The organism is Propionicimonas sp., from assembly GCF_034927565.1.
In the GTDB taxonomy this organism is placed as follows: domain Bacteria; phylum Actinomycetota; class Actinomycetes; order Propionibacteriales; family Propionibacteriaceae; genus Propionicimonas.
This window is the reverse complement of the sequence record NZ_JAYFPT010000047.1, coordinates 57,401-111,069: the sequence shown is the minus strand read 5'-3', so window position 1 is coordinate 111,069 and position 53,669 is coordinate 57,401. Positions and strand designations below refer to the sequence as shown.

Sequence of the window (53,669 nt, the reverse complement as noted above, 5' to 3'; positions counted from 1 at the left end):
GCCGATCTCAGCCGCGATCTCCTCCGGCGTCTGGCCGGTGCACAGCGCGGTCAGCAGCAGCAGGTTGGCCACCTCGGGCCGGTGCTCGGGGTCGTAGGTGATGAACCGGTCGGAGTCGGTGACCGCCTTCTTGATCAGCTTGGCGGTGGTGTCGGCGTCCATCCCGATCTCGAGGGTGTTGCCCTTCGACTTGCTCATCTTGCTGCCGTCCAACCCCAGGATGCTGGGCGCCTTGCTGAGCAACGCCTCGGCCTGCGGGAAGATCGGCCGGCTGGGGTCGACCCGGCCGTAGCGCTCGTCGAACCGGCGGGCGACCACCCGGGTCTGTTCCAGGTGCGGCAGCTGGTCCTTGCCGACCGGCACCAGGTTGGCCTTGCAGAACAGGATGTCGGCCGCCTGGTGCACCGGGTAGGTGAGCAGCAGCCCGGACAGCGGACGGTCGCCGGTCGCCTCCAGTTCGGCTTTCACGGTCGGGTTGCGGCGCAGTTCGGAGTCGGTCACCAGCGACAGGAAGGGCAGCAACAGCTGGTTCAGCGCCGGGACGGCCGAGTGGGCGTAGATGATCGTCTTCGCCGGGTCGATGCCGATCGCAAGGTAGTCGGCCACCATGCCCAGGGCACGCTCGCGGATCGGGCCGGTGCCGTCCCGGTCGGTGATCACCTGGTAGTCGGCGATCAGGATGATGGTCTCCACCCCAGCGTCCTGCAGTCGCACCCGGTTGGCCAGCGAGCCGAAGTAGTGCCCCAGGTGCAGGTTGCCGGTGGGACGGTCTCCGGTCATGATCCGGAACCGGCCCGGGTTGACGGCGATCTCGGCCTCGATCTCGGCGCTGCGTGCCGCGGTCCGGCGCAGCGAGGCATCCGAGGTGGAGTTGGCGAGTTCGTCGCCGGCATCGAGGACGTCGTCGGTCATCAGGTCATCGCTTTCAAGGTCTGGACAGCCCGCCAAGCCTATCAATGCTGCCAGCGCGGCTGATCCGGCGCGCGCCGCCATGCGGCCGGTACGGCACCACCGGCCCCAGACCCTCAGCGAGCCGGGCTGATCCCCCCAGCGGCCTCGATCCGGCGCTCGATCTCGGCCAGGACCTCGGGCGCGGTGGTGTTGAGGCCGAGCGGGTGCCCTACCTTGCCGGTGCCGTGATAGTCCGACGAGCCGGTGGCCAGCAGCCCGTGACGTTCAGCCAGCCGGCGCAACTCCTGCCTGGTCTGGGAGGCATGGTCGTAGTGGTCGACCTCGACCCCGTCCAGACCATGGTCGGCGGCCAGCCGGGCCAGCCGCGACTCCGACAGCGACGGACGGCTCCCCCGCCCCCAGGGATGGGCGATCACCGTCACGCCACCGGCGGCGTGGATCAGGTCAATGGCCTGGGCCAGCACTGGGGCGTAGCGCGGTACATAGGCCGGCCCGCCGTCGCGGAGATAGGCGTCGAACGCGGCCCGCCGATCGGCCACATAGCCGAGTTCGACCATCGCGTCGGCCACATGCGGCCGCCCGATCGACGGACTGCCCGCCTGAGTGCGTTCCAGCACCTCGGCCGGGATCGGCATGCCCAGGCCCTCCAGGGCGCGCAGCATGGCGGGCACCCGCCCGTCCCGTCCCCGGCGGACGGCCGCCAGTTCGGCGCCCAGCGCAGCGTCGTCGGGCCGGCAGCCGTAACCGAGCAGGTGCACGCTGGTCCCGTCCACCCGGGTGGACATCTCGACCCCCGGCACCACCACCACGCCGGCTTCGGGACCGGCGGCCATCGCCTCGGCCAGTCCGTCGAAGGTGTCGTGGTCAGTGAGGGCCACCACGTCGAGCCCGGCGGCGCGCGCCGCCTGCACCAGTCCGGCCGGAGAATCGGTGCCGTCGGAGACCCGGCTGTGGGTGTGCAGATCAATCCGCATGAATCGAGCCTATCCGGCCCGGAACCTGTTCGGTTCGCACCGATGACAAGCGCCGATTCGATATCCTGAGAACTGCCCGACAGGAGAGGAACCATGAGCGGCACCGCAGAGATCCACGACGCAACTTTGACCCCCGGCAAGCTGGAATTGCTGGCCGGCTGGATCGGCGCACAGCCCTGGTTCGCCGGCGATCCCGCTGACCTCGAGGTGGTCGGCTCCTTCCGGTTCGTCGACCCCGACGGCGAGGTCGGCATCCAGACCCTGCTGGTGCGTTCCGGAGGCGTCACCTACCAGGTACCGCTGACCTACCGGGCGGCGCCGCTGGAGGATGCCACCGACGCCCTGATCGGCACCAGCGAGCACTCCGTGCTGGGCACCCGCTACGTCTACGACGCGGTCTCCGATCCGGTCTACGCGATCGAGACCTTCCGGGTGATCCACGAGGGCGACACCGAGGCCGAACTCTCCCGCGGGGAGAAGACCGCCACCGTCCAGGGCAGCGGGATCACGCCGGTGTCCAATGCCGCCACCGAGGCCGTCCGGTTGGTCCGCGTCCTGGACGGCAACCACATCCCGCACACCATGCCGCTCGGTACCCTGATCGGCACCTGGCAGGAGGACGGGGCCGAGCGCTCCGAGATCCTGGCCATCCTGCGCTGAACCGGGCGTCCGTCCCTGAGCCCGCCCGACGGCTTCACTGTGACAGAAACCGGGCAGTAGCGGCCAAGCGTGTGGATTATCCACGCGAAGTGCCTCTACTGCCCGGTTTGTGTCAGCGGCATCGAGGTCAACCAGCGCATCCCGGAGCCAACCCCTGAATTCCGGAGCCAACTTCTGATCAGGGCAGCAGCCCCCTGGCTAGCCCCAAGCCCACGCTCATCCGGGCCAGATCCGGCTCGCCCTCGCAGACCTGACGCAGGGTCTCGATCCGGGTCTGCGCCCGCGGGTTGGCCGCCAGCCAGGCGTCCACCAGTTCGTCGGCTCCAGACCCCGCCGGGGCGCCATCGAGGACGGCCGCGGTCAGGTCGTCCTGGACGGCGAGCAGGTCGTCGCGCAGCGCCGCCCTGGCCATCGCGTCCCAGCGCACCTGGCGGGGCAGCACATCGATCCGGTCGACCAGCGTGTCCAGTCCCAGCCGGTGACCGAGAGCGAAGAAGACATCCCTGACCAGCCCGGGCGCCAGCCCCAGCCGCCCGGCGATCGCGGCGATCCCGAGGGCGTAGTGGGAGTAGGTGGCGGTGGCCATCGCCGAGGCGAGCTCTTCTGGGGCACCCCGGTCCACCCAGGACCGGTAGAGCGCCTCGGCCGCCTGCTGCTGGGTCGGGGTGACGTGGTGTCGCAAGTCGGCACGGACCTCCGCCACCGGCTCGGCGAACTCGCCGATCGCGGCCCGGATCGCCAGCGGCGCCCGGCGGTTGTGCAGCAGCCAGCGGGCCGCCCGTTCCACCATGCGCTGCAGTTCCATCCGCAGTTCGACCACCAGGCCGGCGTCCAGGTCGCCCATCCTGCCCAGCAGCACCTCCGAGAGCCCGACGTTGTAGATCGCCCGGGCGGCGAGCTGCGCCCGGATGACGTCCTCCACCCGCGAACCGGTCTCGGTGGTCAGGCGATGGTAGGCGGTGGTGCCCTGGGAGTTGACGAACCGGTTGATCGCGACCGTGGTGATGATCTCCCGGGCAAGCACGTGCCCGTGCATGTGCTCGCCGAATCGTTCCCGCAGCGGCTTGGGGAAATACCCCACCAGCCGGTCGGCAAGGTAGGGATCCTCGGGAAGGTCGGTGGCCAGCATCCACTGTTTGAGCGCGATCTTGGTGTAGGCCAGCAGCACCGCCGCCTCGGGACGGGTGAGCGCCCCTCCGGTGGCGATCCGACGAGCCATCTCCTCGCTGCTCGGCAACGCCTCCAGCCCACGGTCGAGGAAGCCCTCCTCCTCCAGGGTGCGCATCCAGGCCTCCTGCTGCCCGGCAAGCTCGGCGGCCCGGGACATCTCGCCGGTGAGCGCACTGTTCTGGTCGATGTTGTGGCTGAGCACCAGCCGGGCGACCTCGGGGGTCATCGAGGCCAGCAGCGGGTCGCGCTCGGCGGGCGCGAGCCGGCCGGCGGCCAGTTCGGCGGCGAGCAGGATCTTGATGTTCACCTCGTGGTCGGAGGTGTCCACGCCGGCGGAGTTGTCGATGAAGTCGGTGTTGATCAGACCGCCGGCCGCGGCATACTCAATCCGGCCCTGCTGGGTCCAGCCGAGGTTGCCGCCCTCGGCCGCCACCCTGGCCCGCACCTGGCGGCCGTCCACCCGGACGGCGTCATTGGCCTTGTCGCCCACCTCGGCGTTGGTCTGGGTGGACGCCTTGACATAGGTGCCGATGCCGCCGTTGAACAGCAGGTCGACCGGCGCGGTCAGGATCGCCCTGATCAGCTCTGCCGGCGTCAGGTGGTTCGTCCTGCCGTCGATCCCGAGCGCCCGCCGGACCTCCGCGCTGACCGGGATCCGCTTTGTGCTGCGCGGGTAGATCCCGCCACCGGCGGAGAGCAGGGTCTTGTCGTAGTCGGCCCAACTCGACCGCGGCAACCCGAACAGCCGCTGCCGCTCGGCGAAACCGGCCGCGGCATCGGGATCGGGGTCGAGGAAGATGTGCCGGTGGTCGAAGGCTGCCACCAGCCGCAGGTGCGGCGAGCACAGCATGCCGTTGCCGAAGACGTCGCCGGACATGTCACCGATCCCGGCGACCGTGAACCCGGTGGTCTGGGTGTCGATCCCGAGCTGCCAGAAATGGTGCTTCACCGACTCCCAGGCCCCACGAGCGGTGATCCCCATCTTCTTGTGGTCGTAGCCACTCGACCCGCCGGAGGCGAAGGCGTCGCCCAGCCAGAAGCCGCGGGAGACAGCGATCGCGTTGGCCAGATCGGAGAAGGTGGCAGTTCCCTTGTCAGCGGCCACCACCAGGTACGGGTCGTCGCCGTCGTAGCGCACCACCTGCTGCGGCGGCACCACCTCCCCGTCCCGGATGTTGTCGGTGACGCTCAGCAGCGCGTCGACGAAGATCCGGTAGCAGGCCTCGCCCTCGGCCTGCCAGGCCTGGCGGTCGACGGACGGATCGGGCAGCCGGGCGGGGACGAAGCCCCCCTTCGCGCCGACCGGCACGATCACGGTGTTCTTCACCGTCTGGGCCTTCACCAGGCCGAGCACCTCGGTGCGGAAGTCCTCGGCCCGGTCCGACCAGCGCAGCCCGCCGCGGGCCACCGCACCGAACCGCAGGTGCACGCCCTGCACCCTGGGCGAGTAGACGAAGATCTCGAACGCCGGTCGCGGTTCGGGCAGCAGCGGAAGCTGTCCGGGCAGCAGCTTCAGCGCCACCGTCTCTCCCGCGGTGAAGGCGTTGGTGCGGACGCAGGCCCGCACCACGGCCAGGAACATCCGCAGGATGCGGTCGTGGTCGAGGCTGGCCACCGCGTCGATCCCGGCTTCCAGCTCGGCCTCCAGCCGAGTGAGCGCTCGCTGCCGATCGTCCGGGTCGCTGTGGGCAGCCGGGTCGAACTTGGCCTGGAACACCTGGACCAGCAGCCGGGCGAGTTCGGGGTGGGCGAGGATCGCGCTGGCGATGTACTGCTGGCTGAACGCGACGCCGGCCTGCTGCAGGTAGCGCGAGATCGCCCGCAGCCAGGTCACCTGCCGCCAGTCCAGGCCGGCGGTCAGCACCAGCCGGTTCATCCGCGCCGGTTCGGCCAGCCCGCGCCAGCAGGCCTCGAAGCCGTCGATGAACCGCTGACGCGCGGCCTGGTCCCACTCCTCCACCTCGGGGGCACCCTCGGGCAGCCGCAGGCCGAAGTCGTAGACCGTCAAGCGGCGGCCGCGCAGATTCCAGTCGAAGGGACGCTCGTCGATCACGTCCACGCCGAAGACCGACAGCTGCGGCATCACCTCGCTGAGCTCGAGTTCGGTCAGGCTGAACACCTTCAACCGGACGTGGGCCAGGTCGTCGGGATCCTCCGGGGTCCACAGCGAGAACCGCAACTCGCCGGCGTCCTCGAGCTGGTTGGCCAGCCGCAGGTCGGCGACCGCCACCGACGGGGTGAACGCCTCGGTGTAGGCCTCGGAGAACTCGACCCCGCGCGCCTCGCTCGGCATCTGGGCAGCGGCCTCCACGAAGCCGTCCTCCCAGGTCCGGGTGGCCTGCTCGACCAGCTCGCCGATCCTGGCCTCCTCGGCGAGGGCGTCTGGGGCGTCTGGGTGCGAACCCGTGTCCGCCAGCCGGACGGTGAAGAACAGCCTGGTCAGCGACGACTCGGTGACCTGGATGGTGTACTCCAGCGACTCCCCGCCCAGTTCGGACAGCAGGATGTCGGTGATTCGCAACCGGACGGTGGTGTTGTACCGCTCCCTGGGCAGATAGATCTGCACGGTGGCGAACTGGCCGTACCGGTCGCGGCGCAGGAAGGCCCGCACCACCTGGCGTTCCCGCAGCCCTGCGACCGCGGTGACCACCCGGGCAAGTTCGTCGACCTCGGCCTGGATCAACTCGTCGCGCGGGTAGGTGGCGATCACCTGCCGGACGCCGTGGCCGCCATAGGAGTCGGCGGCGTAGCCGCTGCGGGCCAGCAGTCGCTCCGCCTTGGCCGTCAGCACCGGGATGTGGGTGACGCTCTCGGCGTAGGCGGTGGCCGACAGCAGGCCGAGGAAGCGGTGTTCGGTGGTCAGCTGACCGTCGGCGTCGTAGAACCGCACCCCCACGTAGTCGAGATAGGCCCGGCGGTGGACGCGGGAACGGCGCGGATCCTTGGTCAGCACCAGCGCCTCGTGATCGCCGGGCGAGGGCAGGGCGTGGAAGGTGCCCGGCGCATCGTCGCCACGCAGCATGCCCAGCCCGGTCCCGGACACCGGCTGGAAGGTGCTGCCGTCCCACCGGTACTCGCGGTAGCCGAGGAAGACGAACCGGCCGGCGCTCAGCCAGCGCAGCAGTTCGATAGCGCTGCGCACCCGTCGCGGGGTCGCGGGGTGGGGGGCGGCCTCGAGCAGGTCGGCGGCGTGGAGTGCACGCTCGGTCATCGGGTGCCAGTCGGTGACCACGACCGCCACTTCGTCCAACGTTGCCCGCAGCCCTGCCAGCAGGTCGGGGGTGGCCTCGGCTGCGGCCACCCCCAGCGGCGGGTAGACCTCCAGGGCGATCCAGGATTCCTGGATGCCCTCGGATGCGAGCCCCTGGACGTCACCGGCGGCGTCCCGCTCGACCATCAACTGGGGGTGGAAGAGCCGGCGCAGGCTCCAGCCCTGCCGGGTGAGTTCGATCCCCAGGGAGTCGACCAGGAAGGGACGGTCGTCGGTGACCAGTTGCACCCAGGTGGAGCCGTGCGCGTCCCAGCTGTCGGTCTCGGCGGTGGGGGTCACCACCTGCAGCCGGTGGTCGTCCGGTTCGCGGTGCCGGCCCAACTCGAGGTGGGCGGCGATCATCCCCGCCAGCGTCGCGGTCGGCAGCGCCGCGATCTCGTCGCCGCCGACATGCTCCAGGTACTGCTGGCAGAACGACCAGAAGTCCGCCCGGTCCAGCTCCGCCGGGGGCGGGAAGGAGGATCGGAGCAGGGATTCCAACCGGGTGAGGGATCCGGCGGCGGAGGCTGGCTCCCCCTCATTGCTGAGCATCGAAAGACGTCCTCGCTGACTGGCTTGACCGACACCTCCACACTAGCCACGGCGAGGCCGGGAACCGAATCCGGCCCGGTGGGCAAGAATGGGCGCCATGCAGATCAGCACCACCCATGCGTTCCCGCAGCCGGTCGACGCGGCCTTCACGATGCTGCTCGATCCCGAGTTTCTGGACGCGGTGTGTGCCGCCACTCATCCGATCGAGTACCGGGTGTTCGCCGAGGGTCTGCGCACCGGCGCCCGCCGGGTGATGCAGAGTCCGTCGGTGATCCAGCGGTTCACCGGCCCGACACTCACCGTGGCCGACGAGATCCAGTGGGACGCCGCCGCCTCGGGTCAGACCAGGACGGGCACCACGACCGTCACCGTGGAGGGCATGCCGGTCCGGCTCAGCGGACGGGTGACGCTGGCTCCGCAGGGCTCCGGCTCCGCCCTGGCCTACGACGGCGACCTGACCGTCTCGATCCCGCTGGTCGGCCCGGGTCTGGAGCGTCAGGCCGCCCCGCTGCTGCTGGAGGCGCTCGCCGTCCAGTCCGGGGTGGCCCAGACCTGGGGCTGAGGGCTGCCCGGCGTCACGGCTCGACAGCCCTGAGCCGATCAGGCCTCGGGGAGCATGTGCGGATAGCCGGTGGTGGTCGGCGGGAGCAGGTTCTCCTTGATGGCCCGCGGGCTCACCCAGCGCATCAGGTTCCACAGCGAGCCGGCCTTGTCGTTGGTGCCGGAAGCCCGCCCGCCGCCGAACGGCTGCTGGCCCACCACCGCCCCGGTCGGCTTGTCGTTGATGTAGAAGTTGCCGGCGGCGTTGCGCAGCCTGGTCTGGGCCTGTTGGATCGCCGCCCGATCGGTGGCGATCACCGAACCGGTCAGCGCGTAGGCCGAGGCGGTGTCGACCAGGTCGAGCACCTCGTCGAACCTGTCGTCCTGGTAGACGAAGATGCTCAGGATCGGCCCGAAGTACTCGGTGGTGAAGATCTCCTGGGTCGGGTTGTCCGAGGTGATCAGGGTGGGACGGACGTACCAGCCCTGCTCCCGGTCGTAGGAGCCGCCGGCGACGATCTCGGCGTCCGCGCTGACCCGGGCACGTTCGATCGCGCCGGAGAGCTTGTCGAAGGCCCGTTCGTCGATCACGGCGGAGGTGAAGTTGCCGAAGTCGCGGACGTCACCGACGCTCAGCGCCTCGGTCTGGGCGATCAGGTCGTCCTTGATCGCCAGCCACAGGCTGCGTGGCAGGTAGGCCCGCGACGCGGCCGAGCACTTCTGTCCGGAGTACTCGAAGGCGCCCCGGATCAGCGCGGTGACCAGCGCGGCCGGGTCGGCGCTGGGGTGGGCCAGGACGAAGTCCTTGCCGCCGGTCTCGCCGACGATCCGGGGGTAGGAGCGGTAGCTGGCGATGTTGCCGCCGATCTGGGCCCACAGACTCTGGAAGACCCGGGTGGAGCCGGTGAAGTGGATGCCGGCCAACTCGGGGTGGGCCAGCGCCACCGAGGACACCTCGGCGCCGTGCCCGGGCAGCATGTTGATCACGCCGGCGGGCAGCCCGGCCTCGGCCAGCACCTGGGCGACCACCGTGGCGGCCCGCTGCTGGGTGAGGGCCGGCTTCCAGATCACGGTGTTGCCCATGATCGCCGGCGCGGTCGGCAGGTTGCCCGCGATGGCGGTGAAGTTGAACGGGGTGATGGCATAGACGAAGCCTTCGAGCGGGCGGTAGTCCATCCGGTTCCAGACCAGCGCGGAGCTGTCCGGCTGGTGGGCGTAGAGCTCGCGGGCGAAGCCGACGTTGAACCGCAGGAAGTCGATCAGCTCGCAGGCGGAGTCGATCTCGGCCTGCTGGGCGGTCTTGCCCTGACCGAGCATGGTGGCAGCGTTGACCCGCGCCCGGTAGGGCCCGGCGAGCAGTTCGGCGGCGCGCAGGAAGATCGCCGCACGGTCGTCGAAGGACATCGCCGCCCAGTCGTGCTTGGCGGCCACGGCGGCATCGATCGCGGCCCTGGCGTCATCTGCGGAGGCCTGCCGCGCCGTGCCCAGCAGCACGGAGTGGTCGGACGGCATCCGCACCTCAAGGGCGTGGTCGCCGGTTCCGGGACGGAACTCACCGCCGATCCAGGCGTCCAGTTCCTCGGTGTGGGAGGCGGTCGACTCCAGGGCCTGCACCAGGTCGGCTCGTTCGGGGCTGCCGGGAGCATAACCGAGGACCTTTTCGTTGGCGGGCAGGGGAACCGTGGTGATCGCATCCATAGCGCCGAATCTACCCGAAACCGACCGCTCAGCCGGCCAGAACCTGCCACTCCCCCGGCCCGTACCAGAGCAGGTCGGTGTCGGCCAGCAGGGAGGTCACCGCCGGTATCTCCCAGGCCTCGGCGAGGCTCAGACCGGCCACTGCCGCCACAGCCGCCCGGGCTGGCCCGTCATCGGGATCCTCGCCGAACAGTGAGGTGACCGCGGTGAACCGCAGGTCGGTGACCAGCACGCCGCCGAACTCGTCCTCCGACACCACCGGCTCGGCCTGCGCCACCGCGACGATCCGGACCCCGTGGGCCACCAGGCCGGCGACCGAGGCCACGCAGAGCGCGGTGTACTCCGCCTCCTCCGAACCCGGGTCGTCCAGCCCGAAGGCGCCGGCCATGGCGGGGGTCACCGCATAGCCGCCGTGCGGGCCGGCCAGCCGTCCGGCTTCCGCCCAGGCCCGCAGTTCGGCAGGCTCCAGCGGGACGAACACCAGCGAGGTCATCTCACTCCCCCGCCCGCAGCGCGCCGAGCTCGTTGCTGACGTCGCGGGCGAAGTGACGCACCTCGCGGACCGCGGTGATGCCGATGGTGACACGGCCGGCGTAGCTGCTGATCGACACCGTGCACTCCTGCTCGTCGGTGGTGGCGATCAGACCGTACACCCCGGTCACCCGGGCCGGGCCGAGGTAGCGGCGGGCCGCCGGGCCGGGGGCGTTGGCCACAAAGACGGTGTGCGGCCGGCCGGCGGCGACCGTTGCGGCCGCCAGGGAGTGCAGGGTCGGCAGCGCGAACCCGGCCAGGTCGCGCAGCTCGGTGGCCGGCACCGACATTCCGGTGTCCAGTCGGGCCCGAGTGAGGGTGGCGATGTCCCGCAACCGGGCCTGTGGGCTGATCTCCGAGACCGGCAGCGCGATCCACTGGGGGGCGATCCGGGCGCCGATCGCGCTGCCCAGCACGTCCGGCTCCTCCACGGCCAGCGGCACCAGCGCGACCACGTCCTCCGGCGGGCGGCCATGGTCGACCAGCCAGCCGCGCACCCCGGCGGTCACCAGGGTGAGCAGGACGTCGTGGGTGCTGCAGCCGAACGACTCCCGCACCCGGCGCAGCGTGGCCAGGTCGACCTCCACACCAGCCACGTGGTGGGGACGGGGGGCCGCCCCGGCCGAGCGCACCGCGTTCTCCACCAGGCCGGTCAGGCCCGCGCCGGCGTCCTGCAGCACCCGCAGCGGGTCGCCCAACCGTCCGAGCAGATCACCCAGGCCGGGTTCGGCGGCAGACCCCGGCCGCCACGTCCGAGCTGGTGGGGTGATTGGCGCAGGTTGTTCGTCGAAGAGCTCCTGCAGCAGGTGGACGTTGTCGTAGCCGTCCACCAGCGCCGGGTGGGAGAACACCACCAGCGCCGGCAGTGAGCGGACCGCGCCGTGCACCAGCCAGGCCTCCCACAGCGGGTGGCCGTGGTCGAAGGGGGTGGCCAGCCGCTCGGCCAGCCAGTCCTGCAGCGGCCGGTCCGGCGGCAGGCTGTGCTCGCGGACGTGCCCGGACACCACGAAGGCCGGGTCGTCCGCCCAGGCGGCCACCGGCCAGCCGGTCGGTTTGCGCCGGAACCGCGGCGCGTAGTCGAGCCGGTCAGTGATCCGGTCGATGAGTTGTTCCCGGGACAGCGGGCCGTCCAGCAGGCAGACGAAGGCCTGCTTCCACGGCTGGGCCTCCTGGTCGCGCGCGAGGAGGGCTGCCTCGGCGACGGACACGACGTCGCTCATGGCTTCACCCTACCCACACCTCATTCGATCAGGTTGGTCGGCGGGGTGAGCCCGAGGTCCTGCCAGACGAACCGCGGGATCCGGCGCAGGAAGCCGTGCAGGGTGTCCTCGCAGGCCCCCACCTGCAGCAGGTCGTGAACACCAACCGGGAAGCTGACCACCTGGCCGTCGACCGCGAACCCGGGGGCTCCGCTGGCAAGCATCCACTCCATCATCCGGGGGTGGATGACGTCGGAGGCGAACTTGGAGTTGGCGGCCCGGACGGAATACTCCTTGTTGAAGTCGATGCTCTCGAACTTCACCTTCCGGCCCGCCCACAGCCCGCCGTCGATCGAGAGCGCCGGCAACGAGAACGGCAGCAGGAAGCCGCAGATCGCCTCGCTCTTGTTCTCGGTGACGGTGCGGGTCTGGGTGTTGCCGTTGGCGTCGGTGGTGGTCTCGGTGTGGTCTTCCTTCCAGTGGTGCTCGAAGGCGTCCAGCCGGATGCCGTCGCGGGAGCCGCGCACCAGGTCCTCGGTGCGATGGGCGTAGCCACCGTGGCGGCGGGGGTAGTAGTCCAGCACCGCGTCGTCGGTTCCGACCAGCTGCCAGTCGGGCCGTCCGAAGAAGGTGAAGCCGGGCACCGGCAGCCCCACGGCGAACCCGGACAGCCCCGTCAGAGACCGCGCGACCGGCTCCAGCAGCGCCAGGAAGGCCTCCAGGTCGTCGGGCTGCTTCGGGGTGTCGACGGCGACCAGGTGGTTGCCATCGATGCTCAGGTTCAGCCCGCCCTCGGTCGCTACCAGCCCGGACACTGCCGGGCCGACCGCCGCGAACACCGCCGCGGCCAGCTCCGGGACGGCACAGACCACGCTGAGGCCATCGCCGGCCACCTCCTGCCCGGCGATGCCCACCCGGTGGCGCTTGCCGGCGATGAAGGTGGACGGCAGCGCGCACGGCAATTGCAGGGCTACCACCCGCTCGGAGAACCGCGGCCCGGCACCGCGGTAGGAGTACTTGAAGGAGCGGAACGGAGTGCCGGACGCCGTGCTCCCGGAGACCAGGTCACTGAGGTCGCGTTCATAGCCCAGGCCGAACGGCGGCGCCTGCAGGTCGAAGCAGGACTCCAGGCCGGGGTGCGCCACCCGTGTCCAGCCCCGCGCGGTCACCGCAGCGACATAGCGGCGATGCCGGACGAGGAAGAACACCCCGACCGCGACCCCGACGACAGCGATGGCGATCCCGACCCAGCCGATGGTCGACACGACGCTCCCCTTCCCTCGACCCCGGGCGCCAGCCTAGGGGGTTGGCGGTCCGCCCGGGTCGCCGCGAGAGCATCCGCACGAACTGGTCGCCGACGGGGCGCAGCGGCATATCGACGGCCGGCCCAGGCCCGGCGGGGCAAAACTGCCATGCGTCCGACTTCTGGCCCGCTGACCCGGTGTTCTGCCTCGACCCCTGTCTGACGGCTCTCCACAGATCGTGCACGATAGACTTTTGGGTATGACGATCGTGCCGGTTGACCAGGAGCGTTTGCGGACGCTGTGCCAGCGCTACGGGATCGCGCGGCTGGACGTCTTCGGCTCGGTTGCTCGCGGCACGGCCACCGAGAACAGCGATGTCGACCTGTTGTACACGCTCGCGCCGGGCGCTCGGCTCGGATGGGCCATCGAAGACCTCGCCGTGGAGTTGACCGAGATGCTTGGCCGGCCCGTCGATCTGGTTTCCCACGGCGCGTTGAACCCGCGACTCCGTGATGCCGTCATTCGGGAAGCGCAGCCGCTTTATGCAGCCGCGTGATCTGCTGCTGGCGGAGATGATCGACGCCGCCGAGCAAGCCCGGTTGCTGGTCGCGGGGCTGAGCGCCGAGGCAGTCGCCCACGACCGGCAGCGTCGGGACGCGCTGCTGTGGAACTTCACCGTGCTGGGCGAAGCGGCGGCGCAGGTGGTGGGCAGCAGGTCGAACTGGTGCCCGGGCCGGTCGAGGGCGTGGCTGCGGATGGCGTCCTCCAGCCGGGACGCGTGCTGTTCCATCAGGCGCTGGCCGACCCAGCCGCCGATCTCCACGCGTTGGGGGTTGGTGAGGTTGGCCGGCCCGCCGAGGGCCTGGCCGAGGATGTCGATGGTCTCGTCGACGAGCTGTCGGGCCGCGGGTTCCGGCGAGGCCAGCAGGGCGCCGATGGCGCGCCAGCCGGTGCCCTCGTAGCGGCCTCCGACGTCCGACCAGGCCTGCAGGCTTCGGCCGGGTCGTGGGCGACGCCCGGCACTTGCCAGGTACCCGTGAGTTGTGGACCACTTTACTAACGGTTACGATTTAACTGTGAGTAAGGATGCTCCACCACCAACAGAAGTTGCCATCCCCGCGGTCCAGGGCGAAGAGCACAACTGGCGTGTCGATCACCATGGCTCCCCGGCATCTCGAACCGCTCTCGCGGCCGCGAACGGGCCGTACCTGTCGGCGATCCCGGCCCGGATCGCCGAATACGAACCTCAGTTGCCAGCCTCGCTGGCCGCCGACCTCGCCGAAGCCGAAGCCGCGCTGAGCCAGTTCGACCAGTACTCCCGCCTCGTGCTTGGTTTTGATGACCCCAGGATCGGTCCGATGAGCAGCATCCTGCTCCGTACCGAGTCGACGTCCAGCTCCCAGATCGAGAACCTCACGGTCGGCGCCAAGCAACTCGCGCTCGCCGAACTCGGCCAGGCCAAGTCAGACAACGCCCAGACCGTCACCGCCAACGTGCGCGCGATGGAGGCCGCGCTGAAGCTCGCCGACAACCTGGACGAGAGCTCCGTTCTGACCATGCATCGAGAACTTCTCCTGGGCCAGGCGGGCTGGGAGGGTCACGCTGGGGCCTATCGGGAAGGCCTGGTGTGGGTCGGAACGTCCGCTTTGACTCCGAGGGGCGCTTCGCACGTTGCGCCGCAGCCAGAGAGGATCAAGCCGGCGATGGCCGACCTGGTCAGGTTCATGCAGCGGCAGGATCTCCCCGCGATCGCCCACACTGCGATCGCCCACGCCCAGTTCGAGACGATTCACCCGTTTGCCGACGGCAACGGACGAACCGGCCGTGCACTCGTGCACGCCATGCTGCGCGCCAAGGGGGTCATGTGTTCAACGACCGCCCCCATCTCAGCCGGACTCCTCCGCGACACCGAGGGCTACTTCGACGCGCTCACCGCGTACCGCCGAGGCAATGCCGGATCGATCATCGCCACTTTCACCGACGCATCGCTGTTCGCCGCCCACTCCGGAACTGAACTGGTTGACAGCCTCGCGGCCCAGGTTGACGACGCACGCCAGAGGATGTCCGGCATCAGGTCAAACGCTGTCGCCTGGCGGGTGCTGCCCCACCTGGTAGCCAACCCGGTGATCAACGCCCCGTTCCTGGTTCGCAGACTCGGGATGAACGAGATGGCCGCCCAGCGGGCCCTCGACCAATTGGTCCGCACCGGCGTTCTCGTGGAGCGGTCAGGGTTCCGGCGCAATCGCATCTACCAACATGACGGCATCCTCGCCGTCCTCGACGTGTACGCCCAGCAGCTACGCCGGAGTTAGAGAAGTGCCCACCTCACGTCAAGTTGATCGCGAAACCTGACCGCGTGCCTCACGTGTTTTGATCGTGTGTGGGCTGGTTCGCTGCGGGTGGGTGACTGGTCCTGCGTACCCAGCGATCCTTGCGGCGGTTTGGCTGGTTCTCGCGCTGGAGGTCGTGGGTAGGGGCGGGCGGTAGCCTTCCCGCGGCAGTCAATCACGATCCGCGGGTACCAGGTCGAGGTCACCGACCCGTCCGCCCCGGTCGTCGAGGTGCCCTTGACCTGTTTGTAGTGACGCCAGCCGTTCTTGTCGCCCTCATCGGACGATTTCATCCCGATCCCGATCTTCGTGCCCGAGTCCAGGGCCGTCTTGATTTGTGACGTCAGATCCCACTTCTGGACGTAGGACGCGTTGCAGACATCCTCGTGGCCCACGGCGTAGTCGTTGTTCACGCTGCCGGACTTCCACGACGTCTGGCTACTCCAGGTGGTGCTTGAGGACGCCTGAGTGGTCACGCCCGCGGTGACGCTCGGGCCGAAATCGGTGTCCTTGCAGTCATGCTGGGGCGAGTGAACCTGCTTGGCAGCCGTAGATGATTCTGCGCCGGTGCACCAGGATCCGGATTTGGTTCCTCAGCCTGCACAGGCGACGCGAGTCCGAGTATGCCTAGCGCCAGCCCCAGCGCCGAGACCCCGATAAGCGATCGCCGTCGCCCCGCGGCTATCCACAGGGCAGCTGCGCGCGGTGTCTGCCGACTGGCACCGTGGGAGCTTCCCTACTCCGGAGGTGTGGTCATGAAACCGGTCGTCTCGGTTCGCCCGGCCCCGCCCAACCGGCCGGTCGCCCACCGGGTGCTGGAACCGGTCCGGCAACCCGGGGCACACCCGCTGTTACCGCTGACAGAAACCGACCCACAGCCGATCCCGCAGCTCGACCCTGCACTGCACCGGCTGGCGCGGGGTATCACGGCAGCCGTGGTCGAGACACTGGCCGGCCGGCGCTCGCTCCACCAACTGGCCGCCTGGCTCGACAACCGGACCCGTGACCGGCTCGACCAGCTGTGCCACAGCCTGTCGGCACCCGGTCTGCGGTTGCGGTCTGTCAGGGTCCAGCAACCCCACGACCGTGCTGTGGAGGTCGCGGCTGTGCTTGCCCTGGACGGACGCTGCTGCGCGGCAGCACTGCGGCTCGACCTGAAGGCAGGACGGTGGCGGGTCAGCAGCGTGGAGTTGGCGCTGCACCCTTCCCGGGCTCGGCGGGCTGCCTGAGCCCCGGGGCACCCCTCAGGCGACCGCCCCAGGACGGCCGTGGCACAGCTTGTACTTCTTGCCCGAGCCGCACGGGCAGGGATCGTTCCGCCCGACCCCGGCGTAGGGGTCGTCAACGGTCGCCGTCCGGGTCGCGGTGGTCTCGCCGGTCTCGCTGGGCGCGGAGTAGTTCACCGGCCGCTGCGCCCGGGGCTGCAGGCCCTTTGCCTGCAGGGTCGGACGCCTGGTCAGCTTCGACTCCTGTGCCATCGACGAGCGGGCAAGATGGCTCTCCTGCGCCCCGGGAACGTCCGGGTCGGGCCCGGTGGCGACCACGCCGGCCGGCTCCGGTTCGCGCTGCACCTGGACGTTCAGGTTGAACAGGAACCCGACCACCTCCTCCATGAAAGCGCCCATCATGGCGTTGAACATGTCGCCGCCCTCGCGCTGGTACTCCACCAGCGGGTCGCGCTGGGCCATCGCCCGCAGGCCGATGCCCTCGCGCAGGTAGTCCATCTCGTAGAGGTGTTCGCGCCACTTGCGGTCAAGCACGCTGAGCAGCACCTGACGCTCGAACTCGCGCATGGTGTCCTCGCCGAGCAACTCCTCGCGCGCCCCGTAGGCGGTCTGGGCGTCGGCCTGGAAGTCCGCGACCAGTTCCTCGACGGTCAGGTCGTTCTGCCTGCCCTCGTACTCCTTCAGCTCAAGGCTGACCGGGTAGAGAGTGCGCAACTGCGTCCACAGCGCGTCGAGATCCCAGTCGTCGGCAAAGCCCTCGGTGGCGTTGCGGACGTACTGCTCGACCACGGTGGCGACCGTGCCGCGCAGCTGGGCCTCCACGTCGGCGCCCTCCAGGACGCGCCGGCGGTCGCCGTAGATGGCGTGCCGCTGGCGGTTCATCACGTCGTCGTACTTGAGCACGTTCTTGCGCATCTCGAAGTTCTGCGCCTCGACCTGCTCCTGGGCCTGCTGGATGGACTTGGTCACCCGGCTGTGCTCGATCGGCACGTCCTCGGGGATCTTCAGCGCGGCCATCACCCAGTCGATCACGTCCGACTTGAACAGCCGCATCAGGTCGTCCTCCAGGGAGAGGTAGAACCGGCTCTCCCCCGGGTCGCCCTGACGTCCGGAACGACCCCGCAACTGGTTGTCGATCCGGCGGGATTCGTGCCGCTCGGAGCCCACCACGTACAGTCCGCCGAGTTCCACGACCTCGTCGTGCTCGTCGGCGACCTGCGTCTCGATCTCCTTCAGCGTGGCTGGCCAGGCGGTCTCGTACTCCTGGGGGTCCTCGACCGGATCGATGCCCTTGTTGCGCAGCACCTGGTCGGCGAGGAACTCCGGGTTGCCGCCCAGGATGATGTCGGTGCCACGGCCGGCCATGTTCGTGGCCACGGTGACCGCGCCCTTGCGTCCGGCCAGCGCGACGATCGCCGCCTCACGCTCGTGCTCCTTGGCGTTCAGCACCTCGTGCTTCACGCCGGCCTTCTTCAAGGCCTTGCTGAGCAGTTCGGACTTGGCCACCGAGGCGGTGCCGATCAGGATCGGCTGGCCCTTGGCGTAGCGCTCGGCGACGTCAGTGACGACCGCGTTGAACTTGGCCTGCTCACTGCGGTAGATCAGGTCGGTCTGGTCAACCCGGATCATCGGCATGTTGGTGGCGATCGGCAGGACGCCCAGGCCGTAGATCTTCTGGAACTCCGACTCCTCGGTCTTGGCGGTACCGGTCATGCCGGAGAGCTTGTTGTACATCCGGAAGTAGTTCTGCAGTGTGATCGTGGCCAGCGTCTGGTACTCGTCCTTGATCTCGACGCCTTCCTTGGCCTCCAGCGCCTGGTGCAGGCCCTCGTTGTAGCGGCGGCCGATCAGGGTACGTCCGGTGTGCTCGTCGACGATCAGCACCTCGCCGTCGAGGATCACGTAGTCCTTGTCGCGCTTGAACAGCTCCTTGGCCTTGATGGCGTTGTTCAGGTACGAGATCAGCGGCGTGTTCACGCTCTCGTAGAGGTTCTCGATGCCGAGCCGGTCCTCCACGGCGGTGATGCCGGGCTCCAGGACCGAGACCGTCCGCTTCTTCTCGTCCACCTCGTAGTGGACGTCGCGGCGCAGGCCGGCGACCAGCGTGGCGAACTCGGGATACCACGACGAGTTGTCCTCGGCCGGGCCGGAGATGATCAGCGGGGTACGCGCCTCGTCGATCAGGATGGAGTCGACCTCGTCGACGATGGCGAAGTTGTGGCCGCGCTGGACGCAGTCGTCCAGCGAGAGCGCCATGTTGTCGCGCAGGTAGTCAAAGCCGAACTCGTTGTTGGTGCCGTAGGTGATGTCGGCGGCGTAGGCGTCGCGGCGCTCGGCCGGGGTCATCTGGGACAGGATCGCGCCCACCCGCAGGCCCAGGAAGTGGTGGATGCGGCCCATCTGCTCGGACTGGAATTTGGCCAGGTAGTCGTTCACCGTGACGACGTGGACGCCCTTGCCCTCCAGGGCGTTCAGGTAGGACGCGAGCACGGCGACCAGGGTCTTGCCCTCGCCGGTCTTCATCTCGGCGATGTTGCCCCAGTGCAGCGCGGCGGCACCCATGATCTGGACGTCGAAGTGCCGCTTGCCGAGCACCCGCTTGCTGGCCTCGCGGGCGGTGGCGAAGGCCTCGGGCATGATGTCGTCGAGGCTCTCACCGGCCTCCAGCCGGCGCCTGAACTCGTCGGTCTGACCACGGAGCTCTTCGTCCGACATCTCGATGAAGTCGGGTTCGATGGCGTTCACCTGGTCGGCGACCACGCTCAGCTTCTTGAGCTGGCGGCCTTCGCCCATGTGCAACAGCTTGTCCATAAAGCCCACGGCGCTCATGCTCCCTGGTTGTAGTCATTATTCGGCGGACCCATCTTAGGCGGCATTGCGCAGGCTGCCGACCGCCGACCCCAATCGGGGCCGGCACGGTCGGCGGACGCTGCGATGTCCCGGTCAGCCGGGCTGGCTCATTCGGGCTCGGTCTCTCCCAGTTCGGCGACATGCGTCGGATCGAGCACCCGCTTGAGGAAGACCTGGGTCCGGGTGTTCTGCGGGGCGTTGATCAGGTCTGCCGACGGGCCCTGCTCGACGATCACGCCGTCGTCCATGAAGATCGTCCGGTCGGAGACGTCGCGAGCGAAGGACATCTCGTGGGTGACCACCATCATGGTCATCCCGGCCTCGGCGAGATCCCGCATGACGGTCAGCACGTCGCCGACCAACTCGGGGTCGAGTGCGGCGGTCGGCTCGTCGAACAGCATCACCCGCGGATCCATCGACAGTGCCCGGGCGATCGCCACCCGTTGCTGCTGGCCGCCGGAGAGCTTGGCCGGGTGGTAGCTCATCCGGTCGGCCAGGCCGACCAGTTCCAGGTTCTTCTTGGCGATCTCGATGGCCTCGGCCTTGGAACGCTTGAGCACCTGGCGCTGGGCGATGATGCAGTTGCCGATCGCGGTCATGTTCGGGAACAGGTTGAACGACTGGAACACCATCCCGACGTGAGTGCGCACCTGGTTGAGTTCGACGTCAGGATCGGTCATTTCCGCGCCCAGCAGCGTGACCGAGCCCTTGGTGGGCTGTTCCAGCAGGTTGACGCACCGCAGCAGGGTCGACTTGCCCGAGCCGGACGGGCCGATCACGCAGACCACCTCGCCCTGCTGGACGGTCAGGTCGATCCCCTTGAGCACCTCGTTGTCGCCGAAGCTCTTGTGCAGATCCCTGATCTGGATCGGCGGTTCGGTGGAGTTCAGGTCCGGGAAGAGGTTGCTCATCGCTTCGGGTCCAGCTTCTTCTCGAGCTTGCCGACCAGCCAGGTCAGCGGCAGGGTGACGATCAGGTAGGCCGCAGCGACCATCACGATCGGGGTGGCGTTGCCGGTGGTGCTCAGCGCATCCTGGCCGAAGGTGGTCAACTCCTTCTCGGTCACCGCGAACCCGGCGGCGAACAGCAGCGAGGTGTCCTTCAGCAGCATGACGAACTCGTTGGTCATCGGCGGGATCACAATCCGCATGGCCTGCGGGAGTACCACCCAGAAGGTGGTCTGCCCCGCACCCATGCCCAGCGATCGAGCCGCCTCGGTCTGTCCGACCGGCACCGCCTGGATGCCGGCCCGGACGATCTCTGCGGCATAGGCGCCGGTGACGATGGTCAGGGCGACGATGCCGGCCCCCGGGCCGCCACCGGGAATCTGGAACCCGTTGAAGGCGATCGGCAGCACATAGGCAGCGGTGAAGATGGTCAGCAGCGCCGGGATACCGCGGAACAACTCGATGAAGGCTGACGCGAACCAGCCGAGCGGGCCACCGCCCAGCTTCATGATCGCCAGCAGCACCGCCAGGATCGAGCCGAGGATGAAGCTCGAAATGGTGTAGATGAGGGTGTTCTTCAGCGCCGTGGTCAGGATCGCCGGCCACATCTGGAGGGCGTATTCCGGGTTGAGGAACTGCTGCTGGATCTGCTGCCAGTCCACGAGGAGGGCGATCACCAGCAGGACGACCACGGCGACGACGTAGGAGGCCGACCTCCCCAGACGTTTCCGGGTGGTCGGTTTCAGGTACGGGAGAACGCTCACGTCAACTCCGTCACTCACGCCGTGGGGGGGGGCGGGCAGCGCCACCCCACACCCGGCTCAGCCGAAGTACTTCTTGTAAAGGGTGTCGTAGCTGCCGTCCGCCCGGAGCGCGGCAAGCTGCTCGCCCACCGCCGCCAGCAGCGCTGGCCGCTTGCCCTTGGCGAAGGCGAAGCCGTACTGCTCGTTGGTGTTGTAGGTCTCGACCACCTTGTAGGTCGGGTCGTCCACCTCGTGCTGGTGGTTGACCGGGTGGTCCTGCAGCAGCCCCTGCACCTGGCCGGCCTTCAGCGCGATGAACATCTTGCCGTCATCGGGGAAGTCGACCAGCGTGGTGTCGGAGGGAGCATTCTCGGTGGCGTAGTGCTTGCCGGTGCTGCCCTTCTGCACGCCGATCCGCTTTCCGGCAGTGCTGGCGAGGTCTGTGATTCCGGAGTCGGCCTTGACCAGCAGCGACTGCAGCGAGTCGTAGTACGGCTCGGCGAAGTCGAGGTTCTTCTTGCGCTCGTCGGTGATGGTCATAGCCGAGGCCGCCATGTCACAGGAGTCCGCCGCGAGCGCAGTGCCGGACTGCAGGGCGTCGAAGTTGGTGACCACGACCTTCAGGGTCAGGCCGAGTTTCTGGGCGATCGCGTCCACGACCTCGATGTCGAAGCCGGTGTAGCCGCTGGGGCTGCTGGCGTCCTCGTATTCGAAGGGCTTGTACGGAACGTCAGAGCAGATCGTCAGGGTTCCCGGGGTGACCAGTTCCAGATCGGCTGCGGGAGCCGAACTCTCCGATGGTGCAGTAGAACTCTCGGACGCTGAGGTGCTGGGGGCTGGCGCCGAACTGCTGGGCGCAGCCGGGGTGCCGGTGCCGGAACAGGCGGTCAGGGCGGTCAGCGCCAGAGCGGCGAACCCTGCCACGAGGGCGGTCTTCTTGAGGAGCATTGCGAGACTCTTTCTGAGACGACTTGTCCCAAAACGGGACGCAGGACGGGTAGACGCTAGCGCCACCAGATGAAGGTGACGTTACAGCGCCCGCATCCGGCGAATCGCGCAAGTCTGCCTGCTGAACCACCCCCCAGTCCAGCCCCCCGCCCCACCCCGCCCCGTCCCGTCCCCCCGTCCCCGTCCCCCACGTCGAGCGCCACCCTTCGCGTCGAGCACTCGTGCCAGGGGACGGGCGCTCGACGCGAAGGCAGGCGCTCAGTGTCTCGGGGGCGGGGTCAGGGGCGGGGGGTGAGGGCGGCCAGGGGGGCGGCCAGGGTGCCGACGGGGCGGACCAGCACGTCGGTCAGGCCGAGCCAGTCGGCCATTGAGCGCAGGGTCTGGGCCAGTCGTCCGGCGGTCTCGGCCTCGGGCGCTCCGGGCTCCAGCCAGGACGCCTGGACGAGCAGCGCCCCGGCCTGCCGGTCGGCCTTGAGGTCGACCCGGGCTGCCACCCGTTCGTCGGTCACGAACAGGTAGACGTAGTAGCCGTACACCCGCTGCGCTGCCGGGGTGTAGATCTCGATCCGGTAGTCCACCCCGAACAGGTCGGCCAGCCGGGAGCGCTCGAAGACCAAGGAGTCGAACGGGCTCACCAGGGCATCAACGGTGAGCCGGCGCGGCAGCCGGGCCTGATGCCACAGGTAGCTGCGCCTGCCCCAGCCGCGCACCGGGGTCTCGATCAGCTCACCGGCATCAGCCAGGTCGGCGATCGCCGACCGTGCCCGGTCGAGACTGAGCCGGAAGTAGTCGGCCAGGCAGCGGTCGGTGGCGATGCCCAGCGCGGCTGCGGCCCGGCGCACCAGGATCCGCGCCGCCTCGGCGTCGTCCGGGGTGGGAGCGGCCGCTACCGCGGCCGGCAACACCCGCCCGGGCAGGTCGTAGAGCCGTTCGAACTGGGCGTTGCGTCCCGCGGCGGTCAGCTCACCGGTGGCGAACAGCCACTCCAGGACGTGCTTGGCTTGCGACCAGTTCCACCACGGCGCCCGCACCCGGTCCTCCGGGTGCTCGATCTGCCGCGCCGTCAGCGGGCCACGCTCCCCGACCAGATCGAGAACCTGCTGCTCCAGGTGCGGGTGCTGCACCCGGATCTTCTGGATCGCCGGCCACGGCTCGCCACGGCCGTGCGCGGCCATCCGGAACCGCAGCGCCGGCTGCAGCCCGACATCGATCAGGGAGGCGGCATGCCCCCAGTACTCGAACAGCCGGCGTGGCGCCCGTCCGGCTGCCCGGTCCAGCAGAGCGGTGTCGTAGGGCCCCAGCCGGGCGAACAGCGGCATGTAGTGCGCGCGCACCGCCACGTTGACCGAGTCGATCTGCACCTGGCCGATCTGGTCGACCACCCGCTGCAGCTGCCGCGGGCCGACAACGGACGGGGCGGCGACCCCGAAGCCCTGCGCGGCGAGGGCCACCCGCCGCGCCTGGCCCGGGGTGAGTTCAGCCCTGCTCAGCCCTGGCTCCTTCGACGCTGAGGTGCAGGACGCCGTAGTCGTAGGCCTTGCGGCGGTACACCACGCTGGGCGCCTTGGACTCGGCGTCGACGTAGAGGAAGAAGTCGTGGCCGACCAGTTCCATCTCGTCCAGCGCCTGCGCCAGGGTGAGCGGCACCGCCTCGAAGAACTTCTCGCGCACCACCAGCGGCCCGTCCCCGTGCACCTCCAGGCCTGCCACCTTGCGAACCTCCGGACGCTCGTCGTCCACCGGTTCGGCCAGCGGGGCCTCAACCGCACCGGCCAGCGAACCGGTGCCCCGCAGCCCGCGGTGGGCCTTGCGGCGATCGGACGCCCGGCGCAGTTGCGCCTTCAGGCGATCCAGGGCGTGGTCGAAGGCGACATTCTTGTCCTCGGCGGACGCCTCGGCGCGCACCACCGGTCCCTTGCTGCGGAGGGTGATCTCGACATGGGTCGACTGGTCCGGCTGCCGCTTGTTCGGGTGCGCGGTGACCTGGACCTCCACCCGGATGACACGATCCTTGAGTTTCTCGATCGAGGCGAGCTTCTCCTCCGCCCTGGTCCGGAAATCGTCCGGGATCTGCAGGTGGCGGCCGGTCACGAGGACGTCCATGTCAACCTCCTTGGTAAGGGCGGGCGCCACCGGTCGGCGACGCCCCACAACAACGAAAGGCACCCAACCCTCCCACTGTCCGAACTGACAGGTGGAGGCTGCGTGCCATACCGCAACGTTAGTCGCCCACTGGGGCGTTTACCATCAACTCACCCACCGGGCGCGCCCGAGCCCACCGATCCGCTCCCGCAACAAGGCTGTAACAGTGCCTAACGGTGTCGTAACACCCGAACAATCCGGGTGTAACAGCCGTCCTGCAATCTCGGGGCCATGATTCTCGAACTCAACTCGGGCGACACCGCCTGGGTCCTCACCAGCGCATCACTCGTGCTGCTGATGACCCCCGGTCTCGCGCTCTTCTACGGCGGCATGGTCAGGGCCAAGAGCGTTCTGAACATGATCATGATGAGCTTCTTGTCGATTGGAATCGTCGGGGTGCTGTGGGTGCTGTACGGCTACAGCATGTCCTCGGGCACCTCGATCGGCGGCTTGATCGGCAACCCGCTGGAGTACTTCGGCCTGAACGGCATCATCGGCACCCCCGATGACGGCGTGCCGACCTTCGCCGGCGTGGCTTTCGGGTCGACCTTCGCCATCATCACGGTGGCGCTGATCTCCGGTGCGATCGCCGACCGGGTCAAGTTCAGCACCTGGGCCGTGTTCAGCATCATCTGGGCGACCCTGGTCTACTTCCCGGTGGCCCACTGGGTGTGGGGCGACGGCGGCTGGATCGGCAGCCTCGGCGTGATCGACTTCGCCGGTGGCACCGCGATCCACATCAACGCCGGCGCCGCGGCTCTCGTGCTGGCACTGGTGGTCGGGCCGCGGCTCGGGTTCGGGACCCGGCCGATGCGCCCGCACAACATGACGCTGGTGATGCTGGGGGCAGCGCTGCTGTGGTTCGGCTGGTTCGGGTTCAATGCCGGGTCCGCCGGCGCCTCGGACGCGATCGCCTCGCTGGCCTGGGTGAACACGCTGGTCGCACCCGCAGCCGCCATGCTCGGCTGGCTGGTCGTCGAAAAGCTGCGGGACGGCCATGCCACCTCCCTGGGTGCCGCCTCGGGCATCGTCGCCGGCCTGGTCGGGATCACCCCGGCCGCCGGCTCGCTGAGCCCGCTCGGCTCCCTCGTCCTCGGCGTGGTGGTCGGCGTGGCCTGCGCCTACGCCGTGGGCCTGAAGTACAAGTTCAACTACGACGACTCTCTCGACGTGGTCGGCGTCCACCTGGTGGGTGGTCTGGTCGGGACCCTGCTGATCGGTCTGCTGGCCGACCCGGCGATCCCCGACAATGCGGCCGGCCTGTTCTACGGCGGCGGCTTCACCCAGCTCGGCCTGCAGGCGATCGGTGCCTTCTCCGCCATGGCGTACTCGCTGGTGGTGACCCTGATCATCGCGTTGATCCTGAAGGCCGCCATGGGCTGGCGGGTCAGCGCAGCCGACGAACTGGGCGGCATCGACCTGGCCGAGCATTCCGAGGTCGGCTACGACCTCAGCCCGGTCTACTACTCCAGCAAGGTGCAGCGCACCCTGGTGTTGAGCGCCGACGACGTCCCCACCAACGAGAAGACAGGAGCCTGACAAGTGAAGCTGGTCACAGCAATCATCCAGCCCGAGCAGCTGGAGAACGTCCAGAAGGCGCTGGTACGCCACGGCGTCGGCGGTATGACCATCAGCGAGGTCAGCGGCTACGGCCGTCAGCGCGGCCACACCGAGGTCTACCGCGGAGCCGAGTACACCATCGACTTCATCCAGAAGGTCAAGCTCGAGGTGCTGGTGGACGACGAGGAGACCGAGGCCCTGGTCGGGGTGGTCCTTCAGGCGGCCCGCACCGGCCAGGTCGGCGACGGCAAGATCTGGGTCGTGCCGATTGACGCCGTCGTCCGGGTACGAACCGGCGAGGCCGGCAGCGAGGCTGTCTGACTCACCACGGTTGAGGCGCGGGAATCCCGGTCGGGGAGTTCCCGCGCCTTGCCGTGTGGGCGACGGTCGCCGCACCCAGCACCGCTACCCCGGCGCTCGCTGCCGCAGCACCGATCGCGCTGAGGGTGGCGCCGGTGGTCACCACATCGTCGACCACCACCACCGAACCGGCGGTCCCCACCCGCCAGGTGTAGGCGCCGCTGGAGTTGAGCACCCGTGCCTCCCGTCCCAACCCCGCTTGGTCGTCCGGCACGCGGCCCAGCCCCACCGCCCGCAGTACCCGGACGGTCGCGCCCTGCCGGCTCAGCCGCCGGGCGGCCCGGCGGGCCAGGACGAAGGTCAGGTCGAGGCCGCGCTCCACCACACGGGAGTGCGCCGACGGCACGGGCACCAGCAGGACGGGGGTGGCCGTCGCCGGCGCCGTCAGCAGGACGCCCGCCACCGCCCGCGTGAGCAGGTCACCCAGCACGGGCAGGTGGCCCAGCGCTCCCCGTTCTTTGGTCGCCAGGATCACCCGCCGCAACCGGTCGGAGTACTCCCCTGCCGCCATGGTCGGCGGGAAGCCGGGCAGGGAACGGCTCACCGGCACCGGGCGCAACCCTTCCAGGGCGTCGCGGCAGGCCTGGCACAGGCCCAGAGCCGTCACACCACAGCCCGCGCAGCGCGCCCCCAGCACCAGGTCGCCCAGCGCGTCGCGCACCCCACGGAGTTCCATGCCGGCAGTGTCGGCAACCGGCCGGGCGGCGGTTCAGTTGTCCACAGCCGCTGCCACGAGCTCGCCAGGCCGCCCCGGGCAGCGAACGGGGGTTAACCGCCCGCCAGCCTCCGGCTCAGCCGGCGTAGGCCAACGCCGTCACCTCGCCGGCGGTGGATTTCCAGTTGAAGTCGCCCTCTGAGCGGTAGACATTGGTCGCGTTGCGCACCACGGGTTGCTGCTGCGGGATCACCGCCAGTTCGGTCAGCCCGCTGACCTGGTTGGGGCCGATCTCGTCGGAGGTCGAGGCGTCCTGGTCCACCCGCACCACGCTGGTGGTGCGCTCGGTGTCGTGGTGGGAGACCAGCACCAGCAGCTGGGTGGCGGTGTTCCAGCCCACGTCCAGCAGCCGCACGCCCGCCTCGGGCACCGCCGTGATCGGAATCGGCCGGAAGCTCTGCAGCCGGACGCCGTCCCCGTCCCGGACGATCCGGGCGATCCCCAACTGGTCGGTGTCGGTGTCGGCAGCGCGCAGCACCAATGCCATCCGGGTGCCGTCCGGGGAGATCCGGAAGGCGATCACCGGGTCGGAGGGCATCGCGTCGGTGGCAAAGTCGACCGGGTTGTTGGCCAGGTCCTCGAAGACGTGGAAGGCCGAGGCATCGGCGCCTGCCTCCAGCGCCCACAATTCCTGCTGGCGGGAGTAGGCCGGGCGTTGCAGCGTGGTCCCCTCCAGCAGCGTGGTGGCGGCGGAGCCGTCCGCCGTGGCGGTGACCAGCCTGGTGCCGTCCTCACTGACCGCGGCGAACTGCAGCAGGTCGGCGCGCACCGCCAGCGCGGACGCCTGGGTGATCGCCGGTGCGGTAGCCGAGGACTGGGACCACGAGGTCAGGTCGCGGACGTCCCGCACCTGCCCCGACTGGAAGGCGAACAGCCTGCCCGCCGCCTGGGGATCCACCGGCGCGATCCGGCTGAAGTAGTCCCGCACCAGGACGGTGTTGGGCGTGCCCGGCAGCGGCAACGGCGTGCTGCCGGCGTTGACCTGGATCCCGGTGATCTCGGGCAGTTGGGTGAGCGCCCAGGTGAGCTCGGCGAGCAGGATCCGCCGCTCGTCGGAATCGAGCGAGAGCGCCGTCGAACTCAGCTGCACCGAGACCACCCCGGCGGAGGCCGGCTCCACCCGGTCGGCCACGATCCCCTCGGCGACGTCCGGACGCACCGCCGGGGTCAGCCACCAGCCGGGGCCGTCCAGCTGTGCCCGTACCACGTCGAGCGGGGTCGCGTCGTTCAGCGGAAAGTACCGCGGGTCGGGCACCAGGGTGGTGCCGGTGGTGTCCAGGAAGTACAGGTTGACCGAGGAGTAGTTGTTGGTCAGGTCGTAGCGCGAGATCAGCAGCCCGTCCGGCGGCGCGGAGATCCGCCACTGGTCATTGCTGTCGTGTACCAGCCCGAAGTCGTGGCTGAGCCGGCCGGTCTCCTGGCTGAACTCGCCGTTGGCGTTCAACGAGCCCAGGGTCGGGGTCGACAGCACCACCGAGTTCTCCGTCTCCCGCGGCGGGGTGCCGTCGGCGTAGACCGTCGTGCGTGACTCCGGATCCCAGCTACGGGCGGCGGCGGTGGTGAGGTACTGGCGAGCGATCGCGAACCCGGCCTGGTCGGTGCCCATCGCGTGCAGGAAGCCTTCCACGATCAGCATCGGCGATGCCCCCTTGGCCGGCGGGACGGGCGCCACCCGTACGCTCGAGTTGGCCGGCTCGTCGCCGAACTGGTGCTCCTCCACCGGTCCGGACGTCGGCACCGTCGCGCAGCCGACGAGCAGCACGCCGACCAGACCGGCGACCGCCGTGCGGACCAGCCGCGGGCTGCCAAAGGACCACCTAGGACGCGACCGCATGACCCACCTCCTGGTTCTCCGGCGGCGGCACCAGCGGCCACGGCGAGGGACCCGGGGCGCGACCGGCCCGGCGTGGCAGGGTGAGCCGGAACTGGGCGCCCACCCCCGGCTTGCCCCATGCCTCCAGCGAACCACCGTGGAGCCGCGCGTCCTCCGACGAGATCGACAGCCCCAGCCCGGTGCCGCCGACCCGCCGGCCGCGGGCCGGGTCGGCGCGCCAGAACCTGTCGAACACCTGTCGCGCCTCGGCTGCGGTGAGCCCCACCCCGTGATCGCGGACGGCGATCGCCACCGTCTCGCCCTCAGAGCGGACGTGCACCTGGATCGGCCGGTGCTCGCCGTGCTCGATCGCATTGGTCAGCAGGTTGCGGACGATCCGCCGGATTCGCCGGGAGTCGACCTCCGCCACCACCGCCTCCGGGGCGTCGATCGTGATTGTGGTGCCGAACTCCACGGCCAGGGGCGCCACCGCATCGATCTCCTCGGCCACCAAGGTGACCAGGTCGGTGAAGTCGAGGGTCAACTCCGCGGCGCCGGCGTCGAACCGCGAGATCTCCAGCAGATCGGTGAGCAGATCCTCGAACCGGTCGAGCTGGGCCGAGAGCAGCTCGGCCGAACGGGCGGTCGGCGGGTCGAACTGGTCCTTCTTGGCGTGGATCACCTCGGCGGCCATCCGGACCGTGGTCAGCGGCGTCCGAAGTTCGTGGGAGACATCGGAGACGAACCGCTGCTGCACCGCCGAGAGGTTCTCCAGCTGGGTGATCTTCTTGTCGAGTTCGGAGGCCATGTGGTTCATCGAGCGGGCCAGCGCCGCCTGGTCCTCCGTCCCGATCACCGCCATCCGGTCCTCCAGATGACCGGCGGCCAACCGCTCGGCCGCCAGCCGGGCGGCCCGGACCGGACGCAGCACCAGCATCGAGATCAGGTACACCGTCAGTGCCAGCCCGACCAGCAGCAGTGCTCCGGTCGCCCAGGTGGCCTGCTGGACGGCGGCCAGGGTCTGGCGCTCCTGGAGCGTGGAGAACAGGAAGAACACCGGGTAGGAACTCGAGCCCGGGGCCCGCAGCCGGGCCGCCACCACCAGTCCGGGCTCGGGTTCACGGCCGTCGGTGAAGGTGATCAGTGTCGGGGTGCTCAACAGGCCGTCGCCGGTGGCCATCGCCGTCCGGATCCGGTCGGGGATGCTGGCCGGGTCCAGGCCGCTGGTCGCGACCAGCGAGAGCGGGGTCTCCACCACCACGAAGTACTGGTCGCCGACCTGGCCACGGTTGGTCGCCTCCCTGGCCAACCTGGTGATCCGTTCGTTCACCGAGGTGGTGCGCAGATCGGTGGCGTTCAGGTCGCGCTGCATCACCTGCACCACCGCCGAGGCCTCAGCCACCGAGGCCTGGGTCTTGCCGGCCAGGATGCCCTTGGTCGACTGGTCGAGCAGGAACAGGCCGGTAGCGGTCAGGATGGCGATCGAGGCCGCGATGGTGATCACCACCACCCGGAAGGGCAGCGATCTCGCCCACAGCTTCAGCGGCGCGAACCACGCCCAGCGTCCGCTCATGAAGCCGGACGGGGCTCCCCCGCGCGGTAGCCGACACCCCGGACCGTGACGATGATCTCGGGGCGTTCCGGATCCCGCTCCACCTTGGACCGCAACCGCTGCACGTGGACGTTGACCAGCCGGGTGTCGCTGGAGTGCCGATAGCCCCAGACCTCCTGCAACAGCACCTCGCGGGTGAAGGCCTGCCGGGGCTTGCGGGCCAGCGCCAGCAGCAGGTCGAACTCCAGCGGGGTGAGCGAGATCTCCTGGTCGCCACGGCGCACCGTGTGCTCGTCGACCCGGATCGTGATGTCGCCGATCCGCAGCACGTCCTCCTCGGTGTGGATCTGGCGTCGCAGCCGGGTCTTCACCCGAGCGACCAACTCCTGGGTCTTGAACGGTTTGGCGACATAGTCGTCCGCCCCGGCCTCGAGACCGTGGACCACATCGGTGGTGTCCGACTTCGCCGTCAGCATCACGATCGGCACGCCGGACTCGGCGCGGATGTCCCGGCAGACGTCGACGCCGTCGCGTCCGGGCAGCATCAGGTCGAGCAGGACGAGATCGGGCCGGTACTCCCGGAAGGCGTCCATCGCCGTGTCACCCACATGGCACAACCTGGCCTGGAAGCCTTCGGAGCGGAGCACGATGTCCAGCATCTCGGCCAGTGCTTCGTCATCATCGACGACGAGGATCCGCGGCGGGTTGCCGTAGGCCTCTGACATCAACCACCCTCCCTTGGTAGTTTCGGGCCGAGTCTACGCCGACCAGTGAAGCTCCTTGTGGGGCTTTGCGAAAGCCCCACCGGAATCGGCTGTCCAATGCCGCCGGGCAGCGGCAGCGGTTGGCGCCCGGCGGGAGCCGCTAGTTGGACTCCGGGTGGTCGGTCCAGGTGGACAGCAGCGCCAACTCGCCGCCCTGGCGGCGCAGCACCCGCCGCCACAGGGTGGCCGGCTCGGGATCGAAGACGTCCGCGGGACGGGCCTGGCTGAGGTGCCACATCCCGAACTCCAACTCGGTCTCCAACTGACCGGCATCCCACCCGGAATAACCGGCGAAGACCCGCAGGTCGGAGTAGGCGCCGTCCGCGATCTCGACCGGGGTATCGAGGTTCAGCAGGCCGATCCGGTCGAACAGCGGACGCCAACCGGGCGGATCGTCGCCGGCCTCGCGGGGCCGGGCCAGGCAGACCGCGCCCTGCTGCGACACCGGGCCGCCGTCGAAGAGCGTGCCGGGGGCGTTGACCAGCGGTGCCCACTGGGGCAGGGCGCTCTCCAGGCTGACATCGGTGACCTTGTTCAGCACGACGCCGACGGTCCCGGACTCGTCCGCGTCCAGGATCAGCACGACGGTGGTGTCGAAGACCCCGTCGGAGATGCTGACACCGGCGATCAGCAGGGTGCCCGCCTCGATGACCGCGTCCATCGGCCCACCTCCTTACCGGCACCAGTCTGGCACGTGGACCAGAGTGCCCCGGTGGGAAGCAGCTCAGTCCGCGACGGCTCCGCCGTCCCGCGCGGCAGCGGCCAGCTTCTGGTAGTGCCGATAGGCCCGATTCGGGATCCGCTGCAGGCGGTTGTCCGGGCCGCGGACCAGGTCGACCAGCCCGAACTGGATGCGGAAGTCGTCCAGCGGACGGGTATCGAAGCGGTACTCCCATTCGAACATGTCGAGCATCGGGAACCAGAAGCCGGCGACCAGGTCGATCCCGTCACTGCGTAGTTCGGCCACCGCTGCGGCCAGGTCGTCGAGCCAGGCGATCTTCTCCCCCGGCTCGGCCGACGGACGGGAGGTCTCGGTGATCGCCAGCGGCAGGCCGTAGCGGGCGTGGTAGCTGCGAACCTGCTCCAGCAGGCCGGCCCGGCCGGCCTCGACCGGGAAGCTGCTGCCGGTCGCGGGGTCGAAGCCCTGTCTGGTGAAGCCCGGGTAGTAGTTGATCCCGAGCACGTCGGGCAGCACCGGGGTGGCCGCGAACTCGTCGAGTTGCTCCGCCCTGGCGCCGTGCGTGAGCAGGTAGGGACGCAGCGGGTGGTCGGCTCCCACCCGTCCGAAGAGCAGGTCGGCCATCACGAACCGCCACTCGTCGAGGAAGTCCTTGGGCCGGCCCGGCCCGAAGTCGCCGGTCCACTGGAAACCGGCCTCGACAGCGACGATCGTGGCGCCCGGATCCGCCTCGCGGATCGCCGCCTGGCTGCGGCGCATACCGTCCACCAGGATCATGGCGAGCCGGACGAAGCCGCTGTCGCCACTCAGGTAGGGCGGCCAGCCGCCGCGGTAGCCGCACCACTCGGCGTTCACCATCGGCTCGTTGAGCGGGGTGTAGTCGCTGAACACCCCGCGGTACCGACCGGCGATCTCGCCGGCGTAACGGGCGACCCGGTCGGGGTAGCGCGGGTCGAGAAAGGCGTTCTCCAGCCACAGCGGGGTGCCGTAGTGCATCAGGTCGACCACGCAGCGCAGCCCCAACTGGTCCAGGGTTTCGGCGACCTCGTCGATCCAGCGGAAGTCGAACCGTCCCTCGGACGGCTCGGTCAGGTACCACGGGATGCCCCAGCGGATCAGCTCGGCGCCCGACTGCGCGGCCAGGGCGAGGTCGATGCGCCAGTTGTCGTAGTGCTGGGTGAGCTCGTACAGGTCGAGCTTGCGGTGGCCCGGACGCTCCTGCGGGATGAAGGTGTCCTCAATGCCAACGCCGTAGTGGAAGCGTCCGTCGGCGTACCAGGCCGGGCCGGTGGCAGTTGTCACAACAGTCCTCTCACTTCATACCGGTGGTGGCGATCCCCGCCACGAAGGATTTCTGAATGACCAGGAAGAAGATCACCACCGGGGCCAGTGCCAGCACCGAACCGGCCATCAGCAGGCCGTACTCGACGACATGCTGCCCGACGAACATCGACAACCCGGCCGGCAGCGTCGAACTCTCGATGTCGGCGGACATGATCAGCGGCCAGAGCAGGTCGTTCCAGTTGTACTGGAAGTGGAACAACCCCAGGGTGAGCAGCGCCGGCCGGGCGAGCGGGGTGATGATCCGGCCGAAGATCCGCCACTCCGAGGCGCCGTCGACCCGCGCGGCCTCGTCCAGGTCCTTCGGCAACGACAGGTAGAACTGCCGCATGAAGAAGATGCCGAAGGCATTGGTCATCCGGGGCACGATCATGCCGGGAAGGGTGCCCGCCAGCCCCAAGCTGCCCAGCAGATCGTAGAGCGGGATCAGGGTGACCTGGAAGGGCACCATCAGCAGGATCATGACCAGCACGAAGACCGCGTTCCGGCCGCGGAACTCCAGCCGGGCCAGGGCGTAGCCCATCATCGAGTCGAACAGCAGCGAACTGATCGTGACGCCGCCGGCGAAGATGATCGTGTTGAGGTAGAGCCGCGCGAACGGGATGGCGTTCCAGATGTCCACGAAGTGCTGCAGGGTCAGCGCCCGGGGGAACAGGCTGGGCGGGAACTGGACGACATCGGCTTCCGGCTTGAAGGCAGTCAGCACCATCCAGATCACCGGGAGCAGCACGATCAGACCGATCGCGATCCCGCACAGGCCGAGCACCCAGCTGTGCAGGGACTCGTTCCGAAGCCGGGTGGAGCGCACGGGGAGGTCTGTCCGGGTCATCAGTAGGTCACCGCCCGCTTGCGGAAGTAGCCGAACTGCAGCATCGACAGGACGAACACCAGCACCATCAGCACCCAGGACACCGCCGCCCCGTAGCCGAGTTCCAGGTTCTGGAAGCCGACCCGGTAGATCAGCATCACCAGGGTCTCGGTGGTGAAGAAGGGCCCGCCGTGGGTCATCACCTGGATCTGGTCGAAGACCTGGATCGTGGCGATCACCGCCATGATCGTGACCAGCATGGTCTGGTTGGACAGCAGCGGCCAGGTGATGGTGCGGAATCGGCTCCAGGGCCCGGCGCCGTCAATCCGCGCGGCCTCGTACAACTCGCCGGGGATCGACTGCAGCCCGGCCAGGTACATCACCATGTAGAAGCCGACCGACTTCCACACCCCGACGATCATCACGGCCGGCATCGCCAGCGACGGATCGACCAGCCAGCCCTGCTGGGCCACGATCCCCACCTTGCCCAGCCAGTAGGTGATCAGGCCGATGTTGCCGTCCAGCAGGAAGGACCAGGCGAACGAGATGATGGCCATCGAGACGATGAACGGCAGGAAGATCGCCGTCCGCACGAAGCCCCGGGCGACCATCGGCTGGTTGAGCAGCAGCGCGAGCAACAGTGCCAGGATCACGGTGAGGGGGGTGACCACCACGGCGTACAGCGCGGTGTTGCCCAGCGCGTTCCACACCTCGTCGTCCTGGAACAGGTGCACGTAGTTGTCGAGGCCGATCCAGCGGGCGGGCTGGATCCGGTTGTACTCGGTGAACGACAGGTAGGCCGACTGGATCAGCGGCCACACCATGAACACCGCGATCACCACCAGCGACGGCGCCATGAACAGCCAGGCGGTGCGCTCGCGCCGCAGCCGGGCTGCGTTCCGGCGCCGCCGGGGTCTCGCGCCCGTCCCGACTGACGCCTCGGCCACAGCTCGTGACATTGTTCACTCTCCCTCCGGGTCGAGGGGGCCGACGCGGACGCCGACCCCCTCGATACCGACTTCGGCCAGACCTTGTCGGGTTAACCCTTGTCGATCTGGGCCTGGATGTCCTTCGACGCCGCCTGGAAGACCTCCTCGACGCTCCCCTTGCCGTTCAGCACCTTCTGCAGGGCCGGGTAGAAGATCTCGTCAGTGATGGTGCCCGCATTCGGCACTCCGGCGAGCAGCACCCGGGAGTTGTCGAGCAGTTCCTTCTGGCCGAAGGTGGCCGAGTACTGGTTCTTCAGCTTGTCGGCCGGGATGTCGGTGCGGCTGGGCGGGAAGCCCGACCCGTCCGCCCAGGTGACCTGGCTGTCGACCGAGTTCCAGTAGGAGAAGAAGGTGTAGGCGGCCTTCCGCTGCTCGTCGGTGATCTTGGCATTGAGCGTGAAGGTGACGACGTTCATCAGCGTGTCCTGGCCGGTGGGGCCGGCGAACGGCCGGGCCAGGCCGAAGTTGATGCCGGCCTCCGTGAAGCCGTTGGTCATCCACGGGCCGACGATCTCCATCGCGGCCTTGCCGGTCTGGAAAAGCTTGTCGGCGTCCGCGCCGGCCAGGCCGATCGGCGACACCTTGTTGTCCCGCACCTGCTTGACCCAGAAGTCGAGGGCCTCCAGCGATGCCGGCTCGGCCACGATCGAAGTGGTGCCGTCCTCCGACACCACACCGCCGCCGTTGTTCCACATGAACGGCTGGTACATCGGCACGGTCTCGTGATCGGCCAGGGCGATCGCGTACTGCTCGGGCTTGCCGTCGCCGTTCTGGTCGACGGTGAGCTTGGCAGCCATCTGGGTGAACTCGTCCCAGGTCGTCGGCGGCTTCTCCGGATCGAGCCCGGCCGCGGAGAACAGATCCTTGTTGTAGTACAGCATCATCGGCGCCAGGTTGAACGGGATGCCGTAGTTGGTGCCCTTGAACTTGCTCGCGTTCACCGCCGCCGCCGGCAGCACCGAGGTGTCGACGTAGGTGGTGTCGGCGAAGAAGTCGTCGGTGGTGGCGAGCGCACCGGTGCCGGCGTACTGCGGTACCCGGGAAGCGTCCATCGCGATGATCTGCGGACCGTCGGCAGAGGTCACCGAGGTGAGCAGCTTCTGGTACAGCTGGTCCCACGGCATGATGTTGGGCTTGATCACGATCTCGGACTGGGATGCGTTGAAGTCGTCGATGACCTGCTGGACCGCAGGCCCGTCAGGGCCGGTCATGCCATGCCAGAACTGCAGGGTGATCGGCCCACTGCTACTGGGCTGGGGTTGCGCGGACGTCCCCCCGGTCGGTTCGGTCGAACCGGACTGCTGGGGCGTTCCCTGACCGGCACAGGCCACCAGGCCGAGGGCGAGTGCCCCGACTGCGACGACGCGGGCCCATCGGGTAATCCTCACGATTGCCTCCTTGCGTGTGAAGAATGAGGTGCTTCTTTGATAGAGTTCAATGACTCTTGCAACGTAGGAAACAGTGTGCCTGGATCCTTGCAGCGATGCAAGTCCCAACGGAAGAAGGTGTCGGGCAACATGGCGGTGACCCTGAAACAGGTGGCCGAACTGGCGGGCGTCTCGGTGCGAACTGTGTCGAATGTCGTCAACGACTTCCACTACGTCGCGCCCGAGACTCGTGCCCGGGTTCAGACGGCAATCTCAGCGCTGGGGTATCGCCCCAATGCCGCCGCGCGCTCGCTGCGCACCGGGCGTACCGGCCTGCTCGCCCTCGTCGTACCGGCCCTCGACCAGCCGTACTTCGCCGAGCTGGCCCGCGCCGTGGTCCGCCACGCCACCGCCGCCGGGTACACCGTCGTGCTCGACCAGACCGACGCCGACCGCGCCCGCGAGCTGGACCTGCTCGCCGACCAACCCCAGCGGACCATGTTCGACGGCCTGATCCTCAACCCGCTCACCCTCACCTCCGCCGACATCCCCGCCCATCCCGCCCGCCCGATCGTCTTGCTCGGCGAGCGCGCCATCGCCACCTCTGCCGACCATGTCCACATCGACAATGTGGCTGCGGCAAGGACGGCGACCGAGCACCTCATCGCCACTGGCCGAAAGCACATCGCGGTGATCGGCTCCCAGGACATCCCGTCCGGACAGTCCGCGCGACTGCGGTTGCAGGGAACCATGCTGGCCATCGCCGAGGCAGGCCTGATCGCCCATCCCGACCTGATGCGCCCTTCGAATACCTACACCCGCGAAGCCGGGCACCGGGCGATGCTCGAGATCCTCGACCTCGGACGGCCGGTCGATGCGGTGTTCTGCTTCAACGACACGATGGCGATCGGCGCCTTGCGGGCGCTGCGCGAACGCCGCGTCCGCGTCCCCGAGGACGTGGCAGTAGTCGGCTTCGACGACATCGAGGAAGGCCAGTTCTCCGCTCCGCCACTGACCACCATCCGTCCCGACAAGGACGCGATCGCGCGGACCGCGGTCCAGCGCCTGGTGGCCCGGATCAGCGGGCAGAGCGGTGCAGGTGAGGAGATCGAGGTGGGTTACGACCTGGTCGTCCGGGAGTCCACGGTCTCAGGGTAGCGACATTGCCCACTTTCCGTCGTTGCAATATGCTACCTGGAACAGTTCCGGCCCTGCCTACCCCGAAGGATGATCTGCAACGATGCATAGGACGCAACCTCCTTCCGCGGTGACGGCTGTCACCAGTTCTCACTACCCTCGTCCACAGCTCGTGCGCGCGGCCTGGGTCAGTCTCGACGGCGACTGGGACTTCAGCCACGACGATGACGACCGAGGGGTGCGGGAGCACTGGGAGCGGGCCGGTCGGTTCGACCGCCGAATCACGGTGCCGTTCCCGCCCGAGTCTCCGGCCTCGCGGATCGGCGAGACGGGGGCGCACCCGATCTGCTGGTACCGTCGCGAACTCACTGCCGAGGAGTTGGGGCGGGCGGGGCGTGACGGTCGTTACCTGCTCCACTTCGGGGCGGTCGACTACCAGGCCGCGGTGTGGGTCGACGGAACGCTGGTCGGCACCCACCGGGGCGGACAGAGCCCCTTCAGCTTCGACATCACCGACAACCTGGACCAGCAGGCGGCCAGCCACTGGATCGTCGTGCGCAGTTTCGACGACCCGGTCGACACCGAGGCCGCCCGCGGGAAACAGGACTGGCGGCCGGAACCCCACGCGGTCTGGTACGAGCGGACCAGCGGCATCTGGCAGTCGGTCTGGCTGGAGTCGGTACCCTCGGTCCACGTCGCCTCGATCCAGTGGAGTTGCAGCCTGCCCGGTGCGACGGCGACGGCGGCGATCCGGCTGTCCGGCCGTCCACAGCAGCCCAGCAGGGTCAGGGTGGAACTGTGCCACGACGGTCGTCCGCTCGCTGCCGGTGAGGTCGAGTCGGCCTCGGACCTGATCGAACTCACCCTGGCGCTGCCCCGGCAACGCAATGGCCAGGACTATGAGGATCTGCTGTGGGCACCCGAGCACCCGACGCTGATCGACGCGACGGTCAGCGTCGAGCATGCGGACGGCAGCACGGATCACGTCGCGTCCTACCTCGGCCTGCGCAGCGTCGCCGTCGAGCACCGGACCTTTCTGCTGAACGATCGTCCCTATCCGCTGCGTTCGGTACTCGCGCAGGGCTACTGGCCGGACTCGCACCTCGCCGCTCCCTCCCCCCAGGCACTGCGCGACGAGGTCGCGTTGATCAAGTCGCTCGGCTTCAACTCCGCCCGGGTGCACCAGAAGGCCGAGGATCCCCGCTTCCTGTTCTGGTGCGACTACCTGGGCCTCACGGTCTGGGCGGAGAGCGCCGCGCCCTACCAGTACTCCGCCCGCGCGGCCGTCCGGCTCAGCGCGGAGTGGGCCGAACTCGTCGAGCGGGACCGCTCGCACCCCTGCATCGTCACCTGGGTACCGCTGAACGAGTCCTGGGGGGTGCAGCACATCTCGCACGATCCCGCGCAGCAGGCGTTCGCCCGTGCCCTCGCCGACCTCACCCGGGCGCTGGACCCCAGCCGGCCCGTCGTCTCCAACGACGGCTGGGAACACGCCTCGTCCGACCTGGTCACGATTCACGACTACACCGGCTCCCCCGAGGACATCCGAGCCCGCTACGGCAGCGAGCCCGGGCTCCAGACGCTGCTCACCGGGCTCGGCCCCGCCGGGCGCCGGCTGCGGGCCTGCGAACCGGGCTGGCCCCAGGATGCCCCGGTCATGCTGACCGAGTTCGGCGGCATCGCCTACCTGACAGGTGCCGACGAGCAGGCCTGGGGATACACCAGCGCCGGTGACGCGGACGGGTACGAGCAGCAGTTGAGCGCGCTGGTGGCCGAGGTACGTCGCTGCGCGCCGCTGGCCGGCTTCTGCTACACCCAGCTGACCGACACCCGTCAGGAAGCCAATGGGCTGTGCGACGAGAACCGCCGACCAAAGCTCCCGGTGGAGACGATCCGCCGGATCTTCGCCGGATGACCCGATCAGTCAAACCACCAGGGCAGCCAGTCCCAGACCGGTCACGACACCCTGCCCTCACCGTCGACCGTCAGCCGCTCGTCAGAGCGATGCGCCGGACCGGTCAGCCTCAGCGCCGCCTCGACCGACTCCGGAGAGTCGTTGCCGATGGCGGCATCGGCCAGCTCCAGCGAGATGTTCTCCGCCTTGTGGCGCAGTCGCTGCGAAGCCGTCCGCCGCGACAGCGGACGGTTGGGCAGCGCGATGATCGCCAGCAGCGCGATCACGGCCAGCGGCACCACATGCCAGAAGGACTCGGCGATCGCCACACCGTAGGCGTTCTCGACCACGATCCGGATCGGCGCGGGCAGGCTCGCCAAGTCGGGCAGTTGGCCACCCTGCAGTAGCTCCAGCCCCTTCCGATCGGCCGGAGACAACGCGGCCAGTCCCTGCTGGATCAAGGTCGGAACCCGGGCTGCCAGACCGGCGCCGATCACCGAGACACCAATGCTGCCGCCAAGTGTGCGGAAGAAGGTCACCCCGGCGCTGGCAGCGCCCAGGTGCCGGGGGTCCACCGAGTTCTGCACCACCAGGACGAGGTTCTGCATGATCAGGCCGACCCCCAGGCCGAGCACGAACATGAAGCAGGAGACCAGGACAAAGTCGGTGTTGTAGTGGATGGTGCCCATCAGCAGCAGCCCGGCGGTGGTCAGGACGCCGCCGGTCACCACCAGCGACTTCCACCGTCCCCAGCGGCTGATCAGGTTGCCGCCGCCGATACCGCCGACCATCTGGCCGGCCACCATCGGCAGGGTCATCAGACCCGACAGGGTCGGCGTGGCACCCCGGGCGAACTGCATGTACTGGCTGAGGAAGATGCTGGTCCCGAACATCGCCACACCGACAGCGATCGAGCCGACCACCGCCAGGGAGAAGGTCCGGTCACCGAACAGGTGCAGCGGGATGATCGGCTCCTCGGCTTTCACCTCCACCCAGATCGCCAGTGCCAGGGCAACCACGGCGCCACCGACCATCCACAGCGTGGGTGCCGACCACCAGGCAAAGGCGTCACCAGCCAGGCTCACCCACAGCAGCAGGGTGATCACCCCGGCGGCGATCAGGACGGCGCCGAGATAGTCGACGCTCACCTTCCGGGACGGACGCGGCGGCAGTGTCAGCGTCTTCTGGATGACCACCAGCCCGACCAGCGCGAACGGGACGAAGACGTAGAAGTTCCACCGCCAGCTGAGGGTGTCGGTGAGGATGCCGCCGACCAGCGGACCGCCGACCTGGCCAACCCCATCACGGCGCCGATGAAGCCCATGTAGCGGCCACGTTCCCGCGGCGAGATCAAGTCGGCGATCACGATCTGCACCAGCGCCATCAGGCCGCCGATCCCGATCCCCTGCAGGGCCCGCGAACAGATCAGCCACAACGTGCTCATGGCAGCGCCCGACAACATCGAGCCGACCATGAAGATGATCAACGAGATCTGCACCAGCAGTTTGCGATTGAGCAGATCGGAGAGCTTTCCCCAGATCGGGGTGGCCACGGTCATCGCCAGCAGGCTGGCGGTGACAATCCAGGTGAAATCGGACTGGCTGCCACCCAGTTCGGTGACGATCCGCGGCAACGAGGGCGCCACCACCGTACTGGAGATCAGTGCCACGAACATGCCGACAACCAGGCCGGAGATCGCGGTGAGCACCTCTCGGCTGCTGCCCGGCTTCGACGCTTCCGTGTTCATCGCTGCCGTGCCCACTCGCTCTCCTCGCTGCTCACCCGCTTGATAGTTGCTCTGGGTCAACTATCTGGGCCGACTGTTCATTCCCGGAACCGGGAGACGGCTGTAGCGACGAGCCCCCCACGCTGGATGGCTGAGTAGATTCGCGGTTCGTCAGGCGCGCTTGGTTGCGGTCAGGGTAAAGCTGGCCGGTAGCCGTTCGGGGCGGTCGCGCAGACGGTACTCCCCGGTCAACTGGTCGTAGTCCATCAGCCCGGGCAACGCCTCCCACGGGACGGTGTCGTGCTCAACCAGTCCGGTGAGTTCCAGACCGGCTGACAGCACCGCGGTGACGATCTCGCCGATCCCGTGATTCCACTCCCACTGCAACGGTGAGTCGACCAACGCGGCGCTGGCATAGGTGGCGGCGTCGTCCCACACCAGCGGTGCGGACTGCTCGAAGTAGGGCAGCTCCAGCGCGGGCGTGGTGTCGCCCGGGCCTGAGATCCAGGCCTGCTGGGCGCGATCGGGATGCTGCTGCGCGACGACCATGCCCAGCAGAGAGTTCAGAACGGGATGCCCGTCCCGGATGAACAACCGTCCGCCCGGTCGCAGCAGGGCCGCGACGGTCTGTGCCCAGCGCTGGATACTCGGCAGCCAGCAGATCGCACCAATGCCGGTGTAGACCAGATCGAACCGGCGTCCGGCCAGGGCCTGAGGCGCCGAGTAGACGTCGGCCTCGAGATACTCGATGCTGGCACCTGCCCGCTCGGCCAGGCTGCGAGCCTCGGCCAGCGAAGCCGGCGAGAGGTCGACCCCGACCACGCGCCCACCCAGGCGCGCGAGACTGAGCGTGTCGGTGCCGATATGGCACTGCAGGTGCACAACGTCCAGGCCGCCGAGCTCCCCCAGCCGCGGCCGGTCGAAGGCCACCACCGGCGACAGCGCCGACGGGTCGGCAAGCAACGCATCGATCCCGTAGCCGCTGGCATGCAGTGGGGCGCGGCTGTCCCAGTTCGCGCGATTGACAGCCAGATAGTCGGTGGGGTCGCTCTCCATCCGGCCAAGCCTAGCGATGGCACGCCACGATCGATCAGTGCGCTGGTGACCATCCCAGCAGGTGCTCGAAGTCCCTCACGTCCGAGTTGTCGGCCGACGACGACATCCACGACAGCGTTGCGGTCGCCGCGCTCAGAGCAGGTTCCGTCCGGTTGATCAGCCTGACGCTGGCGCTGGGTCGGTCCGTAGACTCCTGCTCCGACCGCGTCCGCCTTGCCGCCAGCGCGTTGTCTTCAGACGTGGACGGTCCCGACATCGGTGCGCGCGAAGTCGTCCCCGACGAAGAGCAGGGGCTCGTTCGCCTGGACGGCCAGTGCATAGCCGAAGCAGTCGCCCAGGTTGAGTTGGGCTGGGTGCCCCGAGCCCCGGCCGTAGTCGCGGTAGGCATCCCGGGCGATCGCGGCCTGGCCCTCGTCGAAGGCGACGATGCGGACGCCGAGTTCCCGCAGCAGCGCGTCGGCCCGCCGGCGCTGGGCGGGATCCCCTCGAACATCCGCCACGGCGTACAACTCGACCGCCGTAGCCGCACTCAGCTTCGGTGCAGGGTCGTTCAGGATCGCCCTGGCCAGGTCTTCATATCCGGGCTCGCCTCGCAGGATCGCGACCACCGCCGAGGTGTCGACGATCACCGGTACAGACCCTGCCCGTCGTACAGGTCGTCGATCTCAGGCCCGGCGTCGGCGGGCAGGTGGCTGCGGTAGTCGGCGGCGAGGCGGCTGACCCGTTCCAGCGAGCGCTCCTGTGCCTGGCGGTCCGGCGCCTGCAGGGCGGCCTCCACCGCGACCTCAATCGCCCGGGTGTAGCTGACGTCGTAGCGCGCGGCCAGCCGCTTGACCGCGTCCACCGTCCGCTCGTTCTTGATATTGAGCGCCATGAAACTATTCTACCCGTGCCTCCTTTGTGAATCTACCCAGGGTAGATTCTATCCGGCCAAGTGGGCGGACGGGTCGTGGACGTGAACCTGCAGGAGGCGCCTCCGCCGGATATTCCTGCCCGGGTTCCTCCGCTCGCCGGTTGAGCTCGTCGAGGCAACTCCGTTTGCCTGAACCCGGCCCGTGGCCGCTCAGTTGCAGGCATCCCTGCCAATCGCCACCCGGACGGCCTGCACCTCAGGACGGAGGCTGCTGCTCACCCCCAGCGTCAGGCACTCGTCGGCAGCCGAGGTGAGCAGGCCGCCCAGGAAACCGGTGTAGGAGCCATCACATGACTCGAAGTGCGCGCTGGGTGCCAGGTAGGCGTCCAGCAACCACCTTCCACCGCTGGTCCACACCGACGCAGGCACCCACGCCAAGCTCGCATCGCCCTCGATCACGGTGACCTCCGCCCAGGCCACACCGTCATCGAGATAGAGCGGCGATTTCGTGAAGTAGCCGCCGCGTTCGGAGGACAACCCACTTTCACCGACCGGGATCGGATCGAGCCCGATCGCGTTCAACGACTCGAACTTGACCCCCGCGGCCAGGAAGGGCTGTGGCCCTGACCTTCCCGGTTCGGTGGTGTAGGCGTCGACACAGAACAACTGCCCCGGCCGTGCGGACGGGGTCGCAACGGTCGTAGGGGACCCGATGGGTGGAGGCGCGGCGGTCGGAGAGGAGACGGGCAATGTGACCACCTCCACTGTTGGGCTGACCGGCGGCAAGGTCGTCGCAGTGCAGGCCACCAGCAGGGGCAGCAACGTCGCGGCCGCGCCGAGCGAGCGCGAAACCTGGCCAGTGATGACCCTCCTGCGTCCGACCGGTTCGTGACAGCTCGCGGTAACCCTGGTGGCCGGTTGCATCTCCTCTCCTTTCGGGCGAGCCGGTACTGTCATCCGCCGCCGGTACAGTCTCGTCCAGTCGGGCGACCTCAGCCAGCGTGGCAGCTGCAGTGAGGCCCGCACTGGCAGTCACCGCACAGACACTCACCGCCGGTCCGGCAACCACACAGCTGGACGTCCACGCCGTTGACCAGCCGCTCCCCCAGGTCAGGCTCGAGAACCGGCAGGGTGCGCAGCCCGCGGTTGAGGGCGGCGGCCTGGTCGAGCCAGGCCGAGCAGTCCGCGCAACTGGTGAGGTGGGCAGCGATGCTGGCCACCGGCAGGTCGGGCTCCTCCCCGTCGAGCATCGCCGACAGGGCGGCCCGCCAGGTCTGTTCGGCCAGCTCGTCCAGTTCCATAGCGGGCAGGATAACCCCGATCCGCTACGGTGACGCCATGACCGACGACCTCACCGTGCTGGCGCTGGCCGCCGGCGCCGGCGACCGGGCGGCGCTCTCGGAATTCATCCGGGCGTCGCAGGCCCCGGTCTGGCGGTTCGTCGCCCGCGCCGCCGGTGTCCAGTTCGCCGACGACCTCGCCCAGGAGACCTATCTGCGGGCGATCCAGGCCCTGCCCGGCTTCCAGGGACGTTCCAGCGCCCGCACCTGGCTGCTCTCCATCGCCCACCGGGTGGTGGTCGACCGGGTACGTCACGAGATTGGACGGCCGCGGCTGGTCGGCCTGACCGCCCTCGAACTGGACGAACTGGCGCCCGTCCGACCCGACCATGCCGGCCGGATCGCGGTCGAGCAGGCACTCGACGGACTGGCCCCGGAACGGCGGACGGCACTGGTGCTGACCCAGCTGATGGGCTTCAGCTACGCCGAGGCCGCGGAGATCTGTGACTGTCCGGTCGGCACCATCCGGTCCCGGGTCGCCCGGGCGCGGGCCGAGTTGCTGGCGGGGCTGGCGGTCCAGCCGGTCGCCCGGCATAGCTGACGGGGCGCCTCCCGCCCCGGCAGCATCCAGGCACCACCCGGCGACCAACCACGCCAGAGCGATCCCTCGATTCACGGGAACCGAAGCGGCCCGCCCGACGACTACCCCTGGTGAGCGGGAACCCGTCCCGCCGCGGGGAAAGGTCGTGCCGTGTTCTCCTTCGCTACCACACCGGTCATGTTCGTGGGGCTGCTGGTGCTGTTTGCCTGGTGCTGCTGCTGGTGCGGGTACGAACTCACCCGCCCCCAGAGCGGCCGGCAGCGCGTCTCGAACGCCCTCCATCTGCTGATGTCGGTGGTCATGCTGCTGATGGTGGCCGGCCCGACCTGGGGAGCTTTGACAACCGTCCTCCCCACTCCCGTTTTGGCAGGGATATTCGTGCTGGCGACCGGCTGGTTCGGCTGGTTGGCGATCGATGCCGGCCGGACGTCGGACCGTCCCTCGCTGCTGCACTTCACCGGGCACGCCACGATGTTCGCCGCCATGTCGTGGCACCTGGCCGCCATGGCAGTCATGACGGCAGGCATGACTGCCGCCGCACCGGACAGCGGGATGTCCGGCCACGGGCACGGTGGCCATGACGGCATGGACATGGGCAACTGGATGACCGCCGAGAGCAGACCCGGTGGCGCGCTGTGGTGGTTCGCGCTGGTCGGGTTGCCCCTGATGGCCTATCTGCTCGCGGCCGCTCTGCGCGCGCTCTGGTTGGCCGCTCGGCCGGCACCCGCGGGCGAGCCGGTAGATCCCGATACCTGCGACTGCGACGACGACGCCCGGCACTCCGTCACGTCCCACAACTGCCATGAGACCCGTCCGGCGGGTTCAGCGAAGTACCGGCTGGCGGCGCTGAGCGACTTCGCCATGTGCGCGGGCATGTTCTGGATGAGCACTGGGCTGCTCGCGCCGATCCTGCCAATGCTGGCTGTTCTGGCCCACTGAGCTCCGGCCGGCATCACGGCCGCTGGACAACTGGTTGGCCCACACCGGTCTGAGCAAGTGGAAGATCGCCGACTGCTTCTACCTTCGTGCCGAGCGTCGCAGGGCCTGGTACAGCGGGCCCGGGCGGGCTGCCCCGCCTCGAGACCCTGTCACGGCCTCTTGAGGCGCGCCGTCCACCGCAGGAGACTGGGGTATGGCTGAAACACAGATACCGCAGGTGGACGTCCGGACCGTCAGCGAGAACGCCGTGATCCTCGACGTCCGCGAACCCAACGAGTTCGCGGCGGGTCACACGCCGGGGGCGGTGTCGATCCCCCTCGGGGAACTCCGCGACCGGCTGGCGGAGGTCCCCAGCGTTGACGGGCCGCTGCACGTGATCTGCAAGGTGGGTGGACGGTCGCAGGTCGCGGCGGAGTTCCTCGCCGAACACGGCATCGAGGTGGTCAACATCACCGGTGGCACCGGCGCCTGGTACGAGGCCGGCAAGACCCTGGTCAGCGAGACCGGTGAGGCGCCGGCGGTGGTGCCGCCGACCACGCCGCCACCACCGCGGCCGTGAGCGGGCCGCTCCGCCCAACGGCAGGCACACCGATCGGGCCCAGGGGCTGGATCCTGGAACTCCTGCCCGGCCAGGAGGCTGCCGACAGCTGGTTCGTGGTGACGTCCAGGGCTGGCTGACCACCGGCTACTGTCGCTCCATGCCTGCGATTCAGGACTGCTATCCCGCCCGGTTCGCCCACTGCCACGGCTGCGGGCCAGTCAACCCTGACGGGCTGCACCTCAAAAGCCACGTCGAGGGCGACCAGGTGGTACTGCGCCACACCCCGGCCCCGGCTTTCACCGGAGGGGTTCCGGACCACGCGTACGGCGGCCTGCTCGCCTCGCTGCTCGACTGCCACGGCGCGGCGTCCGCCACCGCCTTCGCCTACCGGGCGCGCGGCGGCGAGGTCGGCGACGGCGGTGAACTCCCCCGTTTCGTGAGCGGCACGCTCACCGTCGTCTACCGGCGTCCGACGCCGATGGGCTGCGAGTTGGTGCTCCGCGGCCGACTGGTGGGCATTGAGGGACGCAAGGTCACCGTCGATCTCGAACTTAGTGCCAACGACGAGGTCTGCGTGACCGGCCGACTGATCGCCCTCGAGATCCCCGCGGGCTACTGAGCAGGGGCGGCGGACGAGGCGGGCCAATATTCATCGTCGGGGGTGGGACGGTCGCCGAAGATGGCCTGGCCGACCCGGACGACGGTGGCGCCCTCCTCGATGGCGGTCTCGTAGTCGCCGGACATGCCCATCGACAGCCCGCCCGGCCCGATCAGGGCGGGGTCGGTGTCGCGGGCCCGGTCGCGCAGGCTGCGGAGCAGTTGGAAGCAGCGGCGGACCCGTTCGGTGTCGGTGGTGAACAGCGCCAGGGTCATCAGGCCCTGCACGCGCAGGCTCTGGTAGCGGGGCAACTGCCGGAGGAAGTCATGCAGTTCCGCGGGCGGCAGGCCATACTTCGAGTCCTCGGCAGAGGTGTTGACCTGGACGTAGACGTCGATGCCGCGGCCTTCGGTCTGGAGTCGCCGGTCAAGGGCCTCGGCCACCCGCAGCGAGTCGAGGGCGTGGAACTCGGCGGCGAACCGGGCGACGTCGCGGGCCTTGTTGGTCTGCAGGTGGCCGATGATCGACCAGGCAATGTCCAGGTCGGCAAGTGCGCGGGCTTTGCGGCTGGCCTCCTGGACCTTGTTCTCACCGAGTTGGTGGCAGCCTGCCTGGACGGCCAGCCGGATTCGGTCCTCGGTAACCGTCTTGCTCACCGGCAGCAGCCGGACGTCCGATGGGTCGCGTCCGACCCGCCCGGCGGCGGCGGCGATTCTGGCGTTCACGTCGGTAAGGTGGCGGGTGATGTCCTCGACACTGACGGCTGTCGGGTAGTGCACGAGAGGTCAGCTCCTTACCGCCGGGTGGCCGGTCCGGTCAGGCCACCGTGACCAACACTGTAGTGGCGACCGCGGTAAGGGCCTCGTCCGTGGGCGGCCCGGTGCACCGGGTCCGGACAGCCGCGGGCGGCACGGACAAGGAAAGGTCCCACGCCTCGCTTCGGCATCGGGTCAGGATGTCGAAGCGAGGCGCGGGACTTCAGATGTTCCCATGGTGGAGGTGGCGGGAATCGAACCCGCGTCCTCGAGCGGTGAACCAGGACTTCTCCGGGCGCAGCCGACCAGGCGTTCTACTCGGCCCCCACCCTCATGTCGGCAGGTGGTGGACAGGCCCAGTTCTCAAAAAGTCCCGTGCCGACCCGAGAACGAGGTCAGCACAGCAAGCCTTCTAGTTGAGGCCAGGAACCGGACGGAAGGCACGTCCGGGCTGACCCTTCGATCGCTGATCAGGCAGCGAGAGCGAAGTCAGTGCGCTGTGTGTTGGCACTTATTGGTTTCCAGGATTCGTTAACGAGATGTCCCTGGATCCTCGGCCCGCTTCTCCTGGGACTACCGTCCCAAGTCGAAACCAATCACCCCCTGTTGAGTTGTCACTGAGGCTTCTCAGCCCCAGCCTCACAAGCTTACACGATCTGCAAGGAGTCTGCCGTCGCTCGGCACGCTGTGACCCCAACCCCGTCCTCGGACGTTCAGTCACAGCTTGCACAGGTGCGGGCGCCCGGCCTGCGGAGCTGCGGAACTGTGACCGTCCTCGGAGGTTCGGTCACAGCTTGGGGGCCGGGCGCGAGGGTAGGGTGACCGTCATGGACAAGCCTTTCGTCGACCCACCCGAGGGTCCCGCGCCCACCGACCTGGAGATCACCGACCTTGAGGTCGGCACCGGCCCCGAAGCCGTGCCCGGCAAGCGGGTCGCGGTGCACTACGTCGGAGTCGCGTTCTCCAGCGGCGAGGAGTTCGACTCCAGTTACGGACGCGGCGAACCGCTGGTCTTCGGACTCGGCGCCCGTCAGGTCATCTCCGGCTGGGATCAGGGCCTGGTCGGCATGAAGGTCGGCGGACGCCGCCGGCTGGTGATCCCGCCACACCTGGCCTACGGCGACCGCGGGGCCGGTGCCGCCATCAAGCCGGGCGAGACGCTGATCTTCGTCTGCGACCTGGTCGGGGTGCGCTGACCGGCCTCACCAGGAACCGCCGCCGCCTCCGCCGCCACCACCGCCGGAGAACCCGCCGCCGCCACCGCCGAAGGCCGAACCGCCACTCCCCCAGCCAGAATCGGAGGAGGACGGCGGCGGTGAGGCGGCCGTCGAGACGTGGCTGCCCATGGTGTTCAGTTGCCAGGACATGGCGTGCAGATCCCAGCTGCTGCCGTAGTACCAGGTCGGCGGCTGGGACGACAGCCGCCCCATCGCCACCAACTGCTCGCACAGCCGGGTCCAACGCTCGGTGAGGTCGAACAGGATCGCCCAGGGCAGGTACTTCGAGAAGATGTCCTCGCCCTCCTCGAACTGCAACTGCTCGGCCTCCGCTGTCGCCAGGTAGGTGCGGAAGCCCTCCACCTGGTCGGTCAGGGCGCGACCGGTACCGCTGCGACGCGCCTTGGCCAGCCGGGACGCGGCAACGATGCCGACGACCACCACGGCCAGCCCGAGCGGCCAGAGGTTGAGCGCGATCCCGCCGAACAGGACGAGCGCGACCACCCCGGCCATCGGCACCAGCACCACCATCGACAGCCCCGAGCCCAGGCCGACATTGCCGGTGGACAGGAACCAGTTCCCCGCCTCGGCGGATCGGCGGGCGGCCTTCTGGACCGCCGTGTCCGCCTTCACCATCGAACCGGCCTCGGCCAGGTCGGCCACCTCTGCGTTCTTGAACAGGTGCTTCACCAGCGCCCCGCTGGGTTTGTCGGGAGCGAGGTCGGCGTTCACCAGCCGGGCCTGGGGTGGATCCTCGCTGCGCAGCTGGATGGCACCGTTCACCGCCAGCCCGACCAGGGTGGCAGTGGTGTGCTTGACCAGTCCCTTGCCGTCCAGCAACAGGCCGGCCTCAGCCAGGGACAGCGCGGGTGGGGCGAAGGCCACCGGCACCTGGTAGCCCTTCGGGTTGCGGATCTCGGTGGCCGGATGGCCTGCCGCCGGCAGGACGCCCGGCGGCAGGTCGGCATACCGCAGGTCACCGGTGCGGCGCCGGACGTAGGCCCAGCCACCCAGTGCCACCAGCGCCCCGGCTCCGGTTGAACCGAGCAGCAGGCCCTGCCCCAACCGCTGCTGGGCGACGGTGGCGTTCTCGGCGAAGATCGGGGTCGCCGGCCGAACCATGCCGGGGGTCACCTTGACACCGACGGTGAGGAGTTGCCCGCGGGGAATCTGGTCCTGTGTGATGACCGCCCGTCCCTGGTCGTCGATCACGTCCGAACTGCAGGTGGCGGCCTTACCGGGCAACGCCGAGGAGCAGAACAGCTGCTGGGCGCCACCGGGGACGCTGATCGTCGCGGTGAAGTTGTCGATCTGCGGCATGCTCGAGCCGGTCATGTCCCAGTAGAGCTGTTCGACCGAGTCGACGGTCCTCATCAGGCCGCCGATCCGGTACCGCAGCCGGTACTGGGCGGAATCCTGCCAGACTTGCCGTTCCGGGTCGCCCACCCGGAGCCGGACGTAGGTGTTACGCGGCCCGTCCGACTCCAGATTGGCGACGTCGAGGGCGTCGGACACCCCGGAGGTGAGGCTTTCCACCGAGATGTTCGTCACCGGGTAGAGCATGTCCTGCCCGGTGTCCGGGTCGGGTTCACGCGTCACCAGGGTGCGCTCCAGGCCGTGCCGGCCCGAACTGCTGCCGAAGTGCAGGGTGACGGTCTCGACCACGTCCACCGTGCCGTCGGGGTTGAGCGTCGCCTGCACGTCGAAGCGGTCGAAGACGTCCTGCGTGGCCGCCTGGGCCGGTGCGGCGATGCCACCCAGCAGTCCCAGACCGAGCACGAGAGCGGCCGCCGCACCGCGCAGCAGCCGCGCGGCACCGGTACCTGGGCCACCGGCACTCCCGGGCATCAGCGCCGCCGGTTCCGCGAGGCCAGGGCGCGTTGGGCCTCCCGGTCGGCGTCGCGCTGGGCGATGGTCTGGCGCTTGTCCCATTCCTTCTTGCCGGTGGCGACGGCGATCTCGACCTTCGCGTGGCCGTCGGAGAAGTAGATCGATAGCGGGACGATCGTCCGTCCGGAATTCACCGTCTCCTTCTCGAGCTTGGCGATCTCCTTCTTGTGGAGCAGCAGCTTGCGGGTGCGCCGGGCGGTGTGGCTCTTGCGCCAGGTGCCGAAGGCGTATTCGGGGATGTTCGCATTGCGCAGCCAGACCTCGCCGTCGTCCACGGTCGCGAAGGCATCGGCCAGCGAGGCACGTCCCTCGCGCAGCGACTTCACCTCGGTGCCGGTGAGCACCAGGCCGGCCTCGAAGTGATCGTGCAGGTGGTAGTCGTGGTGTGCCTTGCGGTTCTGGGCCACCATGGTGCGCCCGACAGGTCGCGGCATCGGTTCCCTCCGTAGTCCCGTGACGCCTCCGTGGCCCGGCGACGACAGTGCCGCCAACCCTACCAAGGCAGGGGTTGGCGGCACTGAGGTGGGGGGTCTGAATTACACGTAGTTGATCGGGTTGACCCGCACGCCGTTCTTGTAGATCTGCAGGTGCAGGTGGCAACCGGTGGACAGCCCGGTGGTCCCGACGTAGCCGACCACCTGGCCGCGCTTCACGTGCTGGCCCACCTTCACGATGATCTTGGACTGGTGGGCGTAGCCGCTGCGAATGTTGGATCCCTTGTAGCTGCCGTAGTCGATCACCGTCCAGTTGCCCAGCCCGTGGGAGTTGGCGGTCTTCAGGATCTGGGTGACCTTGCCGTCCGCCATCGCATACAGCGGGGCACCGCAGCGGGCACCGAAGTCCTGGCCCCAGTGCATCCGCCAGTAGTGCAGGATCGGGTGGTACCGCAGTCCGAAGGGGGAACCCGGCTTGGCGTCGACCGGACGCATGAAGCCCTTCGAGTTCACCTGGGTCTTCTTGCCGGACGCCTTGTCCTTGGCGATCTGTGCCTTGATCTTCGCCGAGATCGACTCCTCCTGGGCCTGTAGCCGGTCGTACTGGGCCTTGTCCGCTTCCAGTTCGTCGACCGCCTCGTCGCGCAGTTCCCGGCTCTCGGCGACCAGGCCCTTGACCTTGGAGACCTTCGCAGCCACGTCGGCACGGCGTTCGGCGGCCTCGTCGGCCAGCGCCCTGGCCTGGTCGGCCAGCGCCTTGACGGCCGCCACCTGGGCCTCGGTCTGCCGCTTCTGCTCGGCAACCTTCGCCTCGGCGTCGGTACGGGCGGCCTTCGCCTGCTCCAGTTGCACCTGCAGTTCCCGCAGCCGCTCCATCTCCGAGGAGGTCGAGTCGAAGATCGTGTCCGTCCACTGCACGCGGTCGGCGATCTCCCGCGGGCTGGTCGAGCTGGCCAGCAAGGCGAAGGTCACCAGACCCGACTGCTGCTGGTAGGCGGTGCTGACAACGGTGCCGATCAGCCGCTGCTGCTGGGCGAGGTCGGTCTCGCCCTGCGCCACCCGGGCGATCGAGGCGGCCAGTTCGTCCTGCGCCTTCTTCAGTTCTTTGGCAATAGCCGCGTCCTTGGCCTTCGCGGCGGCCAGGCTCCGCTTCACCTGGGCAAGTTTTTCTTCAGCGTTGTTCAGGAAACTCTGAGCTTTGGTCAACTCATCCTGAGCGACGCTGAGTTTCTGCTCGGATTCCTGCAGCACCTCGGTGCGCTGGGCTACTTCTTTCTTTCCGTCCTTGATCGCGGCCTTGGTTGCCGATATCGACTTGCGCACCTTGTCCCGCTGGTCGTACAGGTTGTCGGCGCTGCTGGGCGTGGCCGAAGCCAACGCCAGCGCCAACGCGAGGACGGTCGCCGCCGCCATCTGGAGCCAACGCCGGGAACCACGTCGGGGAGTCGATGCTGAGGTGGGGGAAGTCACCTGTCGCACGGTCTACCTCTTCACTGATCGAAGGTCAGACCCGAAGGAATCTCCGGGTCGCTATCAATGTTGGGATAATAGAGAGTATGACCCCCAACAACACAAGACTGCCCATGGTGATTCCGACGTGTTCCCAGCGGATCCACTCAATACCCTTAATCTCTGCTTTAGCTTTTCCGATGATCACGAACTGCTCGACAGCGGCCAGCGAGGCACACGCCAGCAGCGATCCGACCAGCGCGGCGATGAGCGATTCGAGCAGGAACGGCAGCATGATGTACCAGTTCGATGCGCCCACCAGACGCATGATCCCGATCTCCCGGCGACGTGAGAAGGCCGCCATCCGGATGGTGTTGCCGATCTGCAGCGCGGCCGCCACGAGCAGCAGGACGCTGGCCCCCACCGTGGCCCATCTGGCCATGTTCAGCCAACTGAAAAGCGGGTCGAGATATTCACGCAGATCATTCACCCGCTGGACGCCGTGCATACCCGAAACCATGGACACGACCCCCTGATATTCCTCGGGGTTGACCAACTTGATCCGGAAGGAATCCGGAATCATGTCGACGGTCATTGTCTCGAGAATCGGGTCGTCGGCATAAACCTCACGGAATTCGTCGAACGCCTCCTGTTTCGACTCGTAGTACACCTCGGCGACCTCGGGGTTACCGCGCAGTGCGGCCTCGATCGCCGCCCGCTCGGCGTCGGTGGTGGAGACACCGGGCTCGCACTGGCCGCCGCGGGAGTCAGGCACGCACAGGTAGACGCTGATCTCGATCTTGTCGTACCAGTTACCGCGCAGCAGATCGACCTGCTGGGTCACCAGCAGCCCTGCCCCGAACAGGGCGAGCGACACCCACATCGTGACGATGACGGCGAGGTTCATGGACGCGTTCCGGCGCAAGCCGGACATCGCTTCGGACAACGTATGGCGCATCGAGGCCACCCTTCCTTACGTCAGTGACCTACTGGTAGCCGTAGACGCCCTTGGTCTGGTCGCGAACCACATCGCCGCCGGAGAGCTCGATCACCCGCTTGCGCATCTGGTCGACGATGGTGGCGTCGTGGGTGGCCATGATCACCGTGGTATCGGCCTTGTTGATCCGGTCGAGCAGTTTCATGATGCCCACCGAGGTGGTCGGGTCGAGGTTGCCGGTGGGTTCGTCGGCGATCAGGATCGCCGGGCGGTTGACGAAGGCCCGCGCGATCGCCACCCGTTGCTGCTCCCCGCCGGACAGTTCCTCGGGCAGCCGATCACCCTTGCCTTCCAGCCCGACGAGTTCCAGGGTCTCGGGAACCACCCGCTTGATCAGGGAGTTCGGCTTGCCGATCACCTGCAGCGCGAAGGCCACGTTCTGGGTGACGGTCTTGCCGGGCAGCAGCCGGAAGTCCTGGAAGACGGTGCCGATCTGGC

The 53,669-nt window shown here is 68.7% G+C and carries 49 protein-coding genes, 1 other RNA gene and 1 pseudogene (1 of these 51 cut by a window edge); 16 read left to right on the top strand and 35 right to left on the bottom strand.

The window, feature by feature from the left end; genetic code table 11:
• Both trpS and VB080_RS09765 read right to left on the bottom strand, forming a co-directional pair.
• Positions 1–912, bottom strand: a 912-nt coding sequence (gene trpS, locus VB080_RS09770; RefSeq protein WP_323418247.1) for a tryptophan--tRNA ligase, incomplete at its 3' end; no start/stop codon positions are given.
• Between the two features lie 113 nt (positions 913–1,025).
• Positions 1,026–1,886: a PHP domain-containing protein gene (locus VB080_RS09765; protein WP_323418246.1), complete on the bottom strand. Its 861-nt coding sequence runs from the start codon at positions 1,884–1,886 to the stop codon at positions 1,026–1,028.
• Positions 1,887–1,979: 93 nt separating this feature from the next.
• On the opposite strand from VB080_RS09765, the gene VB080_RS09760 reads away from it, so the two are divergent.
• Positions 1,980–2,546, top strand: coding sequence for a CG0192-related protein (locus VB080_RS09760; RefSeq protein ID WP_323418245.1), 567 nt, complete (start codon positions 1,980–1,982; stop codon positions 2,544–2,546).
• Positions 2,547–2,724: 178 nt separating this feature from the next.
• Here the strand turns inward: VB080_RS09760 and VB080_RS09755 are convergent, their stop codons facing one another.
• Positions 2,725–7,518 (bottom strand): NAD-glutamate dehydrogenase, encoded by a 4,794-nt coding sequence (locus VB080_RS09755; RefSeq protein WP_323418244.1) that lies wholly within the window; start codon positions 7,516–7,518, stop codon positions 2,725–2,727.
• Positions 7,519–7,615: 97 nt separating this feature from the next.
• Here VB080_RS09755 and VB080_RS09750 point away from each other — a divergent pair, with 97 nt between their 5' ends.
• Positions 7,616–8,080 (top strand): DUF2505 domain-containing protein, encoded by a 465-nt coding sequence (locus VB080_RS09750; RefSeq protein WP_323418243.1) that lies wholly within the window; start codon positions 7,616–7,618, stop codon positions 8,078–8,080.
• Between the two features lie 38 nt (positions 8,081–8,118).
• Here VB080_RS09750 and pruA read toward each other — a convergent pair whose 3' ends face one another.
• Genes pruA through VB080_RS09730 form a run of 4 tightly spaced genes read right to left on the bottom strand, consistent with a single transcriptional unit; the run spans position 8,119 to position 12,751 of the window.
• The gene (gene pruA, locus VB080_RS09745) at positions 8,119–9,756 is read right to left on the bottom strand and encodes an L-glutamate gamma-semialdehyde dehydrogenase (RefSeq protein ID WP_323418242.1); all 1,638 of its coding nucleotides are present in this window, start codon (positions 9,754–9,756) and stop codon (positions 8,119–8,121) included.
• 28 nt (positions 9,757–9,784) lie between these two features.
• On the bottom strand, positions 9,785–10,249 hold the full coding sequence (locus VB080_RS09740) for a DUF6912 family protein (RefSeq protein ID WP_323418241.1): 465 nt from the start codon (positions 10,247–10,249) through the stop codon (positions 9,785–9,787).
• A 1-nt stretch (position 10,250) separates the two neighbouring features.
• A complete protein-coding gene (locus tag VB080_RS09735) occupies positions 10,251–11,507 on the bottom strand; it encodes a wax ester/triacylglycerol synthase domain-containing protein (RefSeq protein WP_323418240.1) in 1,257 nt (418 codons plus the stop codon).
• 20 nt (positions 11,508–11,527) lie between these two features.
• Positions 11,528–12,751, bottom strand: a complete 1,224-nt coding sequence (locus VB080_RS09730; RefSeq protein ID WP_323418239.1) for a hypothetical protein — start codon at positions 12,749–12,751, stop codon at positions 11,528–11,530.
• Positions 12,752–12,989: 238 nt separating this feature from the next.
• Between VB080_RS09730 and VB080_RS09725 the strand changes: the two genes are divergently transcribed.
• The 4 genes from VB080_RS09725 to VB080_RS09710 all read left to right on the top strand — a co-directional run bounded on the left by VB080_RS09725 (position 12,990) and on the right by VB080_RS09710 (position 16,289).
• On the top strand, positions 12,990–13,286 hold the full coding sequence (locus VB080_RS09725) for a nucleotidyltransferase family protein (RefSeq protein WP_323418238.1): 297 nt from the start codon (positions 12,990–12,992) through the stop codon (positions 13,284–13,286).
• Entirely contained in the window at positions 13,273–13,692 is a 420-nt protein-coding gene (locus VB080_RS09720) for a hypothetical protein (protein WP_323418237.1), read from the top strand. Before VB080_RS09725 ends, VB080_RS09720 begins: the two co-directional genes overlap by 14 nt.
• Before the next feature lie 114 nt (positions 13,693–13,806).
• On the top strand, positions 13,807–15,042 hold the full coding sequence (locus tag VB080_RS09715) for a Fic family protein (protein ID WP_323418236.1): 1,236 nt from the start codon (positions 13,807–13,809) through the stop codon (positions 15,040–15,042).
• A gap of 773 nt (positions 15,043–15,815) precedes the next feature.
• Positions 15,816–16,289: an Rv3235 family protein gene (locus VB080_RS09710; RefSeq protein ID WP_323418235.1), complete on the top strand. Its 474-nt coding sequence runs from the start codon at positions 15,816–15,818 to the stop codon at positions 16,287–16,289.
• Positions 16,290–16,304: 15 nt separating this feature from the next.
• Here VB080_RS09710 and secA read toward each other — a convergent pair whose 3' ends face one another.
• The 6 genes from secA to hpf form a co-directional block, all read right to left on the bottom strand.
• Positions 16,305–19,097, bottom strand: a complete 2,793-nt coding sequence (gene secA, locus VB080_RS09705) for a preprotein translocase subunit SecA (protein ID WP_323418254.1) — start codon at positions 19,095–19,097, stop codon at positions 16,305–16,307.
• A 146-nt stretch (positions 19,098–19,243) separates the two neighbouring features.
• Positions 19,244–20,047: an amino acid ABC transporter ATP-binding protein gene (locus tag VB080_RS09700; RefSeq protein ID WP_323418234.1), complete on the bottom strand. Its 804-nt coding sequence runs from the start codon at positions 20,045–20,047 to the stop codon at positions 19,244–19,246.
• Positions 20,044–20,847: an amino acid ABC transporter permease gene (locus VB080_RS09695; RefSeq protein ID WP_323418233.1), complete on the bottom strand. Its 804-nt coding sequence runs from the start codon at positions 20,845–20,847 to the stop codon at positions 20,044–20,046. The genes VB080_RS09700 and VB080_RS09695 overlap by 4 nt, the downstream gene beginning before the upstream one ends.
• Positions 20,848–20,904: 57 nt before the next feature.
• Positions 20,905–21,774 carry an ABC transporter substrate-binding protein gene (locus VB080_RS09690; protein WP_323418232.1) on the bottom strand — a complete coding sequence of 290 codons (870 nt, stop codon included), beginning with the start codon at positions 21,772–21,774 and terminating at the stop codon, positions 20,905–20,907.
• 278 nt (positions 21,775–22,052) lie between these two features.
• Positions 22,053–23,225 carry a winged helix-turn-helix domain-containing protein gene (locus VB080_RS09685; protein WP_323418231.1) on the bottom strand — a complete coding sequence of 391 codons (1,173 nt, stop codon included), beginning with the start codon at positions 23,223–23,225 and terminating at the stop codon, positions 22,053–22,055.
• 25 nt (positions 23,226–23,250) lie between these two features.
• Entirely contained in the window at positions 23,251–23,877 is a 627-nt protein-coding gene (hpf, locus tag VB080_RS09680) for a ribosome hibernation-promoting factor, HPF/YfiA family (RefSeq protein ID WP_323418230.1), read from the bottom strand.
• Between the two features lie 270 nt (positions 23,878–24,147).
• Between hpf and VB080_RS09675 the strand changes: the two genes are divergently transcribed.
• Positions 24,148–25,455 (top strand): ammonium transporter, encoded by a 1,308-nt coding sequence (locus tag VB080_RS09675; RefSeq protein ID WP_323418229.1) that lies wholly within the window; start codon positions 24,148–24,150, stop codon positions 25,453–25,455.
• Between the two features lie 3 nt (positions 25,456–25,458).
• Positions 25,459–25,797, top strand: a complete 339-nt coding sequence (locus tag VB080_RS09670; RefSeq protein WP_323418228.1) for a P-II family nitrogen regulator — start codon at positions 25,459–25,461, stop codon at positions 25,795–25,797.
• Position 25,798: 1 nt separating this feature from the next.
• Here VB080_RS09670 and VB080_RS09665 read toward each other — a convergent pair whose 3' ends face one another.
• The 9 genes from VB080_RS09665 to VB080_RS09625 form a co-directional block, all read right to left on the bottom strand.
• Positions 25,799–26,512, bottom strand: a complete 714-nt coding sequence (locus VB080_RS09665) for a ComF family protein (protein ID WP_323418227.1) — start codon at positions 26,510–26,512, stop codon at positions 25,799–25,801.
• Positions 26,513–26,627: 115 nt separating this feature from the next.
• Positions 26,628–28,385, bottom strand: a complete 1,758-nt coding sequence (locus VB080_RS09660; protein ID WP_323418226.1) for an LpqB family beta-propeller domain-containing protein — start codon at positions 28,383–28,385, stop codon at positions 26,628–26,630.
• Entirely contained in the window at positions 28,369–29,937 is a 1,569-nt protein-coding gene (mtrB, locus tag VB080_RS09655) for an MtrAB system histidine kinase MtrB (protein WP_323418225.1), read from the bottom strand. Before mtrB ends, VB080_RS09660 begins: the two co-directional genes overlap by 17 nt.
• Positions 29,934–30,641, bottom strand: coding sequence for an MtrAB system response regulator MtrA (gene mtrA / locus VB080_RS09650; protein WP_323418224.1), 708 nt, complete (start codon positions 30,639–30,641; stop codon positions 29,934–29,936). The genes mtrB and mtrA overlap by 4 nt, the downstream gene beginning before the upstream one ends.
• A 139-nt stretch (positions 30,642–30,780) precedes the next feature.
• The gene (locus VB080_RS09645; protein WP_323418223.1) at positions 30,781–31,341 is read right to left on the bottom strand and encodes a YqgE/AlgH family protein; all 561 of its coding nucleotides are present in this window, start codon (positions 31,339–31,341) and stop codon (positions 30,781–30,783) included.
• 63 nt (positions 31,342–31,404) lie between these two features.
• Positions 31,405–32,661: a family 1 glycosylhydrolase gene (locus VB080_RS09640; protein WP_323418222.1), complete on the bottom strand. Its 1,257-nt coding sequence runs from the start codon at positions 32,659–32,661 to the stop codon at positions 31,405–31,407.
• 10 nt (positions 32,662–32,671) lie between these two features.
• Entirely contained in the window at positions 32,672–33,529 is an 858-nt protein-coding gene (locus VB080_RS09635) for a carbohydrate ABC transporter permease (protein ID WP_323418221.1), read from the bottom strand.
• Positions 33,529–34,467 carry a sugar ABC transporter permease gene (locus VB080_RS09630; protein ID WP_323418220.1) on the bottom strand — a complete coding sequence of 313 codons (939 nt, stop codon included), beginning with the start codon at positions 34,465–34,467 and terminating at the stop codon, positions 33,529–33,531. The genes VB080_RS09635 and VB080_RS09630 overlap by 1 nt, the downstream gene beginning before the upstream one ends.
• A gap of 80 nt (positions 34,468–34,547) precedes the next feature.
• Positions 34,548–35,885, bottom strand: coding sequence for an ABC transporter substrate-binding protein (locus VB080_RS09625; RefSeq protein ID WP_323418219.1), 1,338 nt, complete (start codon positions 35,883–35,885; stop codon positions 34,548–34,550).
• Between the two features lie 129 nt (positions 35,886–36,014).
• On the opposite strand from VB080_RS09625, the gene VB080_RS09620 reads away from it, so the two are divergent.
• Both VB080_RS09620 and VB080_RS09615 read left to right on the top strand, forming a co-directional pair.
• On the top strand, positions 36,015–37,022 hold the full coding sequence (locus tag VB080_RS09620; RefSeq protein ID WP_323418218.1) for a LacI family DNA-binding transcriptional regulator: 1,008 nt from the start codon (positions 36,015–36,017) through the stop codon (positions 37,020–37,022).
• 151 nt (positions 37,023–37,173) lie between these two features.
• Complete coding sequence (locus VB080_RS09615) at positions 37,174–38,916, top strand: glycoside hydrolase family 2 protein (RefSeq protein WP_323418217.1); 1,743 nt, start codon at positions 37,174–37,176, stop codon at positions 38,914–38,916.
• 41 nt (positions 38,917–38,957) lie between these two features.
• On the opposite strand, the pseudogene VB080_RS09610 reads toward VB080_RS09615, so the two are convergent.
• From VB080_RS09610 to VB080_RS09590, 5 genes and pseudogenes are all read right to left on the bottom strand, one after another.
• Positions 38,958–40,570 (bottom strand): annotated as a pseudogene (locus VB080_RS09610) (MFS transporter).
• A gap of 222 nt (positions 40,571–40,792) precedes the next feature.
• Positions 40,793–41,677, bottom strand: a complete 885-nt coding sequence (locus tag VB080_RS09605; RefSeq protein ID WP_323418216.1) for a class I SAM-dependent methyltransferase — start codon at positions 41,675–41,677, stop codon at positions 40,793–40,795.
• A 233-nt stretch (positions 41,678–41,910) separates the two neighbouring features.
• Entirely contained in the window at positions 41,911–42,306 is a 396-nt protein-coding gene (locus VB080_RS09600; RefSeq protein ID WP_323418215.1) for a type II toxin-antitoxin system VapC family toxin, read from the bottom strand.
• Positions 42,303–42,551, bottom strand: a complete 249-nt coding sequence (locus tag VB080_RS09595) for a type II toxin-antitoxin system VapB family antitoxin (RefSeq protein WP_323418214.1) — start codon at positions 42,549–42,551, stop codon at positions 42,303–42,305. Before VB080_RS09595 ends, VB080_RS09600 begins: the two co-directional genes overlap by 4 nt.
• A gap of 189 nt (positions 42,552–42,740) precedes the next feature.
• Positions 42,741–43,196 (bottom strand): hypothetical protein, encoded by a 456-nt coding sequence (locus VB080_RS09590; RefSeq protein ID WP_323418213.1) that lies wholly within the window; start codon positions 43,194–43,196, stop codon positions 42,741–42,743.
• 85 nt (positions 43,197–43,281) lie between these two features.
• On the opposite strand from VB080_RS09590, the gene VB080_RS09585 reads away from it, so the two are divergent.
• Positions 43,282–43,422 (top strand): hypothetical protein, encoded by a 141-nt coding sequence (locus tag VB080_RS09585; protein ID WP_323418212.1) that lies wholly within the window; start codon positions 43,282–43,284, stop codon positions 43,420–43,422.
• 100 nt (positions 43,423–43,522) lie between these two features.
• Here VB080_RS09585 and VB080_RS09580 read toward each other — a convergent pair whose 3' ends face one another.
• A complete protein-coding gene (locus tag VB080_RS09580; protein ID WP_323418211.1) occupies positions 43,523–43,831 on the bottom strand; it encodes a zf-HC2 domain-containing protein in 309 nt (102 codons plus the stop codon).
• Positions 43,832–43,868: 37 nt separating this feature from the next.
• On the opposite strand from VB080_RS09580, the gene VB080_RS09575 reads away from it, so the two are divergent.
• The 4 genes from VB080_RS09575 to VB080_RS09560 all read left to right on the top strand — a co-directional run bounded on the left by VB080_RS09575 (position 43,869) and on the right by VB080_RS09560 (position 46,510).
• The gene (locus tag VB080_RS09575; protein ID WP_323418210.1) at positions 43,869–44,411 is read left to right on the top strand and encodes a sigma-70 family RNA polymerase sigma factor; all 543 of its coding nucleotides are present in this window, start codon (positions 43,869–43,871) and stop codon (positions 44,409–44,411) included.
• Between the two features lie 150 nt (positions 44,412–44,561).
• Positions 44,562–45,350 carry a DUF5134 domain-containing protein gene (locus VB080_RS09570; RefSeq protein ID WP_323418209.1) on the top strand — a complete coding sequence of 263 codons (789 nt, stop codon included), beginning with the start codon at positions 44,562–44,564 and terminating at the stop codon, positions 45,348–45,350.
• A gap of 193 nt (positions 45,351–45,543) precedes the next feature.
• Positions 45,544–45,909 (top strand): rhodanese-like domain-containing protein, encoded by a 366-nt coding sequence (locus tag VB080_RS09565; protein WP_323418208.1) that lies wholly within the window; start codon positions 45,544–45,546, stop codon positions 45,907–45,909.
• 139 nt (positions 45,910–46,048) lie between these two features.
• Positions 46,049–46,510, top strand: coding sequence for a PaaI family thioesterase (locus VB080_RS09560; protein ID WP_323418207.1), 462 nt, complete (start codon positions 46,049–46,051; stop codon positions 46,508–46,510).
• Here the strand turns inward: VB080_RS09560 and VB080_RS09555 are convergent.
• On the bottom strand, positions 46,504–47,268 hold the full coding sequence (locus VB080_RS09555; protein WP_323418206.1) for a YggS family pyridoxal phosphate-dependent enzyme: 765 nt from the start codon (positions 47,266–47,268) through the stop codon (positions 46,504–46,506). The two genes, VB080_RS09560 and VB080_RS09555, sit on opposite strands and share 7 nt — an antisense overlap.
• A gap of 212 nt (positions 47,269–47,480) precedes the next feature.
• Positions 47,481–47,848: a transfer-messenger RNA gene (ssrA, locus tag VB080_RS09550) on the bottom strand.
• Between the two features lie 223 nt (positions 47,849–48,071).
• On the opposite strand from ssrA, the gene VB080_RS09545 reads away from it, so the two are divergent.
• Positions 48,072–48,440: an FKBP-type peptidyl-prolyl cis-trans isomerase gene (locus tag VB080_RS09545; protein WP_323418205.1), complete on the top strand. Its 369-nt coding sequence runs from the start codon at positions 48,072–48,074 to the stop codon at positions 48,438–48,440.
• A 6-nt stretch (positions 48,441–48,446) separates the two neighbouring features.
• Here VB080_RS09545 and VB080_RS09540 read toward each other — a convergent pair whose 3' ends face one another.
• From VB080_RS09540 to ftsE, 5 genes are all read right to left on the bottom strand, one after another.
• Positions 48,447–50,309 (bottom strand): DUF2207 domain-containing protein, encoded by a 1,863-nt coding sequence (locus VB080_RS09540; protein WP_323418204.1) that lies wholly within the window; start codon positions 50,307–50,309, stop codon positions 48,447–48,449.
• Entirely contained in the window at positions 50,309–50,785 is a 477-nt protein-coding gene (smpB, locus tag VB080_RS09535) for an SsrA-binding protein SmpB (RefSeq protein WP_323418203.1), read from the bottom strand. The genes VB080_RS09540 and smpB overlap by 1 nt, the downstream gene beginning before the upstream one ends.
• A gap of 102 nt (positions 50,786–50,887) precedes the next feature.
• Positions 50,888–52,198 carry a peptidoglycan DD-metalloendopeptidase family protein gene (locus tag VB080_RS09530; RefSeq protein WP_323418202.1) on the bottom strand — a complete coding sequence of 437 codons (1,311 nt, stop codon included), beginning with the start codon at positions 52,196–52,198 and terminating at the stop codon, positions 50,888–50,890.
• Between the two features lie 91 nt (positions 52,199–52,289).
• The gene (ftsX, locus tag VB080_RS09525; protein WP_323418201.1) at positions 52,290–53,192 is read right to left on the bottom strand and encodes a permease-like cell division protein FtsX; all 903 of its coding nucleotides are present in this window, start codon (positions 53,190–53,192) and stop codon (positions 52,290–52,292) included.
• A 28-nt stretch (positions 53,193–53,220) separates the two neighbouring features.
• On the bottom strand, positions 53,221–53,669 hold the 3' portion of the coding sequence (gene ftsE / locus VB080_RS09520) for a cell division ATP-binding protein FtsE (RefSeq protein WP_323418200.1). Its footprint extends 238 nt past the window's final position; 449 of the gene's 687 nt are visible here — the last part of the coding sequence; its start codon lies beyond the right edge, outside the window; it ends in the stop codon at positions 53,221–53,223.

What these genes read in the sequence shown, in the direction of transcription:
- VB080_RS09750 (WP_323418243.1), top strand. Translation starts at nt 7,616, where the DNA reads ATGCAGATCAGCACCACCCATGCGTTCCCGCAGCCGGTCGACGCGGCC.
- VB080_RS09635 (WP_323418221.1), bottom strand. Translation starts at nt 33,529, where the DNA reads ATGACCCGGACAGACCTCCCCGTGCGCTCCACCCGGCTTCGGAACGAG.
- VB080_RS09755 (WP_323418244.1), bottom strand. Translation starts at nt 7,518, where the DNA reads ATGCTCAGCAATGAGGGGGAGCCAGCCTCCGCCGCCGGATCCCTCACC.
- VB080_RS09605 (WP_323418216.1), bottom strand. Translation starts at nt 41,677, where the DNA reads ATGGAGAGCGACCCCACCGACTATCTGGCTGTCAATCGCGCGAACTGG.
- mtrB (WP_323418225.1), bottom strand. Translation starts at nt 29,937, where the DNA reads ATGAGCGGACGCTGGGCGTGGTTCGCGCCGCTGAAGCTGTGGGCGAGA.
- VB080_RS09740 (WP_323418241.1), bottom strand. Translation starts at nt 10,249, where the DNA reads ATGACCTCGCTGGTGTTCGTCCCGCTGGAGCCTGCCGAACTGCGGGCC.
- VB080_RS09735 (WP_323418240.1), bottom strand. Translation starts at nt 11,507, where the DNA reads ATGAGCGACGTCGTGTCCGTCGCCGAGGCAGCCCTCCTCGCGCGCGAC.
- secA (WP_323418254.1), bottom strand. Translation starts at nt 19,097, where the DNA reads ATGGACAAGCTGTTGCACATGGGCGAAGGCCGCCAGCTCAAGAAGCTG.
- VB080_RS09690 (WP_323418232.1), bottom strand. Translation starts at nt 21,774, where the DNA reads ATGCTCCTCAAGAAGACCGCCCTCGTGGCAGGGTTCGCCGCTCTGGCG.
- VB080_RS09675 (WP_323418229.1), top strand. Translation starts at nt 24,148, where the DNA reads ATGATTCTCGAACTCAACTCGGGCGACACCGCCTGGGTCCTCACCAGC.
- VB080_RS09620 (WP_323418218.1), top strand. Translation starts at nt 36,015, where the DNA reads ATGGCGGTGACCCTGAAACAGGTGGCCGAACTGGCGGGCGTCTCGGTG.
- VB080_RS09580 (WP_323418211.1), bottom strand. Translation starts at nt 43,831, where the DNA reads ATGGAACTGGACGAGCTGGCCGAACAGACCTGGCGGGCCGCCCTGTCG.
- VB080_RS09540 (WP_323418204.1), bottom strand. Translation starts at nt 50,309, where the DNA reads ATGCCCGGGAGTGCCGGTGGCCCAGGTACCGGTGCCGCGCGGCTGCTG.
- VB080_RS09630 (WP_323418220.1), bottom strand. Translation starts at nt 34,467, where the DNA reads ATGTCACGAGCTGTGGCCGAGGCGTCAGTCGGGACGGGCGCGAGACCC.
- VB080_RS09660 (WP_323418226.1), bottom strand. Translation starts at nt 28,385, where the DNA reads ATGCGGTCGCGTCCTAGGTGGTCCTTTGGCAGCCCGCGGCTGGTCCGC.
- VB080_RS09765 (WP_323418246.1), bottom strand. Translation starts at nt 1,886, where the DNA reads ATGCGGATTGATCTGCACACCCACAGCCGGGTCTCCGACGGCACCGAT.
- VB080_RS09725 (WP_323418238.1), top strand. Translation starts at nt 12,990, where the DNA reads ATGACGATCGTGCCGGTTGACCAGGAGCGTTTGCGGACGCTGTGCCAG.
- mtrA (WP_323418224.1), bottom strand. Translation starts at nt 30,641, where the DNA reads ATGTCAGAGGCCTACGGCAACCCGCCGCGGATCCTCGTCGTCGATGAT.
- VB080_RS09595 (WP_323418214.1), bottom strand. Translation starts at nt 42,551, where the DNA reads ATGGCGCTCAATATCAAGAACGAGCGGACGGTGGACGCGGTCAAGCGG.
- VB080_RS09545 (WP_323418205.1), top strand. Translation starts at nt 48,072, where the DNA reads ATGGACAAGCCTTTCGTCGACCCACCCGAGGGTCCCGCGCCCACCGAC.
- hpf (WP_323418230.1), bottom strand. Translation starts at nt 23,877, where the DNA reads ATGGACGTCCTCGTGACCGGCCGCCACCTGCAGATCCCGGACGATTTC.
- VB080_RS09665 (WP_323418227.1), bottom strand. Translation starts at nt 26,512, where the DNA reads ATGGAACTCCGTGGGGTGCGCGACGCGCTGGGCGACCTGGTGCTGGGG.
- VB080_RS09700 (WP_323418234.1), bottom strand. Translation starts at nt 20,047, where the DNA reads ATGAGCAACCTCTTCCCGGACCTGAACTCCACCGAACCGCCGATCCAG.
- VB080_RS09710 (WP_323418235.1), top strand. Translation starts at nt 15,816, where the DNA reads ATGAAACCGGTCGTCTCGGTTCGCCCGGCCCCGCCCAACCGGCCGGTC.
- VB080_RS09645 (WP_323418223.1), bottom strand. Translation starts at nt 31,341, where the DNA reads ATGGACGCGGTCATCGAGGCGGGCACCCTGCTGATCGCCGGTGTCAGC.
- smpB (WP_323418203.1), bottom strand. Translation starts at nt 50,785, where the DNA reads ATGCCGCGACCTGTCGGGCGCACCATGGTGGCCCAGAACCGCAAGGCA.
- VB080_RS09760 (WP_323418245.1), top strand. Translation starts at nt 1,980, where the DNA reads ATGAGCGGCACCGCAGAGATCCACGACGCAACTTTGACCCCCGGCAAG.
- VB080_RS09575 (WP_323418210.1), top strand. Translation starts at nt 43,869, where the DNA reads ATGACCGACGACCTCACCGTGCTGGCGCTGGCCGCCGGCGCCGGCGAC.
- ftsX (WP_323418201.1), bottom strand. Translation starts at nt 53,192, where the DNA reads ATGCGCCATACGTTGTCCGAAGCGATGTCCGGCTTGCGCCGGAACGCG.
- pruA (WP_323418242.1), bottom strand. Translation starts at nt 9,756, where the DNA reads ATGGATGCGATCACCACGGTTCCCCTGCCCGCCAACGAAAAGGTCCTC.
- VB080_RS09565 (WP_323418208.1), top strand. Translation starts at nt 45,544, where the DNA reads ATGGCTGAAACACAGATACCGCAGGTGGACGTCCGGACCGTCAGCGAG.
- VB080_RS09720 (WP_323418237.1), top strand. Translation starts at nt 13,273, where the DNA reads ATGCAGCCGCGTGATCTGCTGCTGGCGGAGATGATCGACGCCGCCGAG.
- VB080_RS09560 (WP_323418207.1), top strand. Translation starts at nt 46,049, where the DNA reads ATGCCTGCGATTCAGGACTGCTATCCCGCCCGGTTCGCCCACTGCCAC.
- VB080_RS09530 (WP_323418202.1), bottom strand. Translation starts at nt 52,198, where the DNA reads ATGGCGGCGGCGACCGTCCTCGCGTTGGCGCTGGCGTTGGCTTCGGCC.